The organism is Nonomuraea sp. NPDC049709, from assembly GCF_040674815.1.
Classification (GTDB): Bacteria; Actinomycetota; Actinomycetes; order Streptosporangiales; family Streptosporangiaceae; genus Nonomuraea.
In genome coordinates, this window is the sequence record NZ_JBFANM010000016.1 from 111,543 (window position 1) to 167,549 (window position 56,007).

The window sequence follows — 56,007 nt, forward strand, 5'->3', positions numbered from 1 at the left end:
GGCAGCCGCGGCGCTCCGGGGCGCGCGGGGTGACCACGGTGCACCAGCCGTCGAGCAGGCTCTCCAGATAGGCGGTCAGGCGGACGCTGCGGGCGCGCAGCTCGGTCATGCCGATCCGGTCGAAGAGCTCGAGCGAGGTACGGACCGGGCTCATCGCGTAGATGGGCGGGTTGGAGATCTGCCAGGCGTCGGCGCTCTTGGGGGGCGCGCAGACGGGGTCCATGCGGAAGCGCGTGTCCGGCTCGGTGCTCCACCAGCCCTCGAAGCGCTGGATCGAGGGGTCGTCGAGGTGGCGCTGGTGGACGAAGACGCCGCCGAGGGCGCCGGGCCCGGAGTTGAGGTACTTGTAGGTGCACCAGGCCCCGAAGTCGGGGCCCCATTCGTGCAGTTCGAGGGGGACGTTCCCGGCGGCGTGCGCCAGGTCCCAGCCGACCTTCGCGCCCGCGGCGTGGCCGGCCCGGGTGATCCGCGGGATGTCCAGCAGTTCGCCGGTCAGGTAGTTGACCCCGCCGAGCAGGACGAGCGCGACCTTGTCGCCTTCGGCGGCGAGGTAGGCCGGCGGGTCCGCCGTCGCGATCACGTCGGCGTCCGGGTCGAGGCCGTGGAAGCGTACGTGGCTGCGGACCGCGTAACGGTCGGAGGGGAACGCGGACTCCTCGATCAGGATGCGGGTGCGCTCGCCGCGCGGCCGGTAGAAGGAGACCATCAGCAGGTGCAGGTTGACGGTCAGCGTGTTCATGACGACCGTCTCCTCGGGCAGCGCGCCGACCAGCCGGGCGGCGGGCTCGGTGAGGAGCTCGTTGTAGCGCACCCAGGGGCGGCCGCCGTCCATGTGGCCCTCGACGCCGAGCGTGGCCCAGCTGTCCAGGTCGCTCAGGAGCTCGTCGCGGGTGGCCCGGGGCTGCAGCCCGAGCGAGTTCCCGGCGAAGTAGGCGCACTCCGCGTAGTTCCCGCCCTGGGCGGGCGGGATCAGGAACAAGGAGCGATGTCCGGGGTCTTCGGCGTCCCGCCGCCGCGCGTCGTCTTCAGACATGGTGCGTCTCCTCACATGTGGGTACGGGCGGACCAGAGCTCGGGGAAGACCACCCTGGCCATGCTGCGCTCCAGCCAGGCCAGGCCGTTGGAGCCACCGCTGCCCGGTTTGGCGCCCATCGACCTGCGCACCGCCGCCACATGGGCGTATCGCCAGTCCCCGAACCGCTCGGAGACCTCGGCCAGCGCGTCGCCGAGCGCCCGCAGGCCACCCGGCGCGTCGTCGCGGTAGACCTCCACCCAGGCGCGCTCGACCGCCTCGTCCGGCTCGTACTCGGTGCCGAAGTCCCGGTCGAGCACGGTGTCCGGGAGGTCGTGGCCGTGCCGGGCGAGCAGCGCGGTGGCGGCGTCCCAGACGCTCGGCTCGGCGAACGCACGGTGCAGGCGCTCGCTCATCGCCGCGCCCTTGAACGGCCGCAGCAGCGCCTCGTTCTTCAACCCCAGCCTGAACTCCACCAGCCGGTACATGCCCGACTGCAGCCCCGACGCCTCCCCGAGCAGGTCACGGAACCTGTTGAAGTCCGCGGGCGTCATCCAGCGCAGGCCGTTCCAGCTGGCGTTCAGGCCCTCCAGGTGCAGGGCCGTACGGCGCAGCGCCCCGACCGCGTCCGGCACCCGGTCGGCCCGCAGCGACTCCCGGACGGAGAGCAGCTCGTAGGCGATGAGCTTGAAGTAGAGCTCCATCACCTGGGTGATCACCAGGAACGACATCTCGCCCGGAGCGTCGCTCAGCGGCCGCTGCAGGTCGTGCAAGATGTCGGTACGGACGTAGGCGTCGTAGGGGATCTCCCGCTCAAATTCCAGGGTCGGCAGCCCGCCGCTCGCCCTGGCCCGCTCGGCCCGCTCTCCGGCCGAGCTCGGACGCACCCGTCCTGTCGTTTCCATGTGTGCCGCACTCCCTTCGCTCATCGGCACCTCATGATGGTGCGGTGCTACGGCCGGGAGGAATGCCAGTTCAACGGCCTTTCTCGCGAAGAGCCTCATGTCTGGTATCTATTTCGGTCATACCATTTTCAAGTGAAAGGTGGCCCTGGTGGACGCCATGGACTGGGAGCTGCTGCGTGAGCTCCAGGAGAACGCCCGGCTCTCCTTCAACGAGCTGTCGCGCCGGGTCCACCTGTCACCGCCCGCGGTGGCCGAGCGGGTCCGCCGCCTGGAGGAGACCGGGGTGATCACCGGCTATCACGCCACGGTGGATCCGGCCCGGGTCGGCTGGGCGGTGTCCGCGTTCGTACAGCTGACCTGCTACGGGCCGACCTGCGTGCTGCGCGATCCGGAGGTGCCGGCCTGGCCGGAGATCCGGGAGATCCACCGGGTCACCGGTGACGTGTGCAGCATCCTCAAGATCGCCGTGCCGTCGATGGCGGCGTTCGAGGCCCTGATCGATCGCCTGGCGGTCTACGGGAAGCCGTCGAGCACCATGATCTTCTCGAGCCCCCTCGCCCACAGGCCGGTCACCGCGGCACCCACCCACTGAACGACGGCTACAGGTCGACGCTGAGCCCCAGCCCGCGCTCGCGGGCCACCCTGTAGGCCACCGATGCCGCCGCGACGTCGAGCGCGGCGTGCCCGGTGGACTTGAACAGCGTCAGCTCCTCGGCCGAGCGCCGCCCCGGATGCGCGCCGTCGAGCACGGCGCCGATCAGGCGGGCGTCGGCCGGGTCGGCGGCCTGCAGCTCCCAGGCGCCGGCCGGCGGCGGCTCGGTCACGGCGCCCCGCCACTCCACGAACAGCGACGCCGCCCGCAGGGTGTCGTCGCCGAACTCCGGCCCGTCGGAGCCACCCACCGAGCTGAGGTGCGCGCCACCGCCGAGCCAGGACCGGCGAACCACCGGCTCCCGGCTCGAGGTGCAGCAGAAGACGACGTCCGCGCCCCTGACCGCCTCTTCGACAGTGGTCGCGCTCCCGGAGGGCAGCCCCGCGACGAGGCGCTCCGCGGCGCCGCGGTCACGCGCTCCGACCACCGGCCGCACGGAGTCCAGCGCCGGGTCCAGGGCCGAGTCCAGGGCCGCGATGAGGCCGAGCTGGGCGCGGGCCTGCGTCCCGGTGCCGATCACGGCGACGCGGCGGGCCCCGGGCCGCGCGAGCGCGATCATGGCGGCGGTAGCGGTGGCCGCCGTGCGCAGCGCGGTGATCGTCTCGGCGTCCATGACCGCCAGCGGTCGGCCGTTCTCCTCGTCGAAGTAGGCGACGATGCCGCGGTGGGCGCCGTGCCCGCCCGCCGTGACGGCGGAGAAGACGGTCACGAGCTTGGCGGCCAGCCCGAGCTGCGGCACGTAGCCCGGCATTGCGCCCAGCAGCCCGTGCGGCGATCGGGCCGCGACGCGGGGCGGGGCGGAGGCGTCGCCGCGGCTGATGGCGACAAGAGCGGTGCGCACCGCCGCGAGGAGCGCGTCAGCCGGCAGGGCCGCCCTGGTCTGATCCCGGTCGAGGACGAGAACTCCGCTCACTGCGGTGTCAATCAAGGTCGACTCCGGGTGTCGTCGTGCCGCTCAGGGTGCCTTGCAGCTCGTCCGTGGCGGCGGTGAGGCTGTCTTTCAGCTTCGCCAGGGTGGCGTCGTCGAATTCGCTGTCGAGACCGACGATCGTCAGGGCGCAGATCGGGCGCCCGTTGCCGGTGAGCACCGCGCGGCTCAGCGAGGCGATCACTTCCTCGTTGCGCCCGCGCTCCAGCGCGAAGCCGGTGCGCCGGGTCAGGTCGATGTCCTTCAGCAGCTCGGCCCTGGCGACCGCGGGGCCGCCCTGCTGCTCGGCGACGCGCAGGTAAGGGACCTGCGCGGTGTCGTCCAGCGCGGAGACCAGCGCCATGGGGCCGGCGAACTTGTGGATGGGCAGCAGCTCCCCCAGCAGGTCGGTGATCATCGCCAGCCGCGGTGGCCGCACGACGTCGATCACCCGCGCCCCCTCGGGCTCCAGGACCTGCAGGTTCACCATCATCGCCGTCTGGTCGGACAGCGCCTGGAGCACCGGCCTGCTCAGGACCACGAGCGAGTTGGCGGTCGCGGCCTGGGAGAACTGCAGGACGATCGTCCCGGGCAGGTAGTGATCCTGGCTGCGCATGATCCAGCCGCGGCGGACCAGGTCGACCAGGATGCGGTAGGCGGTGGCGCGGTGCATCCCCGCCAGGTTCGCCACCTCACTGAGGCGCAGCGGGCGGTTCGCCTGGACGACGGCCTCGATGAGGTCCAGGGCTTTGTCCACGGCAGAGCTGGCCGGTCTGGGCAAGGTCCCCCTCCACGGTCGTCGACGCCATCATTCCACGCTTGACGCATGTTATCAGACGTTGCTAGTGTTGCAACACTTGTTACGCTGTATGTAACAGATCGAGTCGAGACTCCCCCTCGACGAAGCTCTGGAACGGAGACCGAGCGACCCCCATGACCGACAGAGACGAACGACCGGTCGCGGGCAACGACCCGGCGCCCACCCCCTTCGCGCCCGCCGCGCCAGGAGAGGTGACGGTCTACCGCGACGCGTCGTTGATCGACGGGACCGGTGCGCCCGTCCGCCGCGGGATGGCGGTGGTGACCGACGGGCCGATGATCAAGGCGGTCCTGCCGGACGCCGAGCTGGGCTCGTCGGACCTGGACGGCGCCGAGGTCGTCGACGTGGCGGGGGCGTTCCTGTTGCCCGGCCTCATCGACACCCACCAGCACCTGTCCACCCCGCCCAACCGCGAGTGGGCCGAGGAGATGATGCGCCGCCAGCTGTACGGCGGCGTCACCGCGATCCGCGAGATGGCCGGCGACCTGCGGCAGATGGCGGACCTGGAGCGCGCCGCGCTGGTCGGCGAGATCCCCGGCCCCGACGTCCACAACGCCGCGCTGATGGCCGGCCCGAGCTTCTTCGACGACCCCCGCACGTGGCAGGTGACCCAGGGCACGACGCCCGGCACCGCACCGTGGATGCAGGCGATCGACGAGAACACCGACCTGACACTGGCCGTCGCGCGGGCACGGGGCACCGGAGCCGTGGCCGTCAAGGTCTACGCCGACCTCGACGGTCCGACGATCGCCCGGATCACCGCCGAGGCGCACCGGCAGGGCATGCGGGTGTGGGCGCACGCGTCGGTGTTCCCCGCCCTGCCGGGTGACGTCGTGGCGGCCGGCGTGGACGTGGTGTCACACGTCCACATGCTCGCCTACCAGCTCGCGGGCGTACGGCCCGCGACGTACCGGGGACAGCGCGCCCACCTCCCGGAGGCCTACGAGCGCTTCCTGGACGCGCCGGTGGACGCCATCGACGCGCTGCTCGGCGACATGCGGCGGCGCGGCACCATCCTCGACGCCACGGCGAGCGTGGTGGCCAGGATCCCGCTCAGCCCGCCCGGCGCGGCCAGGACGGCGCAGGACGTGCTGCGGCGGCTGATCGACCGCGCCCGGCACGTGGGCGTGGAGATCTGCGCCGGCACCGACTACGAGACCCCGCCGGGCGACCCCTACCCCTCGCTCCACGACGAGCTCGACCACCTCGTCCACGCGATGGGCCTGCCGCCCCGGGAGGCGGTCCGCGCGGCCACCCTCGCGGGGGCGGCCGCCCTGGGGCAGCGCGCCACGACGGGCAGCGTCGAGGCCGGCAAGCTGGCCAACCTGCTCGTCGTCGCCGCCGACCCGTACGAGGACATCGGCCACCTGCGCCAGATCGTCACGACGGTCAAGCGCGGCCGGCGCCACGACCGGGCCGACTACGAGCGGGCCGACCACGAGCGGGCCCGCGCCGCAGGCATCGAGGAAGGGGCACCGGCATGACCGCCGACATCTCCGGTCACATCGTCGTCAACGCGCTCGGCGTGCTGGACAACCCGAACGCCGAGGCCGCCGGCACGCTCGTGCAGACCAGCGACCGGCTGACCATCGACGAGCGCACGCTGGCCGACGCGCACGCCTCGGGCGTGACCGCGATCAACGTCACCCTGGGCTACACGATGGGCGACTTCCCGCCCTATCAGCACACCCTGCGGGAGATCGAGACCTGGGACGCGATCATCCGCGCCCACCACGAGCACCTGGTGCGCGTCGACACGGCCGAGGACATCGCCGAGGCCAAGCGCACCGGCAAGATCGGCATCATCTACGGCTTCCAGAACGCCGCCGCGGTCGAGGACCGGCCCGAACGCGTCGCCACCTTCGCCCGCCTGGGCGTCCGGGTCATCCAGCTGACCTACAACCAGGCGAACCAGGTCGGCGACGGCTCGATGGCGCCGGGCAACCGGGGCCTGACACCGCTCGGGCGGGAGGTCGTGGCGGCGCTCAACGAGCAGCGCGTCATGGTCGACCTGTCGCACAGCGGCGAGCGGACCTGCCTGGAGGCCGCGCGCGCGTCCGGTCAGCCCGTCTCGATCAACCACACGGGCTGCCGGGCGCTGGTCGACCTGCCGCGCAACAAGACCGACGAGGAGCTGCGGCTGGTCGCCTCGCGAGGCGGTTTCGTCGGCATCTATTTCATGCCGTTCCTCAACGCCTCCGGGCACGCCCGCGCCTCTGACGTGGTGGAGCACATCGTCCACGCCGTCAACGTGTGCGGCGAGGACCACGTGGGCATCGGCACCGACGGCACGATCACCGCCATCGACGACCTCGACGCCTACCGGGACCGGCTCGCCGAGCACGTGGCGCTGCGCCGGCAGGCCGGGGCCTCCGCGGCCGGGGAGCGCAGCGACACCTTCCCGTTCGTCGTCGACCTGCGCGGGGTCGACCAGTTCCGGGAGCTGGCGCGCCTGCTGGAGGAGCGCGGCTATTCGTCGGCCAGGATCGAGAAGATCCTCGGCCTCAACTTCTACACCTACGCAAAGGCGGTCTGGGGCGACTGACGGCCGCCGAGCCGTGACGTTTCCCCCCGCATACGGCAACAGGAGCGGGCGACGTGGACATCTACCGATTCACCGGATTTCGAGCCGCAGTGAGGCGGCCATGAGCGGCGTCCGCGGCCGGCGCGCGCTCATCGCGGCGACGCTGGCCACCCTCCTGCCGCTCGCGGCGTGCAGCGGTGGCAGCGGCAGTGGCGGCGCCGAGGGCACGGGCGGCGACCAGGCCGCCCGCAAGTCCGGGTCCCAGACCTTCGGCGAGCTGCCGGCGGAGTCGGGCACGCCCAAGGACGGCGGCACCATCGACATCGCGCAGCAGCCCGGAGCCGGGCCCTACTACATGCTGCCGATCGTGCCCGGCGCGTTCAACTCCACCTACGTGACCTACCAGTTCCAGCGGCTCATGTACCGGCCGCTCTACTGGTTCCCCGAAGGCGCCAGCCCCAAGGTCAACCCGGCGCTCAGCCTGGCCGAGCCGCCGGAGTTCTCCGACGGCAACAAGACGGTGACCATCAAGCTGAAGCCGGGCTACAGCTGGTCCGACGGCTCCCCGGTCGAGGCCGGCGACGTGGTCTTCTTCATCGACCTGCTCAAGGCCGCGCTGAGGAAGAACGCCGCCAACTGGGGCGGCTACACGCCCGGCCAGTTCCCCGACAACGTCACCAGCGCGAAGGCGACCTCGGCGGACACCGTGACGCTGAAGCTGGAGGAGGCCTACAACCCCGAGTGGTTCACCGCCGACGAGCTGACCTCGGTCGTGCCGCTGCCGGCCAAGCAGTGGGCCAGGGCGTCGGCCGGCGGGCCGATCCTCGATGCCAGTGAGCCGAAGAACGCCGAGGCGATCTACACCTTCCTCGACAAGGCCTCCCGGGACCCGGCCGGCTTCGCCACGAACCCGCTCTGGCAGACGGTGAACGGCCCGTACCGGCTGAGCGCCTTCGACGTGACCACGAACTTCTACGCGATGAGCGCCAACGAGGCGTACTCCGGCCCGCAGAAGCCCCGCATCAAGACGCTGAACTTCCGGCCGTTCACCTCCGAGACCGCGAAGTTCAACCAGCTCCTGAGCGGCAACCTGACGATGGCCACGGTGGACCAGGGCCACGTGGGGCAGGTGAAGGCGCTCAAGGCCGCCGGCTATCACGTCTACGGCGCGCCCCGCCTGGGCTTCAACTTCATCATGCTCAACTTCAAGGACACGACCGACAACGTCGACAAGATCCTCGGTCAGCGCTACGTCAGGCAGGCGCTGCAGCACCTCATCGACCAGCCCGGTTACATCGCCAGCAAGGGCATGTACAACGGCGCGGCCGCGGAAAGCTACGGCACGGCGCCGGCGAGCTCGCCGTACGCGCCGAAGAACGTCGCCACCGCGCCGTACCCCTACGACCCGGCCGCCGCGCGCAAGCTGCTGGAGGATCACGGGTGGAAGGTCGTGCCGAACGGCGCCACGACGTGCGAGCGTCCCGGCACCGGGCCGTCGGAGTGCGGCGAGGGGATCCCGCAGGGCCAGACGATCAGGTTCAACCTCTTCTACCGCAGCGAGCCGCAGCTGCACAGCGCGGTCAGCACGGCGTTCTCCTCGGAGGCCCGCAAGCTGGGCATCGAGATCGCGGTCGCGCCGAAGACGTTCAGCTTCCTGATCCAGAACTACAACGTGCCGGCGGCGCCCTCGAAGGCCGGTGAGTGGGCCATGTCGACCTGGGGCGGCTTCAGCACCACCCCGTACCCGACCATGACCGGCACCTTCGACTCCAAGGGCTCGGGCAACGTGGGCGCCTACAACGACCCCGAGACCGACGAGCTGATCCGCGCCTCGGTGCACGGCGAGGACCGCCAGGCCGTCCAGGCCGAGATGGAGCGGTTGCGGACCGAGCTGCCCGTGCTCTGGCTGCCGACCGCCCACACCATCTGGGCCTGGAAGGACACGCTGTCCGGCCCGCAGGAGACCTTCGCCGCCCTGCCCACCACGGTGCTGACGCCGGAGTACTGGTACCTGCGCTAGCACCACAGAACGACAGGAAGGAGGGGCAGCGTGATCCAGTTCGTGCTGCGCCGGCTGGCGACGTCGGCCATCGTGGTCCTGGGCGTCTCGGTGATCACCTTCATCATGCTGCACGGGATGTCCGGCTCACCCGGCCGCGCGATCCTCGGCGTGCAGGCCAGCGCGGAAGCGGTGGCCGCCTTCGACCGGGAGCACGGCTACGACCGGTCGCTGTTCGTGCAGTATTTCACCTACCTGGGCCGGCTCCTGGAGGGTGACCTCGGTTACTCCTACAAGCTGAACCAGAGCGTGAACGCGCTGCTGGCCGAGAACGCCGGCCGGACCGCGATGCTGGCCGGCGTGGCCCTCGTCCTGGCCATCGCCATCGCGGTGCCGCTGGGCGTCTTCCAGGCGGTCAAGCGCAACAGCATCGGCGACAACGTGCTGACCACGCTCACCTTCATCGCCTACTCGATGCCCGTCTTCCTGCTGGCGATGCTGCTGATCCAGGTCTTCGCGCTGGGGCTGGGCGTCCTGCCCGCGCAGGCCTCGCAGTCGAGCTCCACGTTCGTGATCTTCACCGAGCCCCGCGCCATGCTGCTGCCGGTGCTGACGCTGACCGGCATCACGGTCGCGCTGTACTCCCGGTACCAGCGCTCCGCGGCGCTGGACCAGCTCGCGCAGGACTACATCAGGGTGGCGCGGGCGAAAGGACTGTCGATGCGCCTGGTCCTGACCCGTCACCTGCTGCGCAACGCCTGCCTGCCGCTGGTGACCCTGATCGGCATGACGATCCCGCTGTTGCTCGCGGGCAACCTCGTGGTCGAGTCGGTCTTCAACTACCCGGGCCTGGGGCTGCTGTTCTTCAACGCCCTGAACAACCAGGACTATCCGGTCCTGCTCGGCTACACCCTGGTCGCCGCCACCCTGACCGTCCTGGGCAACCTCCTGGCCGACCTGCTCGTGGCGGTCAGCGACCCGAGGACACAACGCGCATGACCGACACAGCACCACACACAGCACCACACACGGCACCCCCTCGGGTCACCAGCGGATGGCGCCTCGCCCTGCGCTCCTTCGCGCAGAACCGGCTCGCCGTCATCGGCGTGGGCATCATCGTCCTGCTCGCCCTGTTCTGCTTCGCCGGCCCCCACCTGTACGTCACCGAGCAGATCGCCGTCGACCCGGTCAGCAGCCTGCTGCCGCCGGACGCCGTCCATCCCCTCGGCACCGACGCGCAGGGCTTCGACGTGCTCGGGCGGATCATGCTGGGCGGCCAGGCGTCGCTGCAGATCGGGCTGTTCGCGGCGCTCATCGCCACGGCGTTCGGCACGCTGTACGGGACGGTCGCGGGCCTGGCCGGCGGCATCGTGGACGGCATCATGATGCGCGTGGTCGACACGCTGCTGTCGATCCCCTTCCTGTTCATCGTGCTCATCGCCGCGACGCAGTTCAGCTCCTCGGTCCTGTCGCTCAGCCTGATCCTGGGGGCGTTCTCCTGGCTCGCCCCAGCCCGGCTGGTCAGAGCCGAGGTCCTCTCCCTGCGCTCGCGCGGGTTCGTCGCGGCCGCGACCGTGATGGGGGCGACGAAGCCGCGGATCATCGCCCGGCACCTGATCCCGAACGCGCTGGGCGTCGTGATCGTGAACATCACCTTTCAGGTCGCCGACGCGATCATCGCGGTCTCGCTGCTGGGCTTCCTCGGGTTCGGGCTCAACTATCCCGACGTCGAATGGGGCACGCAGCTCTCCGACGGGGTGAGCCACCTGTTCGAGGGCGCCTGGTGGCTGATCTACCCGGTCGGGGGCTGCCTGGTCCTGATCGTCATGGCGTTCAACTTCGTCGGGGACGCGCTGCGCGACTCGATCGACGTACGGCTGAGGCGGCGCTGATGGCCGCCCGCACGGAAAGGGGCAAGTAATGCCCGACGGTGACGTTCTGGCCATCGAGCGCCTGTCGGCCGGCATCCGGCTGAGGAGGTCCGCGGTCGACGTCGTCAGGGCCGTCGACCTGCGGCTGCGCCCGGGCGAGACCCTCGGGCTGGTGGGCGAGTCGGGCAGCGGGAAGTCGATGACCGGCCTGTCGATCATGGGCCTGCTGCCGCCCGGCGGCCAGATCACCGAGGGCTCGATCAAGCTCGACGGCCGGGAGCTGGTCGGCCTGCCCGAACGGGAGTACCAGCGGATCCGCGGCAACGAGATCGCCATGGTCTTCCAGGATCCGATGACCTCGCTCAACCCCACCAAGACCATCGGCGAGCAGGTCGCCGAGCCGATCAGGCTGCACCTCGGCGCGAGCCCGAGGCAGGCGCGCGAGCGGGCGATCGAGATGCTCGCGCTGGTCGGCATCGCCCGCCCCGCCGAGAGGTTCGGCGACCACCCGCACCAGCTCTCCGGCGGGCTGCGGCAGCGGGTCATGATCGCCATGGCCCTGTCCTGCGAGCCGAAGGTGCTGATCGCCGACGAGCCGACGACGGCGCTCGACGTGACCGTCCAGGCCCAGGTCCTGCGGCTGCTGCACGACCTCAAGGACCGCCTCGGGATGGCCATGCTGCTGATCACCCACGACATGGGCGTGATCGCGCGCTGGGCCGACCGGGTCAACGTCATGTACGGGGGCGGCATCGTCGAGAGCGCGCCCACCGGCGAGCTCTTCGCGGGGATGCGGCACCCGTACACGCAGGCGCTGCTGGCGTGCACGCCACGGCTGACCCAGCGGCGCGAGCACACCCTCTACTCCATCCCCGGCGCCCCTCCCGACCTGGCCGACCCGCCGGCCGGCTGCCGTTTCGCCGCCCGCTGCGCGCACGCCACCGACCGCTGCGCGGGCGAGGCGCCCCCGCTCGCCGAGTCGCGCCCGGGACACCTGCTGGCCTGCTGGCACCCGGTCGACGGGCCGCTCGCGCCGGTCACCGGTCCTACGGCGGCGGTGGCGCGGGACGGGCGGGCGGCCGAGCCGGTGCTGACCGTCGACGACCTCGTCAAGGAGTACGGCGCGCCCCGCCGCTTCCCCCTGCTCGGCCCCGCGCGCAGCGTCAAGGCCGTGTCCGGGGTGTCGTTCGAGGTCCGGCCCGGCCAGACCTTCGGGCTGGTCGGCGAGAGCGGCTGCGGCAAGAGCACCCTGGCCAAGATGATCGTCGCGCTGGAGCAGCCCTCCTCGGGCAGCGTCACGGCCCTCGGCGGCAAGCTGAACGGGCTGCGCGGGCGGAGCTTGCGCCGGCATCGGCGCAACCTGCAGATGATGTTCCAGGATCCGCTGGACGCGCTCGACCCGCGCATGCGCGTCGGCGCCATCCTGCGCGAGCCGTTCGAGGCCCAGGGCATCGGCACCGCCGAGGAGCAGGTGGCGGCGATCAGGGAGCTGCTCGACGAGGTCGGGCTGCCGCACAGCGTGCTGGAGCGCCATCCGCACGAGTTCTCCGGCGGGCAGCGTCAGCGCATCGCGCTGGCCAGGGCGCTCGCGCTCAACCCGCGGGTGATCGTGGCCGACGAGCCGGTGAGCGCGCTGGACGTGTCGATCCGGTCGCAGGTGCTCAACCTGATGAAGCGGCTGCAGGCCAAGCACGAGGTCACCTATGTCGTGATTTCTCATGACCTGACGGTGGTGCGGTACATGGCGGACACCGTCGGGGTGATGTACCTCGGCAAGCTCGTCGAGATCGGGTCGGCGGATGACATCTACCTCCGTCCCGTGCACCCGTACACCGCGAGCCTGATCGCCGCGATCCCGGAGCCGGATCCTGGCGCGGGAGAGGCCACCGATCCGGTGGAGCTCGGCTCGGAGCTGCCCAGCCCGCTCGACCCGCCCTCGGGGTGCCGCTTCCGCACCCGGTGCCCGCGGGCGCGGGCCCGGTGCGCCGAGGAGGAGCCGGTGCTGCTCGGGTTCGATCCCGGGCACTCGGCGGCCTGCCACTTCCCGCTCAGGGAGCCGCAGGACGCCGTACCGTCGCGTATGTGATCTGCCGCACTTCAGACCCTGAAACATTGCAGGGTCTGAAAGTTTTTCCCTACTCTGGCATCGTGACCATTGTGGACAGCGCTGACGAACTCGGCCGGAGGGATCGGAAGAAGCTCGAGACCCGCGCAGCGCTGGAGCATGCCGCCCTGACGCTGGTGGCCGAGCGCGGCCTGGCGGCGGTCACGGTGGAGGACATCGCCGAGGCGGTGGACGTCTCCTCGCGTACGTTCTTCAACTACTTCCCGTCCAAGGAGGACGCGCTCATCGGCCCGGGCCCGGCGTCCGCCGCCGAGCTGCGCGAGAGGCTGGAGGCCATGCCCCCGGACGTACCGGTCCTGGAGGCGCTGCGGCTGCTGGCGCGGGGCGAGGCCGAGCACGTCCAGGAACAGCGCGAGCAATGGCTGCTGCGGCTGAAGGTGTTCGAGCAGAACCCATCGCTTCTCCCCCGGCTCGTCGCCGGCGGCACCGAGACCGAGCGGGTCGTCACGGAGGCCGTCGCCCGCCGGACCGGTGTCGAGCCCGTCACGACCGGCTATCCGGAGCTGGCCACCGCGGCGGCCCTGGCGGCCTTCCGGGTGGCGATGCTCCGGTGGAGCGCCGCGGGCGGCCGCCCGGAGCTGGCCGACCTGGTCGACGAGGCCTTCTCCCAGCTCGCCGCCGGCCTGCCCAACCCGTGACCGCCCCGGTCACGTCCTTTCCGACTGTCCCGTAAACGTTTCCGTCGAGCCGGCGTCCGCACGAATCCCGCGGAGCGCCGGTCGCTGCCCGAGAAAATCGAGGAAAGATGACATCCACCAGCGCGCAGCCCGAGCCCGTGGCCGCGGCGCCCACGTCCAGGAGAAAGGTCCTGCAGGCGCTGTCAGGGCTGATGGTGGGCATGTTCGTGTCCATCCTGGCCTCGACCGTCGTGGCCAACGCCCTGCCGCGCATCATCACCGAGCTGCGGGGCTCGCAGACCGTCTACACCTGGATCGTCACCTCCGAGCTGCTGGCCATGACGGCCACGGTGCCGCTCTGGGGCAAGATGGCCGACCTGTACAACAAGAAGCTGCTGATCCAGCTCTCGCTGGGCCTGTTCGTGGCGGGCTCGCTGATCGCGGGCCTCACCCCGAACGTGGAGATCCTCATCGTCAGCCGCGTCGTCCAGGGCGTCGGCGCCGGCGGCATGACCGCGCTGGCCATGATCGTGATGGCCGCCATGATCCCACCGCGTGAGCTCGGCCGCTACGCCGGCATCTTCGGCGCCGTGTTCGGCGTCGGGACCGTGGCGGGGCCGCTCATCGGCGGCGTGCTGGTGGACACCTCCTGGCTCGGCTGGCGCTGGTGCTTCCTGCTCGGCGTGCCGTTCACGATCGTGGCCATCATCCTGCTGCAGCGCACGCTCGAGCTGCCGGTGGTCCGCAAGGACGTCAAGGTCGACTACCCGGGCGCGCTGCTCATCACCGTGGGTGTGTCCACCCTGCTGATCTGGTCGTCGCTGGCGGGCAACCAGTTCGCGTGGGGCTCCTGGCAGACCGCCGTGCTCGTGAGCGGCGGCGTGCTCATCCTCGCGCTGGCCGTCTGGGTGGAGTCCCGGGCCGCCGAGCCGATCATCCCCCTGTCCCTCTTCAGGAACCGCACCGTCGCCCTCGCCACCGTGGCCAGCGTGCTGGTCGGTGTGGCCATGTTCGGCGGCACGGTCTTCCTGTCGCAGTACTTCCAGGTGGCGCTCGGCAAGTCGCCGACGGTCGCCGGCCTGATGAGCCTGCCGATGGTGTTCGGCCTGCTGATCTCCTCCACGGTCGCGGGTCAGCTCATCACCAAGTGGGGCCGCTGGAAGGGCTTCCTGGTGACCGGCGGCGTCGTCATGCTCGGCGGGATGGGCCTGCTCAGCACCATCGACGGGCAGACCGGCACGGTGCTGCTCGGCGCCTACATGGCGGTGCTCGGCATCGGCGTCGGCATGCTCATGCAGAACCTGGTCCTGGCCGCCCAGAACGACGTGCCCGCCCACGACCTGGGCGCCACCACCTCGGCGCTGACCTTCTTCCGCAGCATGGGCGGCGCCGTCGGCGTGAGCGCCCTGGGCGCGGTGCTGGCGAACCGGATCACCACGCTCATGACCGAGAAGCTCGGCCCGATGGCCGCCGCGGGCGGCGGGGGCGGCGACTCGCACGCCGTACCCGACATCTCCAAGCTGCCCGCTCCCGTCGTCCGCGTCATCCAGGACGTGTACGCGACCGCCACCGCCGAGCTGTTCCTCATCGGCGTCCCGCTCACCGCGCTCGCGCTGGTGGCGGTGCTGTTCATCAAGGAGAAGCCGCTCAACACGCTGTCGGGCGAGGAGCGCCTGGCCCAGGAGCGCGCGGCGGCCTCCAGCCACTGATCCGCCTGGCGGGCCGACGTCGTTCGTCCCGAGCGACGTCGGCCCGCCACCGGACGGCCGGTCATCCGCCGATCACGCTTCGCACGTCGAGACTCTTCCTCGGCATCGGGTGGCGCCGCGCCCGCTCGGCCGGCCGCTGCAGCCGGACATCGGGAGCGCCAGGTTCCGCATGGCTGCGGTTTCGCCGACATTTCCGGCCCTGGCCGAATACCCTGGCTCATCGACGATCAGCCAAGCCAGCAAGCCTTCCGGAGTCTCTTCTTGCGCACCGCAGCGGCAATCCTGTCTTTCGTGCTCGCCATCACCATCCTGCCCGTCCAGCCGGCCACCGCCGCGGCGCTGCCGGGCGGCAAGACCACCTATGTCATCTCGCAGGGTCATCTGAAGGCCGCCTCCCAGCAGAACTGGGTACGCCTGGGCAACTACCGCTTCGCCGCCGACGGCACGGTACGGGCCGCCCTGTACCTGTGGTGGCAGCGCCACCCCCAGGCCCGGCAGCGCACCGGCACCGTCCCCGACCCGAGTTGCACCACCAAGGCGGGCGGTTCCCAATCGCGGCCCCGCGCCTGCGAGGTGCTCACCGCCGGGGGCTTCACCGGCGCTCCCGACGAGACCCGCACCGGGACGTACACCGTGGCGGGCAACGTGCTCACCATCCGGTGGAAGATCGCCCAGACGTGGACGGAACAGTGGTACGTGCGGGCCTCCCCCGACGGCAAGCTGGCCCGCCTGGACCTCAAGCAGAGCACGCTGGCCACGCACGGGTACGGCTACGGCAGCAACGCCGCGGTCAGCACGCGGCGCGCGATGAGCTCGGTGAAGGCGTTCCCCGGCTCGCTCAGGCAGGACCTGACGAGCTGGGCGAGCGGCAAGCTCGTCACCTCCGGCGACCAGCCGTTCGGCCACTCGGCCTTCCGCGCCTGCGCCGCCACCACCTCGTGCCTGACCTACCTGCAACCGTCCTCGCGCGGCGCCTGCCAGAAGTCGGGTGGCTGCCCCAAGTACGGCGGCGGAACGCGCCCCAACATCAGCTCCATCCAGTACTACCTGACGATGGTCTCCAAGTCCGACCGCCGCGACACGCTCTGGCACTGGTGCACGTGCCTGGCGATGGAGCGCCGTGAGTTCTGCTACACCGGCAACTCCCACGTCAAACCGCTCATGCAGATCATCGACGACGCGGGCGCCTTCCGCGGCTGGGTCGGCGCGGAGGCCTCCTTCTCGACCGGCTCCCGGGCGACGGACATGCTGGCGGTGCTGCGCATCTCCGACTTCCGCTGACCGGCCGGGCGGCGGCCCAGCGGCCGCCGCCCGAGGTGGCCTTCCAGGCGTCACCTGCTTCCCGGAGCCGGATCAGCCCTCGCGTGTCCAGGCGGGCGTGATCTGCACCTCGCGGAGTCGCCAGCCCGCCGGCGTCCGGACGACGGTGGAGGTCATTCGCAGGCCGCCGGTGAAGTGGGGGGCCTGACCATCGCGGTAGTAGTACACCAGCGAGTTCGCCGAGGCGTCCGCCCGGTCGCCGTCGACCTCCACCAGCAGGTCAGTGGTCGTGTGCTGGGTGTGCTGCCCCTCGACCTCACCCTGTCGCATGAAGCCGACGACCTTGTCGATGCCGTGGAGCTCACCCCCGCGCGGCGAGTGCACCGCCACATCCGCGGCGAAGACGGTGTCCGCATCGTCCCACCGCTGCTCGTCGAGCAGGCGCGCGAAGCGGGTGAACAGGTCGGCGATCTCGATACGGTCGGCGATCAAAGTGTCCGTGAACATGACATTCCTCTTTCGTTGGCGTCACCAACATTGGCAACGCCAACTATACAGAGATTCATTGGATCGGCCAACGATGTAGGGTGGCTGCCGTGGAAGAGACTCCCGCCCGCCTGACCGCGAAGCCGAGCTGGCTGCTCACCCAGCTGGCGGTGCACGCCCACCGCCTGGCGTCCGACGGCTTCGGCGAGGTGGGCGCGCGTGGCTACCACTACCGCATCCTCGCCGCGCTCGACGAGTTCGGAGTGGCCAGCCAGGCCGAGCTCGGCCGCCGGTGCAACATGGACCGCAGCGACGTCGTGGCGGCGATCAACGAACTGGCCGAGCAGGGTCTCGTCGAGCGCACGCCCGACCCCGGCGACCGCAGGCGCAACATGGTCTCCCTCACCGAGGCGGGCGACCGGCAACTGGGACGCCTGGATCGAGCGCTCGACAGAGTGCAGGACGACCTGCTCCGGCCGCTTCCGGCCGAAGACAGGCAGACCTTGACCCGCCTGCTCACCCGGCTGCTGACCCACCACCAACAGGGCTGAGCCAGGCCACAGTTCATTTCAACTGAGACCGTATCGGGTGAAATGATGCTCGAATAGCATGTCCCCATGACCGCCGACGTTCCTCACCAGGCCACCACCTCCCGCGCGACCGACCGTCCCGGGGACACCTCACCTTTTGCCCTCGGCCTGCTGCTGCGCCAGGCGCACTGGCGTGCCGCCGCGGTGATGACGGAGGCGCTTCGGCCGCTCGGCATCGAGCTGCGGCATTTCGCCGTGCTGATCGTACTGATGGACCGCGGCCCCACGGTGCAGCGGGACCTGGCGGCGGCGACGGGGTCGGACAAGGCCGGCGTCATGCGGGTCGTGGACGACCTGGAGCGCAAGGGGCTGGCCGTCCGCAAGACCATTCCGGGAGACCGGCGGGTGCGGGTGGTGGAGATCACACCTCAGGGCGTCGAGCTCTTCGACGCGGCCCATGTGGCGGCGGAGCCGCCGGCCGAGCGCCTGGTCGCCGGCCTGGAGCCCGATGAGGCCGAGCGGCTGAAGGAGCTGCTGACCCGGATCGCCTATCCCGCGGGCGGCGAGGCGTAAGCCCGGCCGCGCATCCCTGTGTCGTCACTGCGCGGGACTCCCATGTCCCAAAATCGTATTGAATGCGACCGTATCGTCTGATACGATAATGAATGTAACGAAACTAGACACGCCGAGCAGGCAAGGAGGTAAAGATCATGGATGTCTACGAGGCAGTCACGAGCCGACGGGCGGTGCGCGGATTCACCGGCCAGCCCGTCCCGATGGAGGTGCTGAAGCGCGTGCTGTCAGCCGCGGCCTGGGCGCCGTCCGGGTCGAACCTCCAGCCGTGGCACGTCTACGTGGTGACCGGCGAGCCGCTCGCCGAGATCAAGCGGCGCGCCGGCGAGCGCCTGGCCGCGGGTGACCCCTGGGACGAGCGCGAGTACGAGATGTACCCGGCCGCGCTGAAGTCCCCGTACCGCGAGCGCCGATCCGCCTTCGGGCGGGAGCGCTACGGCGCGCTCGGGATCGCGCGCGACGACTGGGAGGCGCGCCAGAGGGCCGCGGCCGAGAACTGGCAGTGCTTCGGGGCGCCCGTCGCCCTGTTCTGCTACATCGACCGCGACATGGGCCCGCCCCAGTGGGCCGACCTCGGCATCTACCTGCAGACCGTCATGCTGCTGCTGCGCGCCGAAGGGTTGCACAGCTGCCCGCAGATGGCATGGTCGGTGTACCGCAACACCGTCGCGGAGGTCCTGCGGCCTCCGGACGAGCTCATCCTCTTCTGCGGCATGTCGATCGGGTTCGAGGACGTCTCGGTGCACCACCCCCGTACGGGCCGCGCGCCGCTCGATGAGACGGTCACGTTCGTCGGGGGCTCCGGTCCTGCGGCCGGGGCGCCGCCCTTCCGGGTCGGCTGCCGTCGCCCGGTGGCGGCCATGCGCTCGACCGGCCGAGCCCTGCGCAGAGGCAGCTCCCGCACGCCGCTGCGGTGGATCCACCCGAACAAGGAGCGCGTCCACTCCAGCGGGCCGCACTGGACCGCGGTCCACCCGGCCCGGCGGACGTCCCCGCCTTCGTGCGCCGAACGGCACACGGCGGCGAGTGACCCGCCACAGCGCCGTGACCGCGGCTGACGACACCCGGCCAAGGGCACCACATCACCTCACGTGGAGAGACATGACCAGCCAGTTCCGCCTCGGCGGTGACCTGATGATCGACCGGCTCGGCTTCGGCGCCATGCGCCTGCTCCAGAGCGGCCCGGGCGGGCCCGGGCGCGACCCCGGGGCCGCCGGCGCCGTCCTGCGCCGCGCCGTCGAGCTCGGTGTCGACCACATCGACACCGCCCACTTCTATCGCAACGAGGACGGCTCGGTAAGCGCCAACACCGTGATCCGCGAAGCCCTGTCCCCGCGCCCGGACAACCTGGTCATCGCCACCAAGGTCGGCCCGGTCTTCGGCCCGGGCGGCCCGCGCCAGGCCACCGCCGCCGAGCTCCGGCCCCAGGTCGAAGCCAACCTGGAAAGCCTCGGCCTGGACCGCCTGGACCTGGTCTATCTGCGCATCGGGAAGTCCGAACCGCCGCACGGCCAGTCGCTGGCCGAACGCTTCGAGGCGCTCGCCGCGCTGCGCGAGGAGGGCCTGATCCGCCATCTGGGCATCAGCAACGTCGATGCCGCCCATCTCGCCGAGGCCCGTGCGATCGCTCCTGTCGCGGCCGTCCAGAACCACTTCCACCTCGCCAACCGCGCCGAGACGGCCGTCCTGGACGCCTGCACGGAAGCCGGCATCGCCTTCGTGCCCTTCTTCCCGCTCGGCGGCGGCCGGGCCGACATGGGCGACCCCGGCTTGGTCAAGGTCGCCGGACGGCACGGCGCCACCGCCCACCAGGTCGCCCTGGCCTGGCTGCTGGCCCTGTCGCCGGTGGTCCTGGCCATCCCGGGCACCGGTTCCGTGGCTCACCTGGAGGAGAACCTGGCCGCCCGGTCGATCGGTCTCACCGAGGAGGACCTCACCGACCTCGCCTGATCGCACCCGCGGGACCCACTTCCGCGCGGAGCGGTCCCCGAGCCGGCATGGCCGCCCGAGCCGGGCGCCACTGCGGAATCTCCCACGTAGGGCCTCCTGGCAACTGCCCGGACCAAGTCGGCCGCCCTTGAGCAACGAATCCGCATGAGGCGCCGTAGTGAGAGAGGACGGACCATGAGGGTTAACTATCATCGGAGATCGGCCTCCTCGGCCCTCAACGGTTACGAGCGGGCACACTCCTCGCCATCGAGCCGCCCGTCGGTGGGCTTGCACGCCCTCCCCCGTCCCGTGGCGGTGGTGGTCGGGGGCGGCGGGGTGCTCGGGGCCGCGCAGGTGGGTATCGGGTACGCGTTGGAGCAGCGGGGATTCGTCCCCGACCTGATCGTCGGGACATCGGTGGGCGCCCTCAACGGAGCGATCGCGGCCGCCCACCCCGGCAAGGCCGCGCCGTGGCTGGATCTCGTCTGGACCCACGCGCGCCGCCGTCAGGTGTTCCCGTTCGGCTACCTGCCCTCGCGGGCCAGTGTCTTCGCCGATCGTGGCCTGCGCCGGCTGATCGCCGGGGCCGCGCTGCCGTCGCGGATCGAGGACCTGGCGGTCCCCTTCACCGCGGTGGCCATGGATCTGGCCACCGGCGCTCAGGTGCTGCTCGACCGCGGGGACCTCGAGTCCGCGCTGCTGGCCAGCGCGGCCATTCCCGGCATCCTGCCTCCGGTGGAGCGGGAGGGCCGGACGCTCGTCGACGGCGGAGTGATCGCCTTCGTCCCGGTACGGGCGGCTCTGCAGGCAGGAGCGGCCAGCGTGGTCGTGCTGTCGACCGGGCAGACGAGCTCGCCGCCGCGCCCGGCCGGCCCGCCCCGGTGGCCCGGCGGGGTCGCCGCCCGGGCCGGGCTGCTGCTGTTGCGGCACCAGATCGAGCGCGACCTGGACGAGGTGTCCGAACGGATCCCGACCGTCGTGCTGCCCACCGGCGTCGAGAGCTGGCCCGCCCCGTGGGACTTCCGCCATTCCCGGCGGCTGATCCACACCGCCTCGCTCACGGCGGGCCTGTTTCTCGACGGGCTGCGCATCAACGGGCCCGGGCTGTACCGGGCCGAGAGCCCTCCGGCGGCGCCGGCCGTCCTGGGCAGGGCACGAACCGCCGTATGGGAGGTCGGCCGGTGAGCACCATCTCGTTCCTCAACATCGCCATGCACGGGCACATCAACCCGACCCTGCCGGTCGTGGCCGAGCTCGTCCGTCGTGGGCACACGGTCACGTATCACACCTCCCCCGCGTTCGCGCGGGAGATCGAGGCCGCCGGTGCGACCGTGTGCCGCTACCCGGGGGGTGACCAGCCGCTGCCCGATCCCCCGCTGCCGGTGACGATGCTGGACGGGCTCGCGCGCACCGCCGTCGGCCTGCTGCCCGCCGTGCTGGCCGACGTGCGGCGGATCCGGCCCGACCTGATCGTGCACGGCTCCGCCTGCCCCTGGGGCGCGGTCGCCGCCCGCGAGCTCGGGGTGCCGGCGGCAGCGGCGTACACCACGTTCGCCTTCAACCGGTACGCGCCGAGCCCCACCCGCGTCTCGTGGGAGCTGCTGGCCACGGCGGCGACCCGGCCCCGCACCGTCCAGGGCTACCTGCGGGCGCGGCGGGAGCTGTCGCGCCGCTACGACACCCACGGGTTGCCGCTGATCGACCTGGCGAACGTGCGGCAGCCGCTCAACCTGGTCTTCACCTCGCGCGTGTTCCAGCCCGGCGCCGACTCCTTCGACGAGTCCTACCGGTTCGTCGGCCCGAGCCTGGGCGCCCGTCCGCCCGACCCGTCGTTCCCGGCCGATCGCCTGCGCGATCCGGTGCTGTACGCCTCGCTGGGCACCGTGTTCAACGCCGGCCCGGAGCTGCTGCGCACCTTCGCCACCGCGCTGGCCCCGCTGGCCGGCACCGTGGTCATCTCCACCGGGCACACCGACCCGGCCGCGCTGGAACCGCTGCCGACCAACGTGCTCGCCCGCCCCTTTGTACCGCAACCAGAGGTGCTGGCCCGCGCGGCGCTGTTCGTCACGCACGGGGGGATGAACAGCGTGAACGAGGCCATGCACGCCGGGGTCCCGATGCTGGTGATCCCGCAGGGCGCCGATCAGCCGCTGGTGGCCCGGCGGGTCGTCGAGCTCGGCACCGGCCTGTCCCTGCGCACCCAGGACGCCACCGCCGAAGCGGTGAACGCCCTGGCCCGGCGCCTGCTCGACGAGCCGAGCTTCCGCACCGCGGCCGCCACCATGCGGCTCGCCCAGCGGGAAGCAGGCGGCTACCCGCGCGCCACCGACGAGCTCGAGAGCTACCTGTACCAGCCAGGCCGGCCGGCAGTGCCCCAGGAGTGCTGAGCGATGTCACCCCTCGTTGCCGTCGTGCTGCTGCTGGCCGGGCTGTCGGAGTCCGCCGGCCGGATCCTGCCCCTGATCGCCCGCCGGCCCAGCGTGTCGCGATCCCACGCGATCCGGCTGCTGCTGACCGGGGCCGTGGTCGAGGCCTCGGTGTTCGCGCTGTGGCCACAGACCGCATGGACCCTCGCCGAGCTGGCCCTGTCCGCTCCGGTGTCCGGCGTGGCCGCGCTGACCTGGACCCCCGGCCTGGCCGCCCCGCTCGTGTGCGCCGCCGTCCTCGCCTTCCCGCTGCTCGGGCCCCTGCTGCACCTGCTGCTCCTGGTAGGGGTCGGGGCCGGCCTCGTCACCCCGCTCGCCACGACGACGGGGCTGGACTGGTGGCCCGCGGCAGGCTGCGTGACCATCGCCGGAGTCGGGCTCGGCCTCGCCGTCGAGGCCGTGCGGCGCCTGGTCATGAAGCTCAGCACCACCCAGTGGCGGGAGCTGCTCGCATGATCGATTTCCCGCTCCTGGCCCTGGTGCTCGGCCCGGTCCTGCTCGCCGAGGCCCTGCTGGCCCGCTACGAGGTGCTCGTCTACACCGCCGGCTGGCGCAGGCCCACCACCGAGCTGCCCCACGGCATGCCCTACGCCCGAGGCGCGGACCCCGACCGGCCGCCGGAGGCGTACCTCGTCTACCTGGACGGCATCGGCAAGCGCCGCTTCCGCGACACCCGCGACGGCGGCCAGCTGGTCAGCGCCCTGATCACCGCGGCGCCGGAGCTACGCGTGCTCGGCCAGGTACAGCCCTACTCGCCGCTGGCCGACCCACTCGTCAACCGGCCCGTCTGGGAATGGCTGCGCCACCACATCGCCATCGTGCTGTTCCTGCACAACGTCATGCAGATCTTCGTCGCCGCCGACCACCGCTACCGCCCCCTGTACAACCGGGCCGTCGGCGCCCAGATCGCCGAGCAGCTCCGCCGGGCCGGCTACCAGCCCGGCAGTGGCATCCCGGTCGTGCTGCTCAGCTACAGCGGCGGCGCCCAGGTGGCCACCGGCGCGGTCACCGAACTGCACACCCGGCTGCACGCCCCGCTCCTGCTGGTCACCATCGGCGGCTTCCACAACGGCGCCAACGACCTCACCCACGCCCGCCACCTCCACCAGCTCACCAGCGCCCACGACCGGATCGAACGGCTCTCCACCTGGATCTTCCCGCAACGCTGGCCACTGTTCCGCGGCAGCGGATGGAACCGGGCCATCCGCGCCGGAAAGATCACCGTGCACCGGCTCGACCCGGCCACCCACGTGGGGCAGCGCAGCTACATCAACCCCGAAGCGCTGCTGCCCGACGGCCGCAGCCACCTCGACCGCACCACCGACACGGTGATCGCCCTCATCCGGGCCCACCGGGTCACGCCGGAGCGCCAGCCTCGACCGTCGTGATCGCCGTCCGGAACGGGCACCTCGGGTGGAGGCGATGACGGCGTGCCCCGTTCCGGACCCCCGTGCGCCTGGTGGGCGTCATCGCGGGGTGGAGGTGTCGTAGGCGGCCCGGGCGCGCGTGACGGCGGCGCGGTGGCGTTCGGCCCACTCGGTGAGCCCCGACAGATGGTCGTAGAGCTCGCGGGCCATGTCGGTGGCGGTGTATTCGACCTTGGGCGGCACCGTGGGGTAGACGGTCCGGGTCAGCAGGCCGTCACGCTCGAGGTTGCGCAGTGTCAGGGTGAGCATGCGCCGGCTGATGCCGTGGATCGAGCGCTCCAGCTCGGTGAAGCGTACCGGCCCGCGGGTGGCCTCCATCAGGATGCCGATGCTCCATTTGCCGCTCACCCGGTTGAGCACGTCCAGGACCGTGCACGCCTCCGAGGCGCTGACCTGCTCGGTCACACAGGTGTTCCGCTGTGACATGAAAGTGCCTTCTTCCGCTGGAGCGCTCGGTCACCGATCATGGCCACGGTAACAAAAGGTGCCCTAAAGGGTTCACCGGTGGACGTTCGACGAAGAGGCCGACATGACGATCACGTTCGACGACAAGACGCGCACGCTTCTCGACGGCAGGAACTTCGCCACCGTCGCGACCCTGAACCCCGACGGCGGCCCCCAGACGTCGGTCGTGTGGGTCCTGCGTGAAGGCGACACGGTGCTGTTCTCCAGCACGACCGGCCGACGCAAGACCCGTAACCTCACCCGGGACCCGCGGATCAGCCTGACCGTCTTCGACACCGGCGATCCGTACCAGTCCGTGGAGATCCGCGGCACCGCCGAAGTGGTCGAGGACCACGACCGGGCGGTCCAGCTCGCGGTCTCGCACAAGTACTTGGACCAGGACCCGCCGGCGGACCACGAGGGCACGGTACGGGTGGTCGTCCGCGTCACCCCTGACAAGATCCACGGTTTCTCGGCCTAGAAGCCCGCACCGGCTGAGTGGTGATGCGGTGGGCGCCCCGGTTCGGCGGGCAGCGGCCCCTTGCGCTCTCGACGTATGGCGCACCCGGGGGCTTGCGGCAAGGCCCTGGTCATGCTGCAGAATCACCGGCCGATGCCGGAAGACCTGCAGAAATGAGTGCATAGTGCGTGTGTTGCTGTCGACCCGTGGTTCGCGCGGAGACGTCGAGCCGATGGCGGCGCTGGCGGTTCGGCTGCTCGACCTCGGCGCCGAACCGCCGCGTGCTGTCGTGGACCAGCCGTACTACGCGGGGCGGGTGGCCGATCTGGGGATCGGGGTGGCGCACGACGGACCGGTGCCGACCCTCGCGTCCTTGTCGGCGGCGCTCGGGACGGCACTGGGCGCGGAGATCCGGGCGCGTGCGGCCGACGTGGCTGGCAGGGTCCGGGCCGACGGGGCGATGGCGGCGGCGAAGTTGCTGTTCGAGCAGACGTCGTGATGACGGTGCCGTGCCCGCGCTTTCTGCGCGCGTGCTGACCGGACCGCGGAATGCCGGCCGGAATGCGGTGGTGCCGGAAATGAAAATTTCACCGGTCCTGCCCAGGTCACGGACCGGCCTGCCGCCCGGCCCCTCGCTGGTGGCGGCCGGGCCGGCATTCAGGGAGCAAATCCGCGGCGCGGTTTAACGTCCAGCCGGAAATGCGGCGTTTATTGGCCGCCTGGACCGGCTGCTCATTTCCACCAATAATCGCCGAGCGTCACTCGTACACACCAGGAAAGAAACGAGGTGCGACTTGGCAGCACGTTCCGCAGTACGCCGCGCGACGAGGTCGATCGCGGTCGCCATCGCGGCGCTCGCCACCGCTCTCCTGCCCCTCGGCGCCGCGCATGCGGCGTACGGCCCGGACCAGCCGGTCTACATCCAGGTGAACGCGACGGACCCCTACAACACGGGGCTGGCCCGGCTGGAGGGCACGGTGGCGTTCGACGACGGGGACACGATGTTCCGGTATTCGCTGCGGTTGTGCTGGCTGCACGCCTACCCGGCGCCCAACCTCAGCATCGTCGTCAACGGCACGACCCAGCTCTGGCCGGCCTCCACCGGCTCGACGACCACCCCGGGCTGCCAGCAGACGTCCCTGTACGCCGCGGAGGTGAACCACGGCGGCGCCGTCGGCAACGTCCGCTTCGACGTGACCGGCGGCTGGTTCTATCCCGGTAACCAGTACAACACGCGCACCAAGTCGTACACCGTCGACAACCCCTATACCTGACCGCACAGCACGCCAGAGGGGAGCGCCGCTGCGCTCCCCTCACGGGATCCGGAGCGAGACGCCCGCGGGCAGGCCCGTGACGCGTGCCGTGCCCGACCGCTCGACCGTCACGTCCACGGGAGCCCCGGCCACGCGCAGCCCGCGCACCGCCAGCGCGCCCAGGGGCGCGCCGGGCAGCGGGCGGACCGTCGCGCGGCCTGCGGGGACGTCCGGGTACAGCCCGACGGCGGCGTGGAGGACCGCGATGGCCGCCGCCGCCGACCACGCCTGCGGGCGGCAGGCCGCGGGGTACGGCACAGGCCGCCCCATGAGCGTGCGGTCGTCGCCGGCGTGGAGTTCGGGCAGGCGGTAGCCGAAGGTCTCGGCGGCCGAGAGGAGCCCTTCAGCCAGGTCGGCGGCCAGCTCGGCGGCGGGGCCTCCGTGGCCCGAGCGGGCGAGGCCGGAGATGACGATGGCGGTGTCGTGCGTCCAGACGGAGCCGCAGTGGTAGGAGAGCGGGCTGAAGCCGGCGTCGGCCGTGGACATCGTACGGAGGCCGAAGCCGCCGGACATGGCCGGATTTTTCAGTGTCTGGACGATCCGGAGCTCCTCGGCCGGCGTGAGCAGGCCGGTGCCGAGGAGGTGCCCGATGTTGCTGGTCAGCGCGTCCACCGGCCGTTTGTCGCGGTCGAGGGCGAGCGCCGGATAGCCGCCACCCACCCAGAACCGCTCGCGGAACCGCTCGGCCAGCCCGCCCGCGTAGTCGCGCCACCGCTCGGCGCCCGGCCTGCCGTACGCCTCCAGCAGGGCCGCCCCCGCCATGGCCGCCTCGTACGCGTACCCCTGGACCTCGGCCAGGGCGATGGGCGGCTCGGCACGGGTGCCGTCGTGGAAGCGCACGGCGTCGCCTGAGTCCTTCCAGCCCTGGTTGGCCAGGCCGCTGCCGCTGGTGTCGATGTACTCGAGGAAGCCGTCGCCGTCGGCGTCGCCGTGATCGGCGAGCCAGCCGAGCGCCGCCTCCAGCGGCGGCAGCAGCGCGGCCACCTCGGCCTCGGGCAGGCCCCAGCGCCAGGCGTCGTGCAGCAGGGCGATCCAGAGCGGGGTGGCGTCGATGGTGCCGTAGTAGGCGGGGGGCAGGCGCAGCTCGTTGCCCTCGACGGCGAACTCGTGGCGGCGCAGCTCGTGCATGATCTTGCCAGGGGCCTCGCCGGACGCGGTGTCCACCTTGCTCCCCTGGCGGCGGGCCAGGACGCGCAGGGTGCCCGCGGCCGGCTCGGTGCCGAGCGGGAGCAGCATGCGGGCGGCCCAGATGCTGTCGCGGCCGAAGAGCGTCAGGAACCAGGGCACGCCCGCGCCCAGGAACGTGTCCCCCGGCGCCGCGGTCTCGGTCAGCCGCAGCGACTCCAGGTCGTCGAGGGACTGGCGGGCCAGGTGTACCAGCCGGGCGTCGTCCGCCTCGATCTCGGGCCTGCTCCACTCCCGGGGGCCGGCCGGCGCCGCCACCACGGCCTTGGGGTCCGCCACGGAGACGCCCCACCGCAACGTGACGTGCTCTCCGGGCGCCACCGTCACCTCACGCCGCAACGCGGCGCCGGCGACCTCGAAGTCCGGGCCGGCGGCGGCGACGCGGATGCCGCCGGCCTGCCAGGTCAGCTCGCCGCCGCCCGCGGCGGGCGGGACCGGGGTGGCGGCGCCGCCCGACTTCACCACCTCGATGGGCGCGAAGTCGCAGCTCAGCTCGATGGTGACGGTGCAGGTGAAGGGGCCGGCCGCGGTGGAGGCGATCGTGAGCTCCTCCTCCATCGCGCCCGGCGTGACGCGGCGCACGCGGTCGATCCGCACCGTCGGGTCGGGGCCGGGGTCACCGAGCCAGCGGGCCAGCGAGACGAAGCGGGAGACCCCGGGAGCCGGTACGGCATGGCCGACCGGCTCGGGCTCGCGGCCGTCGATCCGCAGCCCGGCCTGGGAGAGCACCCGCCCGTCGGCGTGGAAGAGCCCCTGCACCCCGGCGGGCCTGATCTGCCCGTCGGCGCCGCTCAGCGCGGTCGTCGGGGCCAGGACGGTGCTGACCAGGTCGTGCAGCAGCGGTTGCAGGCGGTGGTCCGGCACGTGTGAGGCCCCCTTGACACTCCGTTAACTTGAACGATCTAATCCTGTCATACGCCTTTTGGATCGATCAAACCATTAGAAAGGCCATATATGGCGGCAAAGGTGACGATCGCCGATGTGGCACGGCACGCCAACGTGTCCCGCCAGACCGTGTCGAACGTGCTGAACTCCCCCGAAGTGGTCAAGGAGGAGACCCGGCAGCGGGTGCTCGCCGCCGTCGAGGCCCTTGGCTACCGGGTGAGCGCCGCCGCCAGGCAGATGCGTACCGGCAGGTCGCGGCTCCTGGCCACCCGGATCGAGACGACCCAGGACGGCATGAACGTCTTCGACCGCTTCCTGCACGGCCTCACCGAGTCGGCGGCCGGGTCCGGCTACCGCGTGCTGCTCTACACCGCCACCGACGACCAGTCCGAGATCGCCGCGTTCGACCAGCTCCTGGGCGAGTTCGAGCCCGACGGGTTCGTGCTGACCAGCACCCACCACGGCGACGCGCGGACCTCCTGGCTGGCCGAGCGGGACCTGCCGTTCGTCACCTTCGGCCGGCCGTGGGGCACGTCGGAGGCCGGTCACCCCTGGGTGGACGTGGACGGCGCCGCCGGGACCGAGGCGGCCACCCGCCACCTCCTCGACGGCGGGCACCGCCGGATCGGCTTCCTCGGCTGGGAGACCGGCTCCGGCGTCGGCGACGACCGCAAGTCCGGCTGGTCCAGGACGCTGGCCGCCGGAGGGCTCGACGCCGACCTGGCCCTGGAGACCGACGGCACTCCGGCCCAGGGGCAGGCGGGCGCGCGGGAGCTGGTGGAGCGCGGGGCGACGGCCCTGGTCTGCGTCAGCGACTCGGTGGCCCTCGGAGCCCTGCAGGTCACCCCCGCCGTCGTGGGGTTCGACGACACCCCGGTGGCCGCCGCCATCGGGCTCACCACCCTCGGCCAGCCCCTCGCCGAGGCCGCCGCGCGCTGCGTGGAGCTGCTGACCGACCGGCTCTCGGGCCGCCCCACCGCGTCGCACGTGCTGCTCACTCCCACCCTGGTCATCCGAAAGGACCCCTGATCATGAAAAGCCTCGCGATCCCCGCGGCAGCCGCCGTACTCCTGTCCGCGACGGCCTGCGGCAGCGGCTTCGACGACCAGCAGGCCGCGCCGCAACAGCAGAGCAGCGGCCCGGCCGCGCTCCAGGTCCTGATGGCCTCCTCCGGGGACGCCGAGACGAACGCGGTCAAGCAGGCGGCCGAGACCTGGGCCAAGGCCACCGGCAACACCGCCGCCGTCACCCCGGCCCAGGACATCCACCAGCAGCTCGGCCAGGCGTTCGCGGGCAGCAACCCGCCGGACGTGTTCTACGTCGACGCCGCCCGCTTCGCCGACTACGCCAGCGTCGGCGCCCTGGAGCCGTACGGGGACAAGATCTCCGACAGCCAGGACTTCTACCCGAGCCTGCGCGAGACGTTCACCTACGACGGGAAGTTCTACTGCGCGCCCAAGGACTTCTCCACCCTCGCCCTGGTCGTCAACGACGAGCTGTGGAAGAAGAACGGGCTCACCGACGACGACCTGCCCACCACCTGGGACGAGCTCACGGCCGTCACCAAGAGGATCAAGGGCGTGACGCCGCTGACGTTCGGCGACAGCCGTGACCGGCTCGGCGTCTTCATGGTGCAGGCCGGCGGCTGGATCACCAGCGAGGACAGCAAGCAGGCCACCGGCGACAGCCCGGAGAACCTGGCCGCGCTGGAATACGTCAAGGGCCTGCTCACCGGCAAGCAGGCCCAGTACGCCAAGGCGCTCGACGCCGAGTGGGGCGGCGAGGCGTTCGGCAAGGGCAAGGCCGCGATGACCATCGAGGGCAACTGGATCAAGGGCGCGCTGCGGGCCGACTATCCCGACGTGAAGTTCTCCGTCCACGAGCTGCCCGCGGGCCCCGAGGGCAAGGGCACGCTCTCCTTCACCCAATGCTGGGGCATCGCCGCCAAGTCCAAGAACAAGGCCGCGGCCATCGACTTCGTGGAGGCGATGACCAAGACCGACCAGCAGCTCGCCTTCGCCGAGGCGTTCGGCGTCATGCCGTCGCGGCAGGCGGCCAAGGAGGCCTACCTCAAGGAGTTCCCGGCCGACGCCGCCTTCGTCAACGGCGTCGAATACGCGCAGGGCCCGGTGAACGCCCCCAAGATGGACAGCGTCCTGTCCGACTTCGACACCGGGCTGCAGCAGCTGGCCACCCAGGATCCCAAGACGATCCTGGCCAGGCTGCAGAAGAACACCGAGAGCGCGCTCGGCTGACATCATGCGCAGCCGTACCAGGGAGAACCTCGCGGGGTGGCTGTTCGTGGCGCCGGTGGTGGTGATCCTCGGGCTGTTCCTGCTGCTGCCCATCCTGATGGCGCTCTGGGTGAGCCTGACGGGATGGAACGGGCAGGGCAGCCCCTTCCGCGGCGGCGTGCCGTTCGTGGGCGGGGAGAACTACGCGCGGTTGTTCACCGAGGACGGGCTGGCCCGCGAGAACTTCATGACCAGCATCCGCAACAACATCTATTACGTGGCCGCCGTCGTGCCGTTGCAGACGGGGCTCGCGCTCTTCCTCGCGCTGGTGGTGAACAAGCGCAGGGCCTTCTTCCGTACCGCGTTCTACTTCCCCTCGGTGACCAGCTCCGTGGCGATCAGCGTGGTGTTCCTGTTCATCTTCGCCAACTCGGGGGCGGTCAACCAGCTCCTGGCGTTCGCCGGGGTGGACGGGCCGCAGTGGTTCTCCGACGCGCGCGGGGTGATCCACCTGCTGCTCGGTGACCCGCCGGCGGCGCTGACCGAGCACGGCCTGCTGGGGCTGACCTGGTGGGAGTGGCTGGCGGGGCCGAGCGTGGCGATGTGCGCGATCATCGTGCTGGTGGTGTGGACGACGTCGGGGACGTTCATGCTGATGTTCCTCGCGGCGCTGCAGAACATCCCGAGGACGCTCGACGAGGCGGCCATGATCGACGGCGCCACCCGCTCGCAGCGCTTCTGGCGGGTGACGCTGCCCCTGCTCAAGCCGACGATGTTCCTCGTGCTGACGCTCGGGCTGATCGGCACGTGGCAGGTGTTCGACCAGATCTACGTGATGAGCCAGGGCGATCCCGCCAAGACCACGCTGACGCCGGCGTTCCTGTCGTACCGGACGGCCTTCCGGGACTTCGACTACGGGGCGGGCACGGCGATCTCGTTCGTGCTCTTCCTGATCATCGTGCTGCTGACGTTGTTCCAGCGGTGGGTCATGAGGGAGCGGAAGCCATGAGGCGCGTCGTCCTGACCGTGTTCTCGGTCATCTTCATCTACCCGTTCGTCATCCAGATCGCCAACGCCTTCAAGACCGACCCGGACTCCGCCGCCAATCCCCTGTCGCCGATCCCGGACCCGGCCACGCTGTCGGCCTTCGAGCGGGTGTTCCTGGGCACGGACATGCCGGTCTGGCTGGCGAACTCGCTGCTGGTCACCGTGGTGGTCACGCTGGGGCGGGTGCTGCTGGACTCGATGGCGGGGTACGCGCTGGCCCGGCTGCGGTTCCGGGGGCGGCGCGGGTTGTTCGTGGCGGTCATCGCGGTGATGGCCGTGCCGGGGGTCGTCCTCTTTATCCCGAAATTTCTGGTTTTGAACCAGTTGGGGATGTACGACTCGTACCTGGCGCTGATCCTCCCGCTCATCGCCGACGCCACCGGCGTGTTCGTGATGAAGCAGTTCTTCGAGTCGGTCCCGCGCAGCGTCGAGGAGGCGGCCCGCATCGACGGCGCCGGCACGTTCCGCGTCTTCTGGTCCGTCGTGCTGCCGATGTCGCGGCCCGCGCTCATCACGCTGACGATCCTGTCGTTCCAGGGCTCGTGGAACGAGTTCCCGCACACCCTGGTCGCCGTGCAGGACCCGGCGCTGTTCACCCTCCCGCGCGGCCTGGCCGACCTGGTCAGCGGCTCACTCGGCGGCGGCACCCAGTTCCCGCTCAAGCTCGGTGCCGCGCTCCTGGCCACCATCCCGGTCGCGATCATCTTCGTCGTGTTCCAGCGCTACTTCGTCCGCGACCCCAACCAGGGCGCGGAGAAGGGCTGACGCGTCGCGGAGAAGGTCTCCCGCCCGGGGCGGCTCAGGCGGGAGACGTTTCCGCGCGATCGGCGCGGATCAGGTCGAGGAAGGCGGTGGCCGCCGGGGACGGCCGGTTGTCCCAGATCACGTGCTCCATCCGCGTGGGAGCGCCACGAAGGCGGATGATGTGCAGGTCGGGGAAGCGCAGCGCGTACGCGGCCGGCAGCATGCCCACGCCGAGGCCCTGCCGTACCAGATCGACCAGGAAGTCGGCGGACGACACCTCGAACGGCACCTCACGCCGCACCCCCGCGGCCGCGAAGGCCTCGTCCGACTGTGCGCGCCCGGCCGCGCCGGCGCGGAAGTCGATGAACGGTTCGTCCGCCAGGCCCCGCAGGTCCGCCTCGGACTCCGTCCGGTGGTGATCCGGCGCGACCACGGCGACCAGCTCGCCTCCGCCGAGCCGGCGGCTCTGCACGCCCTTCGGTTCCGCGCGCGGCGGCAGGCCGAGGAACGCGACGTCGACGCCGCCCTGCCGGACCCGCTCGATCAGCTCCCCGCTGCCCGCCGAGGTGAGCGTGATCTGCACCCGCGGATGGCGCCGGCGGTAGTCCCGCAGGGCGACCGGCAGGTTGACGGCCGTCACCGTGGGGATCGCGCCGACGGCGAGCCGCCCGCGGATCTCCCCGCTTGCGGCCGCCACCTCGGCCCGCGCGCGGTCGGCGGCCTCCAGGCACTCCCGGGCGGCGGGCAGGAACGCCTCTCCGGCCGGCGTCAGCCGCACGCGGCGGCTGGTGCGCTCGAACAACCGGGCGCCCAGTTCCCGCTCCAGACCGGCGATCTGGTGGCTGAGCGCGGACTGCACCACCCGGCAGCGCTCGGCCGCCCGGGTGAAGTTGCTGGTCTCCGCGACCGCGATGACGTACCTGAGTTGCTGCAGCTCCATCCAACCATCGTGCATCACGATCGATCACGATGAAAACTATGTGTTGGACTCATCGATCGAGGGTGGCGCACCCTTGAACCCGTGACGGAGGCGCTGACGCCTTTCCCGTCTTGTCGATAATTCCTGCACACCCCGAAGGAAGACAGTGGCCACACACGATGAACATCCGCAGTCGACCTTGAGGCCATGGCTGGGCGTTTCCGCGATCACAGCCAGCCTGTTCGTCTTCCTGACCACCGAGCTGATGCCCGTCGGCCTGCTCACTCCGGTGAGCGCGAGCCTGGGGATCTCGGTGGGCGTCGCCGGGCTGATGGTCACTCTTTACGGCGTCTCGGCCGGGCTGGGCGTGCCGTTCATCGTGGCCTGGACCAGGCGGGTCAATCGGCGGGCCCTGCTGTCCACGCTGCTGGCGATATTGACCCTCGGAAACGTCATCACCGCCCTTTCGCCGAACTATCCGCTGGTCCTCACCACGCGGCTCGTCATGGGATTCGCCAGCGGCGTGTTCTGGGCCATAGGGGTGAGCATGGCGATGCGCCTTGTTCCGGGACGCCACGCGAGCAGGGCGGCCGCGATCGTCATGTCCGGCATCTCGGTCGCCGCGGTCGTGGGCATCCCGCTGGGAACGGCCCTGGAAAGCCTCACGGACTGGCGGACCACGTTCCTGATCTGGGCCGGCCTGAGCGCGCTGGTGTTCCTCGCGGTCGTCGCCATCGTCCCATCGCTGCCGTCGGCGAACGCGGTCCCGGTCCGGGAGGTCTTCGGGCTCCCGCTCAGGAACGTGCCGCTCCGCCTGGTGCTGTGCACCGTCGTGCTGTTCGTGCTCGGCCACTTCGGCGCGTACACCTTTGTGCGCCCCTACCTGGAGAGCGCCACCTCCGCCTCTCCCCTCTTCATCACCGTGCTGCTGATGGTCTACGGCGCCGGAGGCGCGGCCGGGAACTTCATCGCCGGACACACGGTGACCAGGAACCTGCGGGGCAGCTTCATCGTCGGCTGCGCGGGACTGGTGGTGTCCATGCTGTTGCTGCTCGCGATCGGTCACGGGCAGGCCGGCTCGGTGATCGCGCTGATCCTCTGGGGCGTTTCCTTCGGCGTCGTCCAGCTCTGCCAGGTCAACATGACGCAGGCCGCCGCGCCCGACACCTTCGAAGCCGCGATGTCGCTCAACACCATGGCGTACAACACCTCCATCGCGCTCGGAGCGCTTTTCGGCGGGCTGTTCGCCGATCATCTGGGGGTGGCAAGTGTCGTCTGGTTCGGCGTGGCGCTGACAGCGGCTTCGCTGCTCCTCACCCTCGGCACCCGGCAGCGGACCTCACGCGCCGTCCCCGACAACGCGCTGGCCGCGAGCGAGTAGGGCGTGGCGCCGGCGTCAGGCCTTGGCGCGCATGTGCTCCTGCGCCCATTCCTCGAAGCTGGTGAGCGGGATGCCGAGGTCTCTCGCGTACTGCGGGCGGCCCGGCTGGCCCGCCACGTTGAGCCACTCCCCCGAGGCCCCCATCGCCGGCATTCCGGCGGCGAGGGCCTCCTCCATGGTCATGTCCGGCGCGGACAGCCGCGTGCCGAGGGCGCGGGAGAGGACTTCGGCGATCTCCGTCATCGACAGGTAGTCGCTCGCCAGCTCCAGCTCGACCCCGTCGAACCGGTCCGGCGCGGCGATGGCCGCGGCGGCCGCCCTGCCGATGTCCTCCACCGCGACGAGGGACAGCCGGGTCCCGGGGTTCAGGACGCTCACCAGGCCGCCCTCGATGCCACGCGGGAACAGGTACGCCATGGACGGCAGGAAGTTCTCCATGAAGAAGCCCGGCTTGAGCAGCGTCCAATGGGGGAAACCGGCCGCGCGGAGCCGGTCCTGGATCGCGCTCTTGGCACCCATGGTGGGCTCCATCGACGCCCAGCGGCCTTCGGCCCAGCCGGGGGTCTCGGTGTGCCGGCCGGCGCCGGTGACGGAGGTGTGCACGAACTGCGGCACCCCGGCGGCCTTCGCGCCCTCGATGAGGTTGACGCCCTGGGTCACCTCCCCTTCGAAATCGAAGCCTTCGGCGGTCACCGCGGGCATCTGCACGGAGAAGACGGCGCGGGCGCCCTCGGCGGCCCGGATCACGGAGTCGCGGTCGTGAAGATCGCCGGTGACCAGCTCGGCACCGAGCGCCTCGACGGCCCTGGCCCGGTCGGTGGCCGGGTCGCGTACCAGCGCACGGACGGGAACGCCTGCCGCGCGCAGGGCGCGGGCGGTGGCTCCGCCCTGCCTGCCGGTGGCGCCGGTGACCAGGACGGGTGCGGAATCTGTGGGCATGGTGCTCCTCAGGTGCTCGTCGCATAAACGGCGGGGCCCGCCGTTTATGTTCCGGTACGATATGGTGGGGCCCGCCATTTAGCAACCTGGGAGATGACGCCATGCCCGACCGCCAGCGCGCGGACGCCCGGCGCAACTACGCGCGCATCCTCGCCGTGGCCGAGGAGGAGGTCGCCGCCCACGGCTCCGGCGCCTCCCTTGAGCAGATCGCCCGCACCGCGGGGGTCGGCTCGGCGACCGTGCGCCGGCACTTCCCCACCCGATACGCCCTGCTGGAGGCGGTCTCCCGGCACCGGATCGAGGCCCTGTGCGTCCGCGCCCACGACCTGACCGGCACGGGCGACAGCCGCACCGCGCTCCTGGATTGGCTGAGCGACGTCGTCGCCTACTGCGTCGCCGCCCGGGGGCTGGCGGCCGCGCTCTGCTACGACGCCGGATCCGACCCGGTGCACGAGAACGCCTGCTCGGCGGCGCTGGCGGAGGCGGCGGCCCCGCTGCTGCGCCGCGCCGCGCAGGACGGCGCGGTGACGGCAGGCGTCACCGTCGCCGACCTGATCACGCTGGCCGTCGGCATCGCCCTGGCCACGGAGCACCACCCCGACCCCGCCGCCCAGGCGGACCGGCTGTTCCGGCTGGCCGTGGCGGGGCTGAGCCCGCAGAGCTGAACCGTCACGCGACCGGCAGAGCCGATCGTGGACGTCGAGCCACCCCTTTCATGGAGTTGCGCCGGTCGCATGGAGTTGCGCCGGGCCTTGCCGCGCCTGTCCGCCGCGACGCAGCTGACGGCCGGGACCCGGCGTGGTCCCGCCTCCGACGACCTCTCCCTGATCAGCCGAAGCGCAGCGGGAGCGTCTCGGGGCCCTGGATCCCGAGTGGTCCCGGCCAGGACACCGGCCCCATGACGGACGGCGGGCCCAGCCGGTCGGTGAGGACGGTCAGCGCCTCACCGATCTCGACGCGGGCGAGGGCGGCGCCCAGGCAGTGGTGCGGGCCGGCGCCGAACTGCAGCGGGGGCATGTCCCTGACGGCGGTGATGTCGAACCGGTCGGCGATCTTGTACGCTCGCGGATCGCGCTGCGCGACCTTCACGCACATCGTGAGGTACGTCCCCTTCTCGATGCGCAGCCCCTGGTAGTCGAAGTCCTCGGCGGCGAACCGGTAGACGGTGGCCGACGAGGGCAGCCAGCGGATCACCTCTTCGACCGCCTGGGCCGCGAGCTCCGGCTGCCGCCCGAGCAGCGTCCACTGATCGGGATGCTCCGAGAAGGCGACCATGGCATTGGCGAGCTGGTGCCGGGTCGTGTCGTGGGCGGCGAACACGAGGGTGACCAGGAGGTTGCGCAGCTCGTCCCGGCTGACCTGGCTGTCATCGGCCTGGTGGGCCGCGATCAGGTCGGAGCCGAGGTCGTCGGTCGGCCGGGCGGTCTTCTCGTCGATGAGGTGGTCGGCGTAGTCGTTGAGGCCGTTGACCGCGTTCTCCACCCGGGCAATGACGTCGCCGCCCGTCGAGAGGCCGAAGACCAGGCCGAGGTCGGCGGTCCAGGTGCCGAAGCGGTCGTAGTCCTCGGGCCGTACGCCGAGCAGCCGGCACATGACCGCGAGCGGCAGCCGGATGCCGAACTCCGCGACGAAGTCGCACGTCCCGGCGCCGGCCAGGCGGTCGGTCAGCTGCTCGGACTGCTCCCGGATGAACGGCCGCAGCCGGGCCACCCGGCGGGCGGTGAACGCCTTGTTCATCAGGCCGCGAAGGCGGCGGTGGTCTTCCCCCTCGTGGTTGACGATCATCGGCACGAACCAGTCGTAGATCGGGCCGTCGAAGATGCCGTGCGTCTCCATGTAGCGCTTGCCGTCGTGGTCCAGCCTGCGGTCGCGCAGGAGGTCGTTGGCCTCTTCGTACCGGAGCACGAGCAGGCCGATGGGACTGTTCGCGTACCAGCTTTCCGCCTGTGCGGCGTAAACCTCCGGGGTATCGAAGTCGAAGGCCGGATTCAGGACGTCGAGGAACGGCACGTTATGGCCTGGGGATGTCGGCACGTCATCCTCCTCCTTGGGGGATTCTCACCTTTGTCCATGCGTGCCTCTCCACACTCTCCCGACATCACGGGCAGAAAAAGTTACGCTCTACTCACCCTTTGAATATTGGCCGGCCAATGGCCGCTTTTGGGTTTTGGATCGTTTGAAGCTCCGGTCTTCGTCGTCCAATAACGCTTGGTCGTCCGGTGGTCGCTCGCGGGCACACTTACGGCTCGACACAAATGGCCGCCACAGTTGCCCGCGGAGTTACTCAATAACGGCGACATTTACCGGGGATTCTCATAATCGGCGGGCGGGGACCCGCCGACGACCGTACCCAGGCCGCCGGGCGAGGCCGCTCCTCAGGAGGTGGCGGCTCGGTGGACGGCGGCGGCGAGCCGGTCGTGTTCCGGATAGGACCAGCCGAAGCCGAAGCGGTGCCGTGTGTAGCCGAAGGCGATGCCGGTGACCGGGTCGGCGAAGGCTTCGGAGCCGGCCGAACCGTCGTGGCCGAAGGCGTTCGCGCTGAGGAACGCATAGCGCAGGCCCTTGGCCTGGAAGCCGAGCGCGTAGTTGCCCTGGTCGCCGCGGACCAGATCGCCGCCGGTGGAGTGCAGTTGGGCGAATTCCGCGACGGTGTCCGGCTTGAGCAGCGGGGGCCGCCCGTCGATGCCCCAGACCGCCGCCGCGTACAGGGCCGCCAGGCCGCGCGCGCTGCCCACCCCGCCGGCCGACGCCTGGCCGTTCGCGCGAACGGCGCGGTCGTTGAGGAAAGCCGCCTGGTCCAGCGGCGGCGTGCTGTTGAGCCCGTACCCGATGCCGAGGATGCTGTGCGGGCCCGGCACGTTCGCCCAGAACGCGGCCTCCTGCTCCGGTGTGGCCGTCCACCACTCGATGGGACGGAACCGGCCCTCCTCGGCCTCGGGCAACCCCAGGTACAGGTCCAGCCCGTACGGCGTCCGGATGCGCTCGTCGTAGACCTGCTGCAGCGACCGGCCGGCCACCCGCCGGATCACCTCATTCACCAGCGCGAACGTGACGAACCCGCCATAGCCGTAAGCCGAACCGGGACGCCAGTACGGGCGCTGCCCGGCCACGCGACGCGCGATCACCGCATCGTCGGCGAGCTCGGCCGCCGACAGACCGCCGTCCACGCCGATGACGCCGGAGCGGTGGGTGAGCACGTCCCGCAGCGTGATCGTGCCCTTGCCCGCCGCGGCGAACTCCGGCCAGTGCCGGGCCACCGGCGCGTCGAGGTCGAGGATCCCCTCCTGCACCAGCAGCGCCGCCACCAGCGTCGCGGCGCCCTTGGTGGAGGAGTAGACGCCGGTCAGCGTGTCGCCGCTCATCTCGTCCCCGGCCCACAGATCCACCGCCTGCCGGCCGTGCGCGTAGGCGGCCAGCTGCGCGCCCGCCTGGCCGTCCTGCTCGGCCAGCACCTCGGCGAACACCTCGCGCACCTGCTCGAAGCCTTCTGCCACCGTTCCGTGAACTTCTGTCCCGCTCATCGTCAGCAACCTTTCGTGGGTGTCGGTCGCCGGCATGACGGATGGCGGCCGGTGAAGGTGACCGGTCGTCCGCGGTCACCTTTTCGTGGTTCGCCGCGTCAGCGGTATGACGTAGTCGATGGAGAGGAATGCGACCGTGACACCCCAGGACTTGCTGGCCGACCAGTTCGAGGGACACCGCCCCCATCTGAGGGCGGTCGCCTACCGCATGCTCGGCTCACTCACCGAGGCCGAGGACGCGGTCCAGGAGGCGTGGCTGCGGCTGGCGCGCTCGGACTCCGGTGACATCGGCAACCTCGGCGGCTGGCTGACCACCGTGGTCGGCCGGGTGTGCCTGGACATGCTCCGCACCCGCAAGGCCCGGCGCGAGGAGTCGCTGGAGGACCGCCTGCCGGATCCGGTGATCAACCAGGGGGACGTCACCGATCCGGAGCACGAAGTGTTGCTGGCCGACTCGGTGGGGCTGGCGCTGCTGGTGGTGCTGGAGTCGCTGACCCCGGCCGAACGGCTGGCGTTCGTGTTGCACGACCTGTTCGGCCTGCCGTTCGAGCAGATCGCGCCCATCGTGGACCGCACCCCGGCAACCGCCAAGAAGCTCGCCAGCCGCGCCCGCCAACGGGTCCGCGGCGCGGCCCCGAACCCCGACCTGGCCGATCAGCGCCGGGTGGTGGACGCGTTCCTGACCGCCGCGCGCGGCGGCGACTTCGACGCCCTGGTGTCCATCCTCGACCCCGACGTGGTGCTGCGCGCCGACGGCGGGGTGCTCACCGGCGGCCTGAAGGTCATCCGCGGCGTCGCGGCCGTGGCCGGACAACTCGCCACCTTCCAGCGCATGGCCACCAGCGCCACCACCCACCCGGCGCTCGTCAACGGCCTCGCCGGCCTGGTCAACACGATCGACGGCCGGCTGATCTCCGTCATGAGCTTCACCATCGCCGACGGCAGGATCGCCACGATCGACATCCTGTCCGACCCTGACCGGCTGGCCCGCCTCGACCGGGCCGGCATGGAGTCATGACCTCTCGCTCCAAGAATTGCCAAAGAATGATCTCCGCGGTGGCGCCTGATACCCGGCGGCGGAAAGGTGCGGCAAATGCTCTTCCCGCTTCCGACAGCGTTTCCGAATGATTGCCGACCGGTTGGCGAGCCCGTCAATGAAGCGGCCGGTTTTTCAGGTTTCATCGACCTCGCGTGTGAGATTATCGGTCCTATTCTGCTGGCAAATGTCCGCACACTGGAGGTATGAGTGCACGATATTGGCAGCATCGCAACGCCAGTAACCGGGCACTGGCCTGGGGCGTTCCCCTCCTGATCGTGGCCTGCGTGGGCGCGATCCTGGTCTACAAGAAAATCGTCCCGCAAGGGTTCAGTATGGGCGTTCTCATGTCGTTGATAGGTGGCGCGTGGCTGGTGGGCGAGCGGCTGGTGCCGATCCTGTCCTGGTGGCGTAGACGTGGGGCACCCGCGCCCGCGCCCACGTCCGCCGACATCGGCACCGCCAAGGACATTTTGGCCGGGCTGGTGGCCCAGCAGTGGTACGACGAGATGGCGCTGCGTTCGTTGTGCGATCCCGCCCCCATGCCGTTGCCCTGGCGCTCGACCGAGCGGCGCGAACTGGCCGACCATCCCGAGATCATCGCCCGGGGCACCGTGGCCTTCCCGGGGTTGGCCGTGCACATCGCGGACCTGGCCCGCAACTTCCGTGCCCTGCGCTGCCGCCGCCTGGTCATCCTCGGCGATCCGGGCACCGGCAAGACGACCCTGGCCGTGCAGCTGGTGCTCGAGCTGCTGCGCACCCGGCAACCGGACGAGCCCGTCCCCGTGCTGCTGTCGGCCGCCCGCTGGGACAACCGTACGCATCCACGGCTGCAGGACTGGCTGACCGCCAGCCTGGCCACGGACTATCCCGCGCTGCTGGCCGAGGGCCTGGGCCCGGACATCCCGGAGACGCTCGTGGCCCGCGGCGAGGTGCTGCCCGTCCTCGACGGCCTGGACGAGCTGCCCGACCACACCCGCGCGGACATGCTGACCGCGTTGAACCGATCGATGTGCGACAGGCATCAACTCATCCTCACCTGCCGTACGGCGCAGTTCGCCGCCGCGGTGGAGGAGATCGGGGACGTGCTCACGGCGGCGGCGGTCATCGAGCCGCAGCCCATGTCGCCTGCCGCGGCGGCCGGCTACCTGGAGGCGTGCCTTCCCCCGGTGCCCCGTCCCTCCTGGCCCCCGATCCTGGAGGCGCTGCGTACCGGCACTGCCCCAGCCCTGGCGGAAGTCGCCTCCACATCGCTGGGGCTGTGGCTGGTGCGCGCCACCTACATCTCTCCCGGCGTCGACCCGTCTCCGCTGCTGGAGCTCGGCCGCGGCAGCGCGGCCGACCTCCACGACCACCTCTGCGACCGGCTCATCCCCGCCCTGGTGAGCACGCGGCCACCGGCCGACGGCCCGGTCCAGCCCTTCCGCCCGCAGCACGCCTGGCCCCCGGAGCAGGTCGGCCGGTGGCTCACCTACCTGTCCCGCCAGCTCAGCCGCGATCCCGCCGACCCGCGTGACATGGCCTGGTGGCACCTGGCCCGCTACACCTCCAGCCGACCCGTTCGGGTGGGGGCCGGCATCGCGATCGGGATCCTGGCCGGGGTGGTCGTCTGGCTGCTGACCAAGGTGCCCCATGCCGGCGCGCTGATCGCCCCACTGATCGCGCTCTGCGTCGCCGTCCTGATCGGGTCCTGGTTCACCGAGCCGCCGGGCCAGGCCGACTTCCACGTGCGCGGCAGGCTCCGCGAACTGCTCGGCGTCGTGAGGAACGGGCTGGTCATCGCAGCCGTCGCCGCTCTGGTCAGCGTGCTGGCGACGCTCCTGCTGGAGCCTGATCTGACGGTCGCCTTGGCCGGCGCGTGGCAACCCGCTCTGCTGGCCGGTTTCGGATACTTCATCGTGCCCGGTGTGATCCGCTGGGTCGAGCGCCCCACCACCGACACGGCCGCCAGGTCCCCCCGCTCGACCTGGCGGGCCGACAGGAACCTGACCTTCATCCGGATCGTCTGCGGGCTCGGGCTCGGGCTCCTGGCCGGCATCATCGCGGGACTGGCACAACAGCCCTGGATCATGGTGATGGCGGGCGGGCTGGTGCTGGGCCTGCTGGTCGGGCTCATGCTCGGCAGGCACCACGCGTGGCTGGCCTACAAACTGACGGTCCCGCGGCTGGCCACCAAGGGCCGGCTGCCGCTGCGCGCCATGGACTTCCTCGAGGACGCCCACCGTCTCGGCCTGCTGCGTACCGAGGGGCCGTACTACCAGTTCCGGCACGTCGAACTGCAGAAGCACCTCGCACGCGGGCCGGAGCAGCCGTCGCGGCAGCCGTGAATCCCGCGGGAGTCGGCAGCGGGGCCCGGCTGCCGACCGTGCCACGGCAACGCGGTGCTGACAGACCAGCTCGATCAGCACCGGCATGAACCCCGATGCCGGGCGGGCGGCCGCGGTCGCGGTCAGGCGCCGATCATGTTGTAGCCGCCGTCGGCGTTGAGATAGACGCCGGTAATGTGGGCGGCGTCGTCGGTGGCCAGGAACAGTGCGGTGCCGGCCAGTTCGGCGGCGGCGGGGATGCGGCCCATCGGGGTGCGGGCGATCATCGCCTCGCGGCGGCCGGACTTCCAGTCGTGCCGGTTCAGCGTGGCCTCGGTCTCGATGAAACCGGGCGCGAACGTGTTGACCCGCACGGTCGGCGCGAAGGCGGCGGCGTAGGACTTGGTGATGCCGAGGATCGCGTACTTGGCGGCGGCGTACTGCGGGGCGCGGGGGTGCCGCGCACGATGACGGTGGACCCGATGGCGGCGATGTCGTCCACGATCAGGTGCAGGCCCTGCGCCTGGGACGTGACCGACGCGCCGAAGATGACCGACGCCGGTGAGCCGGGCGGGGTCACCCGCACCACCCGGAAGTCCCCGCCGGTGGCGAGGCCGGCATCCAGCCGCCAGCCCGGTGTAGAAGTCCTTGGCCCGGTCGACATCCGCGACCGGCACCACGACGACTTCGAGTTTCATGTCCATGATGTGCACCTGCTGCGTTATGACGGAATCGGACGCGCGGTGGCGGGCTCAGAGGCGGGAGACCTGGTAGTGGGCGATCCGCCAGCCCTCCGCCGTCCGCTTCACCAGCACGCCGAGATGGACGTTGACGGCGGGGCGGTCGGTGAAGGAGAAATCGACGGCCAGGTAACCGAGGACGAGGTCGTCGGCGAGGTCTCTGGTCTCGACGATGCGATACGCGGCCGTCAGCCCGGCCGGCTGGGAGTCGTAGTAGGCCGCTATGCCCGGCCTGCCGACGCTGTAGGGGTGGAGCCCTTGGAAGATCGCGTCCTCGGTGAACAGGTCCGCGACCCGTTGCGGTTCGTGGCCGTCGACGCCGGCCTGCCACCGATCGAGGACGTCCCGGAGGATTGCCTCCGTGCTGGTCATCGAGCTTCTCCTTTCGATGGGTCCGAGATCTCTGCTGTGCCGGGGCCGCGGTCAGTGGCCGGCGCTCACGCCACCGTCGACATGGAGGATCTCGCCGGTGACGAAGGGAGCCTTCTCCAGGAAGACGACCGCGTCCACGACGTCGCTCATCTCGCCCATGCGGCGTACGGGTTGCAGCGACGCCAGGGCCTCATGGCTCTCCTCGGGATGCATGGGGGTCTTGATGGAGCCCGGGGAGACGGCGTTGACGCGGACGCCACGGGTGGCGTACTCGATGGCGAGGGACTTGGTGGCCGATTGCAGACCGCCCTTGGTCAGCGAGGCCAGCACGGACGGGACCCGGGCGTCGGCGTTGTCGACCAGGCTCGTGGTGATGGTGACGACGTGGCCACCGCCCTGGCCGAGCATGCGTTCGACGGCGAGCTGGGTGATGTGGAAGAAGCCGTCGAGGTTCACCGCCCGCATGGCGGCGTAGTCGTTGAGGGTGTAGTCGGTGAACGGCTTGGCGACGAAAATGCCCGCGTTGTTGACCAGGGTGTCCACCCGGCCGAAGCGCTCGACGGCCGCGGCGATCGCCTCTTCGGCGGTGGCGCGGTCAGCGACGTCGCCCTGAATGGTGAGGACACCGGGGTCGTCGGAGGGTGAGATGGTGCGCGAGACGGCGACGACGGCGTAGCCCAGGTTGCGGTAGGCGTCGACGAGACCGGCGCCGATCCCCTTCGACGCGCCGGTGATGAGCGCGACCTTCTGCTGCTGCTGAATGCTCATGATGACCCTTCTCCTGGATGTCGAGAGCTTCGACTACCGGCTTACTAAACAACCGGTCGTCTATTAGTCAGGGCGAAGCCAGGCGGCGGGCACGGAGAAGTCAAAGGATGACAGCCCGTCAGCCGGGACCGGAATCCTGTCAAATGCTAGGCAAAGACTCCTACACCGGGTCAGCGAGGCTTTACCGGCACCGGCCGGCGCCGGTGCGGGTCGCCCCCGGGCAGCCAGGCGTCGGGGCCGTGGATCCCGAAGTCGCCGTCGGCGCGCAGTGCCTCGACGACGGCGAGGACCGAGTTGCGGTCTTCCCCGCGGCGCCACACCAGGGACCAGGTCCAGTAGATCTCCGGCGCGATGACGGGGCGGCGGACGAGATCCGGCGGGAGCGGGGCGGTCTGGCCCTTGGGCGAGTTGATGACCGGGCGGTGGCCGCGGCGCACGTGGTCGAAGAACGCCGGGCCGGTGATGCCGCCGTCAGAGATGCGTACCGCGCGGGCCCCCGTGTGCCGGGCGACTTCCTCGGCGTAGGCGTTCCAGGACGACCAGGAGGTGGTGTCGTCGTCGAGGAGGACAGCGGTCTCCCGGGCGGGAACCTCGCCGGTGTCATGGCCGGTGGCGACCGCGTAGAGGCGGTCGGCGCCGATGAGCTGGGCGCGCAGGCCGCGTCGCTCCAGGTCGTCGGCGCGCAGCCAGCAGACCGCGAGGTCCAGGCCGCCTTCGGCGACCCGGGCGGCCTGGGTGTGCGAGGGCGCGACCCAGGCGTCGACGTGGACCTGGGCCACCGCCGCGGTGCGGGCGGTCATGTCCGGCGGCAGCCAGTTGACGTAGCCGAGCCGGACCGGCTCCGATCCGGACAGCCGGCGGGCGTGGTGCCGGAGGTCGTCGGCGCGTTCCAGCAGGGCACGGGCCTCGGGAAGCAGCGCGGCACCGGCCGGGGTGAGGGACACCGAGCGGCGATCCCGGTCGAACAGGCGTACACCAAGGTCCCGTTCCAGCGCCTTGATCTGCTGGGACAGGGAAGGGCCGGCGATCAGCAGCCGACCGGCGGCGCGGCCGAAGTTCAGCTCTTCGGCGACCGCGACGAAGTACCGCAACTGACGCAGCTCCACACTCGCCATGCTACGGCGGTGAGAGCCTGCGCCTACCAATGCCGATGGCCGGCGGGCGTCAGAGGCCGGCGGCCACCTCACCAGGCGCGCGGGCGCCGAGCAGCGCCAGGCAGTTGGCCCACAGGGCGCCGAGCACCTGCGTGTCGTTGTAGAGCTTGGCGAGCAGCACCTGCCCCTCCAGCTGGGCCACCACCGACCGCGCGGCCTGCCAGGTGTCGGCCACGGTGACGTCCCCACGCAGGAAAGCCTCGGCGACGACCGCGTCGATCATCCCGACCTGCGCGTCGAAGATCTCCTGCAGCCGTACGCGGACGGCCTCGGTGTGGTTGCTCATCTCCAGCGTGAGGTTCCCGAACATGCAGCCCGAGATCGTGCCGCAGTCGCGCTGCCCGGCGAGCTGGGCGGCCTGCGTCACCTCGAACAGCCGGCGCAGACGCTGCAGCGGTTCGGCCTCACCGGCCAGCACCTCCTTCCAGGCCCGCTCCTGGCCGGCCCAGTGCTCGTCGATGACCGCCAGAGCGAGGGCCTCCTTGGACTCGAAGAAGTAGTAGAAGCTGCCCTTGGGCACGCCGGCCGCCTTGCAGATCTCGGCCACGCCCAGGGCGGAGTAACCGCGCAGTTCGATGAGCGCTCGCGCGGCACCGAGAATCTTGTCCCTGGCATCGCTGGTCCGTCCCATACTTTGCAGTGTACGACCGGTCGTCTACTCGCGGTCCGACAGGGGATGATGGCACGGCTCATACGGCATTCCCCCGGGAACACGGTGCGTCTCAGGTCACCAGGCCGCTGCGGTAGGCGTAGACCACCGCCTGCACGCGGTCACGCAGGTCGAGCTTGGTGAGGATGCGCGACACGTACGTCTTGACCGTTTCCTGGCTGATCACCAGCGTCGCGGCGATCTCGCTGTTGGACCGGCCGTCGGCGATGAGGCGCAGCACCTCCAGTTCGCGCGGCGTCAGCGCGACGTCGTCCGGAGTGTCGTGGGCGGGACGGATGCGCGCCGCGTACCTGCCGACGAGCTGCCGCGTCACCTCGGGGGCCAGTAGCGCGGCGCCCGTCGCGACGGTGCGGATGCCGTGCAGCAGCTGTGCCGGTGGGGCGTCCTTGAGCAGGAACCCGCTCGCGCCGGCCCGCAGCGCCTCGTACACGTACTCGTCCAGGTTGAACGTCGTCACCACGAGCACCTTGACCGGATCCGCCACTCCGGCGCCGGCCAGCAGGCGGGTGGCCTCGATGCCGTCGAGCACCGGCATCCGTACGTCCATCACCACGATGTCGGGGTCCAGCCGGCGGGCGAGGTCGACCGCGGCGCGGCCGTCGCCGCACTCGCCCACCACTTCCAGGTCGGGCTGGGCATCGATGATCGTCGCGAACCCGGTGCGGATCAGCGCCTGGTCGTCGCAGACCAGGACCCTGACCGGCGCGGTCACGACGGGCTCCCGGCGGGGACGCGGGCCCGTACGACGAAGCCGCCCCCCGCTTGCCGGTCGGCGCTGAACTCGCCGCCCAGGGCGTCGACCCGCTCGCGGAGCCCGGCCAGGCCCCGCCCGCTCCCGCCGGGAGAGCTGGTCTCCGAGCCGGAACCGTCGGTGCTGACCTCCACGGTGATCTCCTTCTCGCCATGGCGCACGCGGACCGCGGTGGGGCTGCCGTGGGCGTATTTGAGGGCGTTCGTCAGGGCTTCCTGCACGACCCTATAGGTCACGAACTCGGCGCTGCCGATCAGCTCCACCGGGCTGCCCTGCTCCGTGAACTCCACCGGCTGCCCGGCCTGGCGCGTCTGCTCGACGAGCGTGCGCAGGTCGCCGACGGACGGCGTCCTGGCGTCGGTGTCGTGGTCGGGGTTGAGCAGGTCGAGCAGGTGCCGCAGGTCGCTGATGGCCCGCCGGCCGGTGTCGGTGACGGCGCTCAACGTGGCGTCGAGGCGATCGGGGGCGGCGGTCAGGTAGCGTGCCGCCTCGGCCTGCACGACCATCGCCGTCACGTGATGGGTGACGACGTCGTGGAGCTCGCGGGCGATGCGGGTGCGCTCGGCGGCGCGGGTGGCCTCGGCGACGTGGCGGCGGCGTTCGGCCTCGGCGGCGCGGGCGGAGCGCAGCCAGGCCCCGATGCCCCACGCGAGGACCAGCGCCAGGTAGAACAGCGCGATGTCGGCCGGCCCCTCGTTCGAGCCGAGCCGGTGGAGCGCGAACATCAGCGGCAGGTACGCGGCGGAGAGGAGGGCCGCGGTGACGCGCCGGTGGCGTTCCAGATGGGCGCCCGCGCTGATGAGCGCGATGGGCAGCGCGGTGCCCGCCGGCGCGTGATAGGCGAGGAGCTGGTCGAGGGCGAAGCCGAGCGACACCAGGACCAGACCGGCGGCCGGCCACCGCCGGCGCACGGTCAGCGGGAGGCACTCGAGCGCGACCACCACGACGGCCAGCGCGTCGTAGGGGCGGGTCGGCAGATCGCTGATCTGCGTCCCGTTGCCTTGGAATCCCGGCAGGAGTGACAGGACGGTCAGCAGCAGCGCTAAAGGGAAATCCCGTACCGTGACGTCACACCGCCGCCACAGGTCTTGGGCTCGACGGAGATCGATCATCGGGCGAGCCTAGCGGTCCCGGCCGCACCGGCGGGCGTCATCATCCTGACGCTACGGAGGGGCGATGGGCCGGACAAGCCGGCCGCCGTCGCCGGGTTTGCTCGTACGACCGGCTCGGCGGGGGCGCGAGCGCGGACGACCAGCCGGAGGGCCCGCAGGACTTCTCCAGCACCGACCGTACGGTGTCCTCGCGCGGTGGTCACGCCGTCAGCCGCGCTCGGCGTAGGCGGGGTGAGACGCGGCCGTTCAGCGCCGCGCCTCCCCCGCCCCATCCCCTACCGAAGTGCCGAGGCCGCCACGGGCTCGTCCTCGAACGACGGCGGTCAGACCGCCCGGGCGATGCAGATGCGTGCGCTCAGTCGCGGCCCTGCCTCGTAGAACATGTACTCCACACCGTCCTGGGTGCCGAACGACGGCGCCGCCACCCTGCCGTTGTCCGAGGGGATCGGGGAGTGGAAGACTCCGAGGTGGGTCTCCCTGTCGAACGCGTTGCCGACCTCGGTGATCCGCATCCTGCCGTCGTTGCCGTGATAGGCCACATAGGTGGTTCCGTTGCGCTTGACGAGGGTGGGGCCGGAGATATCGGTCACGCCGTCGGGTTCGGGATTCACCAGCGGGGTCGCGCTGAACTGCCAGCCGTCCCAGCCGTTGGGCGACCAGCCGTAGAAGAGGCGACGGCCGTTGCGCACCCCCATGAAGATCATCACGTACTTGTTGTTCCGGCCGGGCAGCTGATGTTCGAAGACCCGCGCGTAGGAGGTCTCGGAGGTGCCGGGCACCAGGCGGGTGCTCAGGATCGGGGTCTCGTCGGTGAAGGTGATGCCGTCGGTGGAGCGGGCCACGCGCGTGGTGAAGTTCTCGCCGTGGAAGTAGCAGAAGAACTGCCGGGTGGCGGCGTCCCAGGTCACGTGTGGTGAGGACACGTGGGAGACCGTGGTGGTCGGCAGGCGGTTGTCGATGAGCGGGTTGCCCGAGTAGTCGTCGAAGGGGCCTGCCAGGGAGTTGGCGAAGGCCACGCAGATGCCGCCGGGATTCTCGTGCGGGGCGTAGTAGAGGTAGTAGCGGGCTCGGGGACTGCTGAGCTTGTCGTACACGCCCCTGATGCAGGGGAAGATGAACTCCCCCGTCGGGTTGTGGCTGAGCGGCAGGGCCAGCGCGTCGCGCAGGTACCGGTAGGTCGGCATCTCGGCCGGGCCCGCCGCCGCGTTCGCGGCCGATCCGAGTCCCAGGCCCGCGGCTACGCCCGCGGCCCCGCCCAGCAAGAGGGTTCGGCGTCGGATCAATGGGTGGGGGGTGTCCACTTCGACTCCTTCACGCTGCGTCGTGGTACGGAATCACACGCTCGCCCCAACGGAATGCCGCGTCAATAAGCTAATACGAATTACCTAGGAAAAATCGGTTTGTGACAGCACCGGGTGCCGTGGGGAAGATCATGGGAGAACACGGACAGTGACTGATTCGGGCCGACGTCCCCGACGGGCAGCACGGGCGGAGCCCGCGCTCAAAGCCAGTGCCAGGTGATCTGCGCTCGCTCGGCGGCGTCGGCCAGCCACTGATCGAAGGCGGCATGTCCGGCCGCCTCCAGTGTTTCCGCGTCCGCCATGGCCTCCTGGCGCTTGGTGATCAAGCCCGTCAGGAAGCGTCCTTCGTGGGGAACCGGTCCGGCACCGCCTCCGGCCGCGTCTCGCGGAGGGGGGCGGGCAGGTCGCCGGACCAGGTGCGGGCCTTGGTCAGTTGAAGTTCCCAGCGGTCCGCGAGTGAGCCGCTGAGTGAGCACTGCAGTTGGGCGACGTCGATCGGCTCCTCCGACAGCACCCAGGCCGCCCATACCCTCGCGAACTGGTCACGATGACGGGCCAGATGTCCGGGGCCGAGCTCCGCGCGCATCCGGGCCCGGAACGTGTGATCCCTCGCGGTCGCGGCCATGTGGTCATGGAACGCCTCGGCGCTCAGGCCCATCCGGTCCAGCCACGCCTTCATCGCGTCCCGGCTGGTCAGGCCGCGCCGCTTGCGGAAGGTGTCCGCGGCCGCCTGGATGTCGGCCAGGCTGACCTGCTCCTTGGCGGCGGCGTTGCGCAGGAGGCAGAACCGCACCAACTCCTCCTGCGGCGACAGCCCGGGGCGGGTGAGCGAACGGAGCATGAGCATCGCCTCGGAGACCGAGAGGGGTGTCCCGTCCACGGTCAGCAGGCGGCCGGCGGCCCAGTGGGTCGCATGATCGACGAGTCAGTACGCCCCGTCGTCCACCTGGACGCCGAGCATGATGGTCGCGCCCGGCGGGTCGTCGATCAGCAGGTCGTAATCGACGAGCGGCGACCCGGGACGCGGGCTGGCCACGAGCTGGACGGCGAACGAAGGATGCGCCGTGGCCCAGGCGTCGGCGCTGCGGTGTGCCTCCGCCACCGCAGAACGCCGCCGGGTCAGCCCGCGGAGCAGGTTCACGCCGCTTTCCAGGGCAGGGCCGAGGGAGGAGTGAGTCATCGCGGGTCCGTTTCTTCGGCCGTGAGCCAGTCGGCGATGGCGGTGCTGATGGGCAGGCCGGTCAGGTCCTCGATCCAGCCCCATTGACCGTTGGGGTTGATCTCCAGGAACACGTACTCCCCGCCGGGAGTCAGGATGAGGTCGATCGCCCCGAACGACACGCCGAGCGCCGCGACCAGTTCCACGCACCGGCGGGCTGTGTCATCGGGCAGGTGGTGCACGCTGTGCCGGGCGCGGTCGTGCGCGGGGCGAGCGGCACGGAAGTCGTGCAGATCGCGTTCACCGCTCCCGGCGTGGAACCCGAAGAGAACGACTGGCACGACGCCGAGTGGAATCCCGCATTCGTGACAGCGCACGGCGCCGACGCTCGCATCCTGTTCGGCCCAGGCGGCACGACTTCACGGTCCGAGGGGACCTATCAGGCGTGGGTCCGTGTGATCGCGCCGCCTCAGCAACCGGTGCTGCCCGCTGGGTTGATCTACGTCGTCCAGCTCGCATCGATCAAATCGCGCACCAGGGATAGTAGGGGGAGGGGGTCGGCGGCCAGACGCATTCCTCAGTCGTGAATCCCCGCTTGAAGTAGAGACTCGGTGACCCGGACCAGGACTTGGGAATGCCGAAGGCGACGAGGGCTGCCGTCTGTCGCACGTCCTCTTCGTAGTACGACTTGCCCACCCAGGTTGCCCGCCAGTCAGGCACCCCCGGGTTTGGACTCTCCGACGGGACGATCTTGTCGCAGCTGGTGATCATCCAGGACGTCGAGAACGGGCCCACGGAGAGGCCGATGGGGATAGATCCACAGGGATTGAAATCCAGAGTCGCCTTGGGATCCCAGTCATTCCACACAACTAGCGGGGTGCTGGAGAAGGGCTCCGCGGCCACATAACACGAGTTGACCTGATCGAAGGCGTGACCCGCCAGCGCATGGCATGACGCGTACATGCGGAAGCCGTAGTTCCTGTGCGTTGCCTCCGCGTAGTCCATATGGGACCACTGCCCGCAAGCTCTCATCCAGCCGATACGTTCCGCGTCCGTCCATTCGTAGCAAGTGGGTTGTTGCCAGGCCACCTCCTGCTGGATCGTCGCGTCGCCGTCCGTGGGTGCAGCCGAAGCCGGCATGGTCTCGACCGTGGTCATGCTCGACGTCGTCGAACCGTCGGATCGTGCCTCGGCCTCAGTGGTGACGGGGCGGGTCCCCTTGGGTTGGATGACACATTCGTCGCCGTGCGCCTGCACCTCGTAGGCGCGGGCCTTGACGTCGAGGTTCCAATCTTTCTTGATGCCTTCCACGAAATCGCGGATGGCGGCGTCCTCGTCACCGATGTGATCGCACGCGGACGGCAATGTGCGCGAGGCCGTCGCAGATCCGACAGGCGCCAGGGCGGCGACCAGCGTGACTACGGCGGATAACGCCACCGTGGAGAGCAACTTTCTCATGAAGCCCCTTCCCGACATCTCCTGCATGTGCTGTTCCTCACGCTGTACCAGCGAAGGCGTTATCAACAGGCCAATAACCGGACATTCGGCGGACTTCGTGAGCGTCTGCTGTTCGCCGCGCAGAGCTGAGTGGCGACAAGGAATCAGCGCCCCATTCCCGCAAGCTACTAAGGAGTCCATATGGATCGGCCAATGACTGGACGTATCGTCCGCTACAGTACGTAGTCCTCCATGAAACGCTGGTACTTCCACAGGGCCAGCTCCTCGTAGGTCAGCCCCGCCGGAGGGGTGACCTTGAGGTCTTCGACGTTGAGGTTCTCCGCCAGGCGCATGAGCGCGCGGCGCACCGACGACGTCCGCGTCGAGTGGTCGTCGTCGAACGTCTTCGGCACGGGGACCGGGTCGGAGTGGAGCCCAGCATGGCGCGGATGCGGCTCCCAGGGGCGGTGGGCGCCTCGTGATAGATCAGCACGCACCACGGGTCGTCACCCTCCAAGGACTCCACCCCACGTCATGACTTCGCCTGCGAAAACGTCACGGGCGGGGCATGACGCGGCTGCACTGGCGGACGAGCGCGACGACGGCTGGGATCGACCGCATGGCCTCACCCCAGCCATCGGCGGCGACCCTTGCCCCGGCGACACCCCTGAGCTCCCCCACCATGTCGTACGACCGCCTCGACCGCCCGCGCCTGCCGGCTGACCCGGCGCCTCGGGGCGCGCGAGGTGAGCGCGGAGCAGGGACGGGGTGAAGGTGGCTGTGTCGCCCGGCCGGCGCCGTCAGTCACCCGGCTTGTGGGTGCTCCAGTACTCGTCGGCGGCGGCCTGGATGCCGGCCAGAACCTCCCGGTAGCCGGCCGGCTTGACGACGAAGGCGCTGAAGCCGTCCAGCGCGGCCGTCAGCACCGGGGGCGGCGTGGCCTCGAAATAGCGGTTGACCAGGCGGTGCTCGCCGCTTCCCGCGGCCTTGCTGACCTGCGCGATGGCCTGGTCGGCGATGGCGACCTTGGGGTTGGCCGAGACGTCGCCCCTGGCGGTGGCCCACTTCTCCTGGGCGGCCGAGCCCACCCACCACTTGAGGTACTTCATGCTGGCCTCGGGGTCGGGAGCCTTGGCCAGCGAGCAGAGCGGGCCGCTCTCGAAGATCATCGAGGTCTTGGGGAGGGCGGGGTTGACGTTCGGGATGACGAAGAAGCCGTAGTCGGTGCCGGCCTTCATGCCGCGCTGGGTCATGCTCGTGTTGAACCAGGTGCCGAACGACACCATCGCCGCCTTGCCGGTCTTCAGCACGTCGCCCGGGTCGGTCTTGTCGCCGGGGTTGGTGAAGTAGCCGGCGTCGATCATCGACTTCCACCGCTCCATCACCTGGACCACGCCGGGGTCGGTGTACTTGGCCTGGCCGGTGGACAGGCGGTCGTACAGGTCGGGGTCGGTGCCGGCGAGAAGCTGCTCGAACCAGACGAAGGAGAACAGCACGCTGGTGTGGTAGAAGGCCTTGACGCCGTTCTTCTTGAGGGTGTCGGCGACCGTGATCAGCTCGTCCCAGGTGGACGGCGGCTGGAGATCGTACTCGTCGAAGATCTTCTTGTTGTAGAACATGCCCCAGTAGGCCGCGTTCAGCGGTACGCAGTACTGCTTGCCGCCCACCGTGTAATACTCGGCCAGATCCGCGGACAGGTCGCCGTTCTTGATCGCCTCCTGCCACAGCGCCGTCGTCTCCGCCACCTGCTTCTGCGCGACGATCTCCGCCAGCCGCCCGCCCGTCGTCCAGGTGAACAGGTCGGGCTTGACGTCGGTGCGGAACGACGCCTTGATGAACGCCTGGTACGTCGGCTCGTCGGTGTAGCCGACCGGCTTCATCGACAGGCCGATCTGCTGCTTGGACAGGACGCCCATCTCGTCGAAGTATTTGCTCCAGGCCCCCTTGTCGTTGTAGAGCTTCAGCTCGGCCTTGGCCGGCGGCGGCGCTGCGCCGCCGCCCGAGGAGCAGCCGGCCAGGACGAGGGAGATGAGGGCGGCGACAAGCAGTGGACGCGACCGGTTCATGCCCGGCCTCCTGTTCGCTCACAAGTGCTCACGGTGGGGGTGAAACGGGCCCGTGGCGAGTCATCTAATCACTTGATATCTTGGGTGTCCATAGCCGCGGGGACCACCGCCCGCCGCGCCGCCTCCCGATAGTCGCGCGGCGCCATCCCGTACCTCCGCTGGAAGAGCCGGCCGAAATACGACTGGCCGGAGAACCCGCAGCGCTGGGCGATCTCCCCGATCCCCTCCGTCGTCGTGGTGAGCAGCAGGGCGGCGTGCTCCAGCCGGCGACCGGCCACGAAGGCGACCGGGGTGCAGCCGTAGTGACGGCGCATGGAGCGGGCCAGGTGCCCGGAGCTGACCGCGGCCAGTGCCAGCAGCCGGGGCAGCCCCTCGCGCAGGTTCTCCTCCCGGCTCATCGCCACGCAGGCCGACACCAGCCAGCCCGGCCGCCGGTCCACCGCCGTGCCGTCGGCGCGCTCCAGCACCGGGACCACCGCCGTCCACAGCCTGACCAGGTCGAGCACCCGAGGCGTGCCGGTGCAGGCGCCCAGCACGCGGGCGAACTCCGCGGCGACCGGCCCGTCCAGGTCCGTACGCGCGATGAGCGGCAGCTCGCGCCGGTCCCACTCCGCCGTGCCCGCCAGCCCGGCGAGATCGGCGAAGGCGCGCCAGCGTTCGCTGGGGAAGGCGATGTTGACGAAGCGCATGCCCGCGGCGGTGGCGGCGAACTCGTGCAGGTCCGGTGGCCGTACCAGCATCAGGTCGCCCGCGCGCAGCGGCATCTCGGCGTCGCCTACCCGCTGCGCTCCCGCTCCGGCCGTGACGAGGACGAGCTCGTGGAAGTCGGCGTGCGTGTGCGGCTCGGGCCGGTCGCGGTGGCCGCCGGTCACCGGCACCAGGGCCGCGTGGTACGGCAGCCCGGCGGCGAACTCGACCCAGCGCAGGATGGTCGACATGTCAGGAAATTAATAGTTATGGAGTGCCGAGTACTAGTAACACGGGCCGCGGAGCCCGAAGAATCCGGATCGACGCCCCGCCCACGGCCCTCAGAGGAGCACATGGTGATCACGGAAGTCGACCGGACCCTCCAGGACTACGACCGCGACGGCTACACGATCTTCCGCAACGTCCTCGACCCGGACCTGATCGCCGAGGCGAGCGACCACGTCTCCTGGCTGCAGGCCAAGTACCCGGACCGGCTCGGCGAGGACCTGGCCACCGAGCTGGTCGCCGGCGACCCCTTCTGGGTCCGCCTGGTCAGCGACGAACGGCTGCTGGACCTCGCCGAGCTCTTCGTCGGCCCCGACATCGCGCTGTTCGCCTCGCACTACATCAGCAAGCCGCCCTTCTCCGGCAAAGCGGTCCTGTGGCACCAGGACGGCGCGTACTGGCCCCTGGAGCCGATGCGGGTGGTCACCCTCTGGCTGGCCGTGGACGAGGCCACGCCGGAGAACGGCTGCCTGCGGGTGATCCCCGGCTCGCACCGGGAGGAGCTGCACGAGCTGCGGCAGCGCGACGACATCGACAACGTGCTCGGCTCGGAGAGCGCCGTGACGATCGACGAGTCGAAGGCCGTGGACCTGGTGCTGTCACCCGGTGACGTGGAGGTGCACCATCCGAACATCCTGCACGCCTCCAACGCCAACACCTCGCCCAGACGCCGGTGCGGCCTGACGATCCGCTACATCCCGACCTCTACCCGGATCACCAGCGAGCAGCAGCCGTTCGTCTCCGCGCTGCTGCTGCGCGGAGACCCCGGCGTGAACGTCTACCAGCCGTTCCCCACGTACGTGCCCGGCGTGCACATGCCGTACGCCGGCGCCTGACGCGCGGCCCACCGGCGGCAGGCGCCGGACGTGCCGCTAGATGATCTCGAGGTTGGCCATCATGCCCATGTCCTCGTGCTCGGCGTTGTGGCAGTGGAAGAGGTAGCGGCCGCGGTAGCCGTCGAAACGCGTGATGATCTCCACCGCCTCGCCCGGCCGGAGCGAGACGGTGTCCTTGAGCCCCGCGTCGTGCGGCAGCGGCAGGCGGCCGCTGCGCGAGAGCACCCGGAAGCCGGCCAGATGCAGGTGGACGGGATGGTGGACGTCGGCGACCAGCCGCCACACCTCGACATCGCCGAGACGGGCTGTGACATCGGTGCGGGCGGGATCGAACGGCCGCCCGCCGATCAGCCATCCGTGGCCGCCGCGCATCCGCCCGGTGCGGAAGGAGAAGTCGCGCACCCTGGCGGCGTCCGTCCGTCGCCAGGTCGGCAGATCGGTGGAGAGCGTACGGGGGACGCGGCTGCCGTCGGTGGCGTGGCG

General features: G+C 70.7%; 59 protein-coding genes (2 of these 59 running past the window's edge). 31 read left to right on the plus strand and 28 right to left on the minus strand.

Annotated features, from left to right (window positions below; translation table 11 throughout):
* Both kynU and AB0J69_RS18180 read right to left on the minus strand, forming a co-directional pair.
* Positions 1-1,033, minus strand: partial view of a kynureninase gene (gene kynU, locus AB0J69_RS18175; RefSeq protein WP_364118215.1) — the 5' portion only. It extends 173 nt beyond the left edge of the window; 1,033 of the gene's 1,206 nt are visible here — the first part of the coding sequence; its start codon is at positions 1,031-1,033; the stop codon falls past the left edge of the window.
* Positions 1,034-1,044: 11 nt separating this feature from the next.
* Positions 1,045-1,917, minus strand: a complete 873-nt coding sequence (locus tag AB0J69_RS18180; protein ID WP_364118217.1) for a tryptophan 2,3-dioxygenase family protein — start codon at positions 1,915-1,917, stop codon at positions 1,045-1,047.
* A 157-nt stretch (positions 1,918-2,074) separates the two neighbouring features.
* Between AB0J69_RS18180 and AB0J69_RS18185 the strand changes: the two genes are divergently transcribed.
* Entirely contained in the window at positions 2,075-2,509 is a 435-nt protein-coding gene (locus tag AB0J69_RS18185; protein WP_364118372.1) for an Lrp/AsnC family transcriptional regulator, read from the plus strand.
* Positions 2,510-2,516: 7 nt separating this feature from the next.
* Here AB0J69_RS18185 and AB0J69_RS18190 read toward each other — a convergent pair whose 3' ends face one another.
* Both AB0J69_RS18190 and AB0J69_RS18195 read right to left on the minus strand, forming a co-directional pair.
* On the minus strand, positions 2,517-3,497 hold the full coding sequence (locus AB0J69_RS18190) for a hypothetical protein (protein WP_364118219.1): 981 nt from the start codon (positions 3,495-3,497) through the stop codon (positions 2,517-2,519).
* Positions 3,490-4,257: an IclR family transcriptional regulator gene (locus tag AB0J69_RS18195; RefSeq protein WP_364118221.1), complete on the minus strand. Its 768-nt coding sequence runs from the start codon at positions 4,255-4,257 to the stop codon at positions 3,490-3,492. Before AB0J69_RS18195 ends, AB0J69_RS18190 begins: the two co-directional genes overlap by 8 nt.
* A 152-nt stretch (positions 4,258-4,409) precedes the next feature.
* Here AB0J69_RS18195 and AB0J69_RS18200 point away from each other — a divergent pair, with 152 nt between their 5' ends.
* The 9 genes from AB0J69_RS18200 (at position 4,410) to AB0J69_RS18240 (ending at position 16,422) form a co-directional block, all read left to right on the plus strand.
* Positions 4,410-5,780: an amidohydrolase family protein gene (locus AB0J69_RS18200; RefSeq protein WP_364118223.1), complete on the plus strand. Its 1,371-nt coding sequence runs from the start codon at positions 4,410-4,412 to the stop codon at positions 5,778-5,780.
* Positions 5,777-6,841: a membrane dipeptidase gene (locus AB0J69_RS18205; RefSeq protein ID WP_364118225.1), complete on the plus strand. Its 1,065-nt coding sequence runs from the start codon at positions 5,777-5,779 to the stop codon at positions 6,839-6,841. Before AB0J69_RS18200 ends, AB0J69_RS18205 begins: the two co-directional genes overlap by 4 nt.
* Positions 6,842-6,941: 100 nt before the next feature.
* Entirely contained in the window at positions 6,942-8,840 is a 1,899-nt protein-coding gene (locus AB0J69_RS18210) for an ABC transporter substrate-binding protein (RefSeq protein ID WP_364118226.1), read from the plus strand.
* 30 nt (positions 8,841-8,870) lie between these two features.
* Positions 8,871-9,818: an ABC transporter permease gene (locus tag AB0J69_RS18215; RefSeq protein WP_364118228.1), complete on the plus strand. Its 948-nt coding sequence runs from the start codon at positions 8,871-8,873 to the stop codon at positions 9,816-9,818.
* On the plus strand, positions 9,815-10,711 hold the full coding sequence (locus tag AB0J69_RS18220; protein ID WP_364118230.1) for an ABC transporter permease: 897 nt from the start codon (positions 9,815-9,817) through the stop codon (positions 10,709-10,711). The genes AB0J69_RS18215 and AB0J69_RS18220 overlap by 4 nt, the downstream gene beginning before the upstream one ends.
* A gap of 28 nt (positions 10,712-10,739) precedes the next feature.
* Positions 10,740-12,776: an ABC transporter ATP-binding protein gene (locus AB0J69_RS18225; protein ID WP_364118232.1), complete on the plus strand. Its 2,037-nt coding sequence runs from the start codon at positions 10,740-10,742 to the stop codon at positions 12,774-12,776.
* A 62-nt stretch (positions 12,777-12,838) separates the two neighbouring features.
* The gene (locus tag AB0J69_RS18230; protein WP_364118233.1) at positions 12,839-13,453 is read left to right on the plus strand and encodes a TetR family transcriptional regulator; all 615 of its coding nucleotides are present in this window, start codon (positions 12,839-12,841) and stop codon (positions 13,451-13,453) included.
* Between the two features lie 107 nt (positions 13,454-13,560).
* On the plus strand, positions 13,561-15,141 hold the full coding sequence (locus AB0J69_RS18235) for an MDR family MFS transporter (RefSeq protein ID WP_364118235.1): 1,581 nt from the start codon (positions 13,561-13,563) through the stop codon (positions 15,139-15,141).
* A gap of 291 nt (positions 15,142-15,432) precedes the next feature.
* Positions 15,433-16,422 (plus strand): hypothetical protein, encoded by a 990-nt coding sequence (locus AB0J69_RS18240; RefSeq protein ID WP_364118236.1) that lies wholly within the window; start codon positions 15,433-15,435, stop codon positions 16,420-16,422.
* 72 nt (positions 16,423-16,494) lie between these two features.
* Here the strand turns inward: AB0J69_RS18240 and AB0J69_RS18245 are convergent, their stop codons facing one another.
* Positions 16,495-16,908: a nuclear transport factor 2 family protein gene (locus AB0J69_RS18245; protein WP_364118238.1), complete on the minus strand. Its 414-nt coding sequence runs from the start codon at positions 16,906-16,908 to the stop codon at positions 16,495-16,497.
* Positions 16,909-16,997: 89 nt separating this feature from the next.
* Between AB0J69_RS18245 and AB0J69_RS18250 the strand changes: the two genes are divergently transcribed.
* The 8 genes from AB0J69_RS18250 (at position 16,998) to AB0J69_RS18285 (ending at position 23,733) form a co-directional block, all read left to right on the plus strand.
* Positions 16,998-17,438 (plus strand): MarR family transcriptional regulator, encoded by a 441-nt coding sequence (locus AB0J69_RS18250; protein WP_364118240.1) that lies wholly within the window; start codon positions 16,998-17,000, stop codon positions 17,436-17,438.
* Between the two features lie 66 nt (positions 17,439-17,504).
* Entirely contained in the window at positions 17,505-17,990 is a 486-nt protein-coding gene (locus AB0J69_RS18255) for a MarR family transcriptional regulator (RefSeq protein WP_364118242.1), read from the plus strand.
* A 137-nt stretch (positions 17,991-18,127) separates the two neighbouring features.
* The gene (locus AB0J69_RS18260) at positions 18,128-19,048 is read left to right on the plus strand and encodes a nitroreductase (RefSeq protein ID WP_364118244.1); all 921 of its coding nucleotides are present in this window, start codon (positions 18,128-18,130) and stop codon (positions 19,046-19,048) included.
* Between the two features lie 43 nt (positions 19,049-19,091).
* Entirely contained in the window at positions 19,092-19,940 is an 849-nt protein-coding gene (locus tag AB0J69_RS18265) for an aldo/keto reductase (RefSeq protein WP_364118246.1), read from the plus strand.
* Between the two features lie 174 nt (positions 19,941-20,114).
* Positions 20,115-21,104: a patatin-like phospholipase family protein gene (locus tag AB0J69_RS18270; RefSeq protein ID WP_364118247.1), complete on the plus strand. Its 990-nt coding sequence runs from the start codon at positions 20,115-20,117 to the stop codon at positions 21,102-21,104.
* The gene (locus AB0J69_RS18275; RefSeq protein ID WP_364118249.1) at positions 21,101-22,306 is read left to right on the plus strand and encodes a macrolide family glycosyltransferase; all 1,206 of its coding nucleotides are present in this window, start codon (positions 21,101-21,103) and stop codon (positions 22,304-22,306) included. Before AB0J69_RS18270 ends, AB0J69_RS18275 begins: the two co-directional genes overlap by 4 nt.
* A 3-nt stretch (positions 22,307-22,309) precedes the next feature.
* Positions 22,310-22,801, plus strand: a complete 492-nt coding sequence (locus AB0J69_RS18280; protein WP_364118251.1) for a hypothetical protein — start codon at positions 22,310-22,312, stop codon at positions 22,799-22,801.
* Positions 22,798-23,733, plus strand: coding sequence for a hypothetical protein (locus AB0J69_RS18285; RefSeq protein WP_364118253.1), 936 nt, complete (start codon positions 22,798-22,800; stop codon positions 23,731-23,733). Before AB0J69_RS18280 ends, AB0J69_RS18285 begins: the two co-directional genes overlap by 4 nt.
* Positions 23,734-23,811: 78 nt before the next feature.
* Here the strand turns inward: AB0J69_RS18285 and AB0J69_RS18290 are convergent, their stop codons facing one another.
* The gene (locus tag AB0J69_RS18290; RefSeq protein ID WP_364118255.1) at positions 23,812-24,198 is read right to left on the minus strand and encodes a helix-turn-helix domain-containing protein; all 387 of its coding nucleotides are present in this window, start codon (positions 24,196-24,198) and stop codon (positions 23,812-23,814) included.
* A 103-nt stretch (positions 24,199-24,301) separates the two neighbouring features.
* Between AB0J69_RS18290 and AB0J69_RS18295 the strand changes: the two genes are divergently transcribed.
* From AB0J69_RS18295 to AB0J69_RS18305, 3 genes are all read left to right on the plus strand, one after another.
* Positions 24,302-24,697, plus strand: coding sequence for a PPOX class F420-dependent oxidoreductase (locus AB0J69_RS18295; RefSeq protein WP_364118257.1), 396 nt, complete (start codon positions 24,302-24,304; stop codon positions 24,695-24,697).
* Positions 24,698-24,860: 163 nt separating this feature from the next.
* Positions 24,861-25,175 (plus strand): hypothetical protein, encoded by a 315-nt coding sequence (locus AB0J69_RS18300; protein ID WP_364118259.1) that lies wholly within the window; start codon positions 24,861-24,863, stop codon positions 25,173-25,175.
* Between the two features lie 295 nt (positions 25,176-25,470).
* Positions 25,471-25,950: a hypothetical protein gene (locus AB0J69_RS18305; protein WP_364118261.1), complete on the plus strand. Its 480-nt coding sequence runs from the start codon at positions 25,471-25,473 to the stop codon at positions 25,948-25,950.
* Positions 25,951-25,989: 39 nt separating this feature from the next.
* Here AB0J69_RS18305 and AB0J69_RS18310 read toward each other — a convergent pair whose 3' ends face one another.
* Positions 25,990-28,038 carry a glycogen debranching N-terminal domain-containing protein gene (locus AB0J69_RS18310; protein ID WP_364118263.1) on the minus strand — a complete coding sequence of 683 codons (2,049 nt, stop codon included), beginning with the start codon at positions 28,036-28,038 and terminating at the stop codon, positions 25,990-25,992.
* A gap of 102 nt (positions 28,039-28,140) precedes the next feature.
* Here AB0J69_RS18310 and AB0J69_RS18315 point away from each other — a divergent pair, with 102 nt between their 5' ends.
* Genes AB0J69_RS18315 through AB0J69_RS18330 form a run of 4 tightly spaced genes read left to right on the plus strand, consistent with a single transcriptional unit; the run spans position 28,141 to position 32,105 of the window.
* Positions 28,141-29,088 (plus strand): LacI family DNA-binding transcriptional regulator, encoded by a 948-nt coding sequence (locus AB0J69_RS18315; protein WP_364118265.1) that lies wholly within the window; start codon positions 28,141-28,143, stop codon positions 29,086-29,088.
* Positions 29,089-29,090: 2 nt separating this feature from the next.
* Entirely contained in the window at positions 29,091-30,314 is a 1,224-nt protein-coding gene (locus AB0J69_RS18320) for an extracellular solute-binding protein (RefSeq protein ID WP_364118267.1), read from the plus strand.
* Between the two features lie 4 nt (positions 30,315-30,318).
* A complete protein-coding gene (locus AB0J69_RS18325; protein WP_364118269.1) occupies positions 30,319-31,302 on the plus strand; it encodes a sugar ABC transporter permease in 984 nt (327 codons plus the stop codon).
* Entirely contained in the window at positions 31,299-32,105 is an 807-nt protein-coding gene (locus tag AB0J69_RS18330) for a carbohydrate ABC transporter permease (RefSeq protein ID WP_364118271.1), read from the plus strand. Before AB0J69_RS18325 ends, AB0J69_RS18330 begins: the two co-directional genes overlap by 4 nt.
* Before the next feature lie 34 nt (positions 32,106-32,139).
* Here AB0J69_RS18330 and AB0J69_RS18335 read toward each other — a convergent pair whose 3' ends face one another.
* Positions 32,140-33,024, minus strand: a complete 885-nt coding sequence (locus AB0J69_RS18335) for a LysR family transcriptional regulator (protein ID WP_364118272.1) — start codon at positions 33,022-33,024, stop codon at positions 32,140-32,142.
* Between the two features lie 145 nt (positions 33,025-33,169).
* Between AB0J69_RS18335 and AB0J69_RS18340 the strand changes: the two genes are divergently transcribed.
* The gene (locus tag AB0J69_RS18340; RefSeq protein WP_364118273.1) at positions 33,170-34,384 is read left to right on the plus strand and encodes an MFS transporter; all 1,215 of its coding nucleotides are present in this window, start codon (positions 33,170-33,172) and stop codon (positions 34,382-34,384) included.
* Positions 34,385-34,399: 15 nt separating this feature from the next.
* On the opposite strand, the gene AB0J69_RS18345 is transcribed toward AB0J69_RS18340, so the two are convergent.
* On the minus strand, positions 34,400-35,323 hold the full coding sequence (locus tag AB0J69_RS18345; RefSeq protein WP_364118274.1) for an NmrA family NAD(P)-binding protein: 924 nt from the start codon (positions 35,321-35,323) through the stop codon (positions 34,400-34,402).
* A 101-nt stretch (positions 35,324-35,424) separates the two neighbouring features.
* Between AB0J69_RS18345 and AB0J69_RS18350 the strand changes: the two genes are divergently transcribed.
* Positions 35,425-35,988: a helix-turn-helix domain-containing protein gene (locus AB0J69_RS18350; RefSeq protein ID WP_364118276.1), complete on the plus strand. Its 564-nt coding sequence runs from the start codon at positions 35,425-35,427 to the stop codon at positions 35,986-35,988.
* A gap of 163 nt (positions 35,989-36,151) precedes the next feature.
* Here the strand turns inward: AB0J69_RS18350 and AB0J69_RS18355 are convergent, their stop codons facing one another.
* Positions 36,152-37,357 carry a cytochrome P450 gene (locus tag AB0J69_RS18355; protein ID WP_364118278.1) on the minus strand — a complete coding sequence of 402 codons (1,206 nt, stop codon included), beginning with the start codon at positions 37,355-37,357 and terminating at the stop codon, positions 36,152-36,154.
* A gap of 341 nt (positions 37,358-37,698) precedes the next feature.
* Positions 37,699-38,844 carry a serine hydrolase domain-containing protein gene (locus tag AB0J69_RS18360; RefSeq protein ID WP_364118280.1) on the minus strand — a complete coding sequence of 382 codons (1,146 nt, stop codon included), beginning with the start codon at positions 38,842-38,844 and terminating at the stop codon, positions 37,699-37,701.
* 136 nt (positions 38,845-38,980) lie between these two features.
* On the opposite strand from AB0J69_RS18360, the gene sigJ reads away from it, so the two are divergent.
* From sigJ to AB0J69_RS18375, 3 genes are all read left to right on the plus strand, one after another.
* Positions 38,981-39,862 carry an RNA polymerase sigma factor SigJ gene (gene sigJ, locus AB0J69_RS18365; RefSeq protein ID WP_364118282.1) on the plus strand — a complete coding sequence of 294 codons (882 nt, stop codon included), beginning with the start codon at positions 38,981-38,983 and terminating at the stop codon, positions 39,860-39,862.
* Between the two features lie 75 nt (positions 39,863-39,937).
* On the plus strand, positions 39,938-40,090 hold the full coding sequence (locus tag AB0J69_RS18370; protein ID WP_364118284.1) for a hypothetical protein: 153 nt from the start codon (positions 39,938-39,940) through the stop codon (positions 40,088-40,090).
* A complete protein-coding gene (locus AB0J69_RS18375; protein ID WP_364118286.1) occupies positions 40,087-42,207 on the plus strand; it encodes an NACHT domain-containing protein in 2,121 nt (706 codons plus the stop codon). Before AB0J69_RS18370 ends, AB0J69_RS18375 begins: the two co-directional genes overlap by 4 nt.
* 122 nt (positions 42,208-42,329) lie before the next feature.
* Here AB0J69_RS18375 and AB0J69_RS18380 read toward each other — a convergent pair whose 3' ends face one another.
* From AB0J69_RS18380 to AB0J69_RS18455, 16 genes are all read right to left on the minus strand, one after another.
* On the minus strand, positions 42,330-42,890 hold the full coding sequence (locus tag AB0J69_RS18380; RefSeq protein ID WP_364118288.1) for an SDR family oxidoreductase: 561 nt from the start codon (positions 42,888-42,890) through the stop codon (positions 42,330-42,332).
* Between the two features lie 48 nt (positions 42,891-42,938).
* A complete protein-coding gene (locus AB0J69_RS18385; protein ID WP_364118290.1) occupies positions 42,939-43,298 on the minus strand; it encodes an SgcJ/EcaC family oxidoreductase in 360 nt (119 codons plus the stop codon).
* Positions 43,299-43,349: 51 nt separating this feature from the next.
* On the minus strand, positions 43,350-44,066 hold the full coding sequence (locus tag AB0J69_RS18390; RefSeq protein WP_364118292.1) for an SDR family oxidoreductase: 717 nt from the start codon (positions 44,064-44,066) through the stop codon (positions 43,350-43,352).
* 170 nt (positions 44,067-44,236) lie between these two features.
* On the minus strand, positions 44,237-45,172 hold the full coding sequence (locus AB0J69_RS18395; RefSeq protein WP_364118294.1) for a LysR family transcriptional regulator: 936 nt from the start codon (positions 45,170-45,172) through the stop codon (positions 44,237-44,239).
* A gap of 58 nt (positions 45,173-45,230) precedes the next feature.
* On the minus strand, positions 45,231-45,851 hold the full coding sequence (locus AB0J69_RS18400; RefSeq protein WP_364118296.1) for a TetR/AcrR family transcriptional regulator: 621 nt from the start codon (positions 45,849-45,851) through the stop codon (positions 45,231-45,233).
* 91 nt (positions 45,852-45,942) lie between these two features.
* Positions 45,943-46,602 carry a response regulator transcription factor gene (locus AB0J69_RS18405; RefSeq protein WP_364118298.1) on the minus strand — a complete coding sequence of 220 codons (660 nt, stop codon included), beginning with the start codon at positions 46,600-46,602 and terminating at the stop codon, positions 45,943-45,945.
* The gene (locus AB0J69_RS18410) at positions 46,599-47,753 is read right to left on the minus strand and encodes a histidine kinase (RefSeq protein ID WP_364118299.1); all 1,155 of its coding nucleotides are present in this window, start codon (positions 47,751-47,753) and stop codon (positions 46,599-46,601) included. Before AB0J69_RS18410 ends, AB0J69_RS18405 begins: the two co-directional genes overlap by 4 nt.
* 323 nt (positions 47,754-48,076) lie before the next feature.
* Positions 48,077-49,036, minus strand: a complete 960-nt coding sequence (locus tag AB0J69_RS18415; RefSeq protein ID WP_364118301.1) for a hypothetical protein — start codon at positions 49,034-49,036, stop codon at positions 48,077-48,079.
* A 218-nt stretch (positions 49,037-49,254) separates the two neighbouring features.
* The gene (locus AB0J69_RS18420) at positions 49,255-49,380 is read right to left on the minus strand and encodes a hypothetical protein (RefSeq protein ID WP_364118302.1); all 126 of its coding nucleotides are present in this window, start codon (positions 49,378-49,380) and stop codon (positions 49,255-49,257) included.
* Between the two features lie 5 nt (positions 49,381-49,385).
* Complete coding sequence (locus AB0J69_RS18425) at positions 49,386-49,934, minus strand: hypothetical protein (protein ID WP_364118304.1); 549 nt, start codon at positions 49,932-49,934, stop codon at positions 49,386-49,388.
* A 45-nt stretch (positions 49,935-49,979) separates the two neighbouring features.
* A complete protein-coding gene (locus AB0J69_RS18430) occupies positions 49,980-50,234 on the minus strand; it encodes a hypothetical protein (protein ID WP_364118306.1) in 255 nt (84 codons plus the stop codon).
* Positions 50,231-50,554 (minus strand): hypothetical protein, encoded by a 324-nt coding sequence (locus AB0J69_RS18435; protein WP_364118308.1) that lies wholly within the window; start codon positions 50,552-50,554, stop codon positions 50,231-50,233. Before AB0J69_RS18435 ends, AB0J69_RS18430 begins: the two co-directional genes overlap by 4 nt.
* A 181-nt stretch (positions 50,555-50,735) precedes the next feature.
* Positions 50,736-51,698 carry a hypothetical protein gene (locus AB0J69_RS18440; RefSeq protein WP_364118310.1) on the minus strand — a complete coding sequence of 321 codons (963 nt, stop codon included), beginning with the start codon at positions 51,696-51,698 and terminating at the stop codon, positions 50,736-50,738.
* A 185-nt stretch (positions 51,699-51,883) separates the two neighbouring features.
* Entirely contained in the window at positions 51,884-52,063 is a 180-nt protein-coding gene (locus tag AB0J69_RS18445; protein ID WP_364118312.1) for a hypothetical protein, read from the minus strand.
* Positions 52,064-52,450: 387 nt separating this feature from the next.
* Positions 52,451-53,716, minus strand: a complete 1,266-nt coding sequence (locus AB0J69_RS18450; RefSeq protein WP_364118314.1) for an extracellular solute-binding protein — start codon at positions 53,714-53,716, stop codon at positions 52,451-52,453.
* A gap of 68 nt (positions 53,717-53,784) precedes the next feature.
* The gene (locus tag AB0J69_RS18455; RefSeq protein ID WP_364118315.1) at positions 53,785-54,654 is read right to left on the minus strand and encodes an AraC family transcriptional regulator; all 870 of its coding nucleotides are present in this window, start codon (positions 54,652-54,654) and stop codon (positions 53,785-53,787) included.
* 102 nt (positions 54,655-54,756) lie between these two features.
* Here AB0J69_RS18455 and AB0J69_RS18460 point away from each other — a divergent pair, with 102 nt between their 5' ends.
* On the plus strand, positions 54,757-55,524 hold the full coding sequence (locus tag AB0J69_RS18460) for a phytanoyl-CoA dioxygenase family protein (protein ID WP_364118316.1): 768 nt from the start codon (positions 54,757-54,759) through the stop codon (positions 55,522-55,524).
* 36 nt (positions 55,525-55,560) lie between these two features.
* Here the strand turns inward: AB0J69_RS18460 and AB0J69_RS18465 are convergent, their stop codons facing one another.
* A protein-coding gene (locus tag AB0J69_RS18465) for a multicopper oxidase family protein (RefSeq protein ID WP_364118318.1) crosses the window boundary here: on the minus strand, positions 55,561-56,007 show its 3' end. 1,188 nt of this gene lie beyond the right edge of the window; the window shows 447 of its 1,635 coding nt (coding positions 1,189-1,635); the start codon falls outside the window, past its right edge; its stop codon occupies positions 55,561-55,563.

Coding starts and splice junctions, on each gene's coding strand:
- AB0J69_RS18180 (WP_364118217.1), bottom strand. CDS start 1,917: ATGGAAACGACAGGACGGGTGCGTCCGAGCTCGGCCGGAGAGCGGGCC.
- AB0J69_RS18185 (WP_364118372.1), top strand. CDS start 2,075: ATGGACTGGGAGCTGCTGCGTGAGCTCCAGGAGAACGCCCGGCTCTCC.
- AB0J69_RS18200 (WP_364118223.1), top strand. CDS start 4,410: ATGACCGACAGAGACGAACGACCGGTCGCGGGCAACGACCCGGCGCCC.
- AB0J69_RS18205 (WP_364118225.1), top strand. CDS start 5,777: ATGACCGCCGACATCTCCGGTCACATCGTCGTCAACGCGCTCGGCGTG.
- AB0J69_RS18210 (WP_364118226.1), top strand. CDS start 6,942: ATGAGCGGCGTCCGCGGCCGGCGCGCGCTCATCGCGGCGACGCTGGCC.
- AB0J69_RS18220 (WP_364118230.1), top strand. CDS start 9,815: ATGACCGACACAGCACCACACACAGCACCACACACGGCACCCCCTCGG.
- AB0J69_RS18225 (WP_364118232.1), top strand. CDS start 10,740: ATGCCCGACGGTGACGTTCTGGCCATCGAGCGCCTGTCGGCCGGCATC.
- AB0J69_RS18235 (WP_364118235.1), top strand. CDS start 13,561: ATGACATCCACCAGCGCGCAGCCCGAGCCCGTGGCCGCGGCGCCCACG.
- AB0J69_RS18245 (WP_364118238.1), bottom strand. CDS start 16,908: ATGTTCACGGACACTTTGATCGCCGACCGTATCGAGATCGCCGACCTG.
- AB0J69_RS18255 (WP_364118242.1), top strand. CDS start 17,505: ATGACCGCCGACGTTCCTCACCAGGCCACCACCTCCCGCGCGACCGAC.
- AB0J69_RS18260 (WP_364118244.1), top strand. CDS start 18,128: ATGGATGTCTACGAGGCAGTCACGAGCCGACGGGCGGTGCGCGGATTC.
- AB0J69_RS18265 (WP_364118246.1), top strand. CDS start 19,092: ATGACCAGCCAGTTCCGCCTCGGCGGTGACCTGATGATCGACCGGCTC.
- AB0J69_RS18270 (WP_364118247.1), top strand. CDS start 20,115: ATGAGGGTTAACTATCATCGGAGATCGGCCTCCTCGGCCCTCAACGGT.
- AB0J69_RS18280 (WP_364118251.1), top strand. CDS start 22,310: ATGTCACCCCTCGTTGCCGTCGTGCTGCTGCTGGCCGGGCTGTCGGAG.
- AB0J69_RS18285 (WP_364118253.1), top strand. CDS start 22,798: ATGATCGATTTCCCGCTCCTGGCCCTGGTGCTCGGCCCGGTCCTGCTC.
- AB0J69_RS18290 (WP_364118255.1), bottom strand. CDS start 24,198: ATGTCACAGCGGAACACCTGTGTGACCGAGCAGGTCAGCGCCTCGGAG.
- AB0J69_RS18295 (WP_364118257.1), top strand. CDS start 24,302: ATGACGATCACGTTCGACGACAAGACGCGCACGCTTCTCGACGGCAGG.
- AB0J69_RS18320 (WP_364118267.1), top strand. CDS start 29,091: ATGAAAAGCCTCGCGATCCCCGCGGCAGCCGCCGTACTCCTGTCCGCG.
- AB0J69_RS18325 (WP_364118269.1), top strand. CDS start 30,319: ATGCGCAGCCGTACCAGGGAGAACCTCGCGGGGTGGCTGTTCGTGGCG.
- AB0J69_RS18330 (WP_364118271.1), top strand. CDS start 31,299: ATGAGGCGCGTCGTCCTGACCGTGTTCTCGGTCATCTTCATCTACCCG.
- AB0J69_RS18335 (WP_364118272.1), bottom strand. CDS start 33,024: ATGGAGCTGCAGCAACTCAGGTACGTCATCGCGGTCGCGGAGACCAGC.
- AB0J69_RS18345 (WP_364118274.1), bottom strand. CDS start 35,323: ATGCCCACAGATTCCGCACCCGTCCTGGTCACCGGCGCCACCGGCAGG.
- AB0J69_RS18350 (WP_364118276.1), top strand. CDS start 35,425: ATGCCCGACCGCCAGCGCGCGGACGCCCGGCGCAACTACGCGCGCATC.
- AB0J69_RS18360 (WP_364118280.1), bottom strand. CDS start 38,844: ATGAGCGGGACAGAAGTTCACGGAACGGTGGCAGAAGGCTTCGAGCAG.
- AB0J69_RS18370 (WP_364118284.1), top strand. CDS start 39,938: ATGCTCTTCCCGCTTCCGACAGCGTTTCCGAATGATTGCCGACCGGTT.
- AB0J69_RS18375 (WP_364118286.1), top strand. CDS start 40,087: ATGAGTGCACGATATTGGCAGCATCGCAACGCCAGTAACCGGGCACTG.
- AB0J69_RS18380 (WP_364118288.1), bottom strand. CDS start 42,890: ATGGACATGAAACTCGAAGTCGTCGTGGTGCCGGTCGCGGATGTCGAC.
- AB0J69_RS18385 (WP_364118290.1), bottom strand. CDS start 43,298: ATGACCAGCACGGAGGCAATCCTCCGGGACGTCCTCGATCGGTGGCAG.
- AB0J69_RS18390 (WP_364118292.1), bottom strand. CDS start 44,066: ATGAGCATTCAGCAGCAGCAGAAGGTCGCGCTCATCACCGGCGCGTCG.
- AB0J69_RS18400 (WP_364118296.1), bottom strand. CDS start 45,851: ATGGGACGGACCAGCGATGCCAGGGACAAGATTCTCGGTGCCGCGCGA.
- AB0J69_RS18410 (WP_364118299.1), bottom strand. CDS start 47,753: ATGATCGATCTCCGTCGAGCCCAAGACCTGTGGCGGCGGTGTGACGTC.
- AB0J69_RS18430 (WP_364118306.1), bottom strand. CDS start 50,234: ATGACTCACTCCTCCCTCGGCCCTGCCCTGGAAAGCGGCGTGAACCTG.
- AB0J69_RS18440 (WP_364118310.1), bottom strand. CDS start 51,698: ATGCAGGAGATGTCGGGAAGGGGCTTCATGAGAAAGTTGCTCTCCACG.
- AB0J69_RS18450 (WP_364118314.1), bottom strand. CDS start 53,716: ATGAACCGGTCGCGTCCACTGCTTGTCGCCGCCCTCATCTCCCTCGTC.
- AB0J69_RS18455 (WP_364118315.1), bottom strand. CDS start 54,654: ATGTCGACCATCCTGCGCTGGGTCGAGTTCGCCGCCGGGCTGCCGTAC.
- AB0J69_RS18460 (WP_364118316.1), top strand. CDS start 54,757: ATGGTGATCACGGAAGTCGACCGGACCCTCCAGGACTACGACCGCGAC.